This window comes from Paenibacillus sp. 2TAB23, assembly GCF_052115165.1.
Taxonomy (GTDB): Bacteria; Bacillota; Bacilli; order Paenibacillales; family Paenibacillaceae; genus Pristimantibacillus.
Genome location: NZ_JBFRGD010000006.1, coordinates 173,014 through 230,684 on the forward strand (window position 1 = coordinate 173,014; position 57,671 = coordinate 230,684).

A 57,671-nucleotide genomic window follows, 5' to 3' on the forward strand; every position below is an offset into this window, starting at 1 on the left:
ATCGGCTGTCCGTCGCTAATCTTAATATTGTGAGGGCCATCATGCCCAACGAGTACAATATCGTCGACGAAGTCACAAGGATGCAGCTCTGCAAATGAGCCCCCAGCATCCAAGCGATCCATAATTAACATGGCTGCGCATGTCTTCAAATCGGCTTCTCCGGCAAGCGGAACGCCTTTGCCTGTGAGCAGCGAGTTGCCGAGCACCATATTCGAGCCGATCCGTTCATATTCATTATTGTCGAGACCCCGATAATAATAGGCAAGTCCTGTTAACCCATATTCTACGATCAGCTTATCCAGTCCAACCGCAACTTTAGCTGACCAATCGAGATCCTCTTGCTTGATCGGCCTAGTCACCGGATCGATAAAGGGATCTGATATTTTGAAAATGCTTTTAATTTCATCCAATTTATCAGCCGTTTCCTTAGCCGTAACACCATTGACTAGCTTGGCTAAATCACACATTTCGAGCATTTGCACATGCGCACCGAAGGAAGCCGTAAAAGCTGTCGGATCGGAGTTCATATCATACATACCCTCGTAGGTATGCCCCAGATAGCCGATTTTGGCATATTTGAATGCTTTTCGCGCATTAGCGACTTGGCACCAGTCTTTTAATTCCTTCTTCGCACGTTCATCATCATAGAGCGTGCCTACAATCATCCCAGCCGCAGGTTTTCCTGCTCGAACGAGTACACCGCCTATTTCGGGAAGGGAACAAATATTATCGTTAACTAACTGCATATAGGTCGTCGTGTTGCGATAGTCCAGACGCTTTCTTGGCTGCAACGCAACAAGCACCGTTGGAACAGACAAGTTCAGGATCGGGGTAGCCGCCGTCGATGATGTCACATATGTGCTCAAGAAACAGAATAGGAAATCAATGTCTTGATTTTTCAAATAAGACGATGCAGCGAAAGACTTATCTACGCCATCCACGAAGCCCCCCGACACCACTTCGACGTCTTGCCCCCGAAGCATTTCCTCAAATTCACGGCCATAGCCCTCAAGCTCCTCCTTTAATCCCGGGAATTGTGCCCAATACGGCTCATGGCCCACTGTGATCACACCGACACGCGCTCTTGCTTTTTGAAATAAATGACTCATTCCCCTTCATCTCCCTTATCTTGTTTTCTTCTTAAATTTTTTTACAGATTCAACGAGCTGTCCTATTTCACTATTCCGATTAATGCCAAATGAAAATTCGTCCCTGTGCAATCCGCTCTATTGCCGTGGACGACCTCCAGTTCAACATGATGCTGCCCATCCTCCAGCTCATTCGCGATCCAATAGATTTGGAACCAGCCTCCATCTGCGCACCAACTAGGCCGTTCACGACTTGATGTGATCGCAGGACCTCCGTCCAGCCTGTAGATGAATTCCGCTGACTTCTTGCCAAAGTCGAAGGCTAACGCAAGCCCCCTCCCTGTAAACGAAAAGGATAGCTTCGCACCGACCGCAGAAGTGCTCAGCATGTGATCAACCCAAGGCAAGTGAGCCCTAGCGCGTCTAGTTATCCATGGTCCTACCAACTGAACCTCATCGAATGAGAGCGTATCCACTTGCCCCCAATGATTAACATTAAGCGGCGTTGCGAGCGGTTTAGGGATAACGCCACTCCGCGTATCGAGCTCCGTTAGCAATTCTTTTTCCAAATAGGAAATCACACACTGTCCATAGCTCAGACTGCCTCGATGCTTAGGATGCAGCCCGTCTGGCAGCCACTCGTCCCAAGTCATTCGGCCCAGCTTCACTTCCTGAAAGGCATACTGTCCAGCCCAAACCGAGCTGATGCCGTAATGTTCCGCTAATTGTTCGAATTCAGCGATACTGGCAGGAATCTTCCCCTGAGACATGTCCTCGTACATTTTCTGACAGTAGGTGTATACCAATACGAGCTCACATCGTCCGTCTGCCAGCAGCTTGCGGATTAATCCCTCTCTCGCTCTCATCCGGTGTTCAGAAGGTGTCATGTAGTCATTGACGGCAAATTCAATAAAAATCAGATCGCATTGATGGTTGATCAAGTCCCGCTCAGCACGGAAAACAGCCAAATCGCTGCCTGTCGCACCTATCGCAGCATTCTCCACTTTGATGCGTGCATGAGGAAACGATTCTGCAAACCAACGTGCAACTGGCTCCGGCCAATTCGGCATCAAGCTGCCGTCTTCCGTAATAGATCCACCAACGAAACCCAATGTTAATTGTCCCGTTTGCAGCTTACTTTTAACTTGCGCTAAACGTCCTCGAAACTGAATGGTCTCCATTTTGTATTCATCTCCACGTGTATTTCGAGTATGGCAAGCCCTCTGGGCAGCAGCCAAATCGTTAGTTTAAACGTAGCTAACACACGATAGATTGTATACTGTAAAATACGTCGAAACCTCTAAAAATCGTAGCGGAGCGATTGTGTAGAACCCATTGTAATCGTGATGGTATTTGCCCAGAATCTATATGATTTATGTTCGTTACTATGAGATTCGCAAATCATATTTACTTTTACTTTTATATAAGCTATTCTCACTTCTACAAGGCATGGGAGGAGCAAGATCATTCATGAAACTGAGTACCTTATTCGCATCCAAAAGCTTTCTTTTCAAAATCGTCTTGTGGATCAGCGCATCCGTTCTTTGCATCGTTGGCATTCTGTCTGTCATCATTTATTTGAATGCGCAAAACTTAATGATCAAGAAGGAATCGGATAATAGTAAAAAAATACTGCTTCAGGTCAAATACAACACAAACATCATGAATGAAACGATGAGCCGGCTCACGCAGTCCCTCTATATAAATAACGATATTACTTCCATCATGTACTCGGAGCAGGAGAACATCGTTGACGTGATCACACGCCTGAACAATGTCGTTAACTCGCTAACGTCCTCTTATCCCTACATACACTCCATCAGTGTGTATAATCGCAACCTTGACCAATTTTACAATGCAGGCTCTCCCATTTTCTTCAATGATCCACAATTGTTAGCGTTATACAATTCCGATCAAGTGCTGCCGAAATTAAAACCTATCTTTCGCGATATCCAAAAAGTAGTCAATGAATCGAACCGAAGTGAACGTGTTCTTTCCTATTTTATGTATGAAACTGCAATGAACAGCGAAAAACCAGACGGTGCCGTCGTTATCAATGTCAAACCGGAATGGCTGCTCGGCAACATTAAGCAAATCAATATGGTTGATCAGCAGCAAGGAAATATATATCTCCTGGATCAGCAGGGTGAGTATATCGATGTGGATGAAAATAAAGAAAATACAGCTAAATTACAGTGGCTGAAGGACGAGGTTTTACATCATACCAAAAAAGCAGCTTCATCCTCAGAAGCTGAAAGCTCGTTTAAAAGCAAGTACATGGACACGCAGTATTTAATAACCTACCTTTATCTCGATAGTATTAACATGACGTTATTGAAGATTCAACCGACCTTGGAAGTGTATGGTTATATTCAAGGCTTTAAGACGAGCATTATCTTTATCACACTCATTTTCCTTGTGATGGCGATTGTCGTTTCCGTCAGTATTTCCCGCAAAATCTATAGTCCTATTGGAAATTTAGTGCAGACCATTTCATCTGGACGCCTCCATAAATTCGAACAAAGAGGAAAAGGCGACGAAATATCCTATTTGGATGATGTATATAAGCAATCCATGGAAAAATTAAAGCTTTATGACAAACAAATTTACCAATACGGAGATGTGATGAAGCACTATTGGTTAAACCGCATACTGACAGAAAATCTAAAATTGGAAACCGCCGAGTTGGAAAGCATCTTTCTTGAAATGAAGATAAGCTTACCCTTAGATCAGTCCTATGCGGTTTTATTGCTCAAAATAGACAATTATAAAGATTTCCAAAGAAGCTTCTCTTCCAAAGATAGGGAAACGATTCGTTACGCCATGATTAACGTCTCATCGGAATGGATTTCAAGAGACTATATCAATGAAGGCCTTGATTTAAAGGATGATCACGTTGTACTCATTCTTAGTATTCCTAAAGGGCATGAGCACTTTGAAACCCATGTGACAGCACTCATTCAAGAAGCACAGCAATTTGTTCACCAGTTTTATAAAATTACGTTTACGGCGTCTATCAGTTCGATATCGAACTCGATTGACTCCTTACATACCCTCTATAATAAAGCACTTGATCAAACCGTATACCGCTTTATCTACGGCCATCATTCTATCCTCGATACCGAAAGATTGCTCCTTAATGAAAACAATCCTAAAACAGGATATGCCAAAAATCTTGAGGCTCAATTACAGGAAGCTCTTCGTAAACGCAACTTAGATGACATTGAGGTCGCTATGAGACGGCTGTTCGACGATATTAGCCAGCTCAACTATTATAATGCGCTTGCTTCAACTTTCCGGCTATTGGAAACGACAAAGAAGACGTTAGAAGCCAGCTCAGATGCGGCAACGCCCTCTCTTCTTATTGATCTATCCAGCTTTTCACTTCAGCTTATGGAGAAAGAGACATTAAACAATATTTACGAAGCAATCTTTGGCGCGATTAAAGAATCCTTGTACACGAAGACAGAAGGGACAACAAATAAAGTCAATCATTACGTTGTAGAAACGGTAGCTGAGTATATAGCGACAAATTTCCAAGATCCGTCTCTCTGTTTAGCATCCATTGCATCTATTATGAAAATATCCCAGAGACGTCTAGCAAATCTCTTTAAAGAAGCCATGCATGTATCCATTGCAGATTATATAAATGAAACCAGGCTGGCCAAAGCAGCAGAATACTTATCCGAAAATGAAAATAGCGTACGTGAAATCGTAGAAAAAGTAGGCGTCCTCAACGAAACCTATTTCTTCAGCTTATTTAAAAAGCATTTTGGCATAACCCCTAAAGAATATGCATTAAAAAACAATGTCAAACACTTAAAAATCCCAAAAAACGAATGAAATTCCTAGTTATTTAACTATGAATGCTAAAAGCCTATAACATACGAAGGAGACCTGTCGATGAAATACAAGATAAACCAAACGGAATCTGCCAAGAGCTTAGTTGAAACCCTTTCATTCCGGCAATTATTGAACCAAGTATGCTGCCCAACCTATGGTATGGTCGGCAAGGAGCGGCAAGAAGACTTCGGAGCGATGTTCTTTCATCCAATGGAGAGGACAGAATTGCAGCACATTATCAGCCGTTTTGAACACTTTTGCAGCATCCCTCCTTTTATTGTGAGCGATCTCGAATGCGGTCCCGGCAATATGATACTAGGCGCGACGAAGTTTCCTTATATGATGGGGCTCAGCCAGTCCAATTCGGCAGATCTTGCTTATGAGGTCGGCACAAGTACGGCGATAGAGGCTGGAGAGCTTGGCTACAACTGGACATTCTCGCCTGTAGCAGACTTAGCTGTTGATCCTGACAGTCCAGTTGTTAGTATACGAAGCGCAGGTAAAAATCCCGAGCAAGCGATAAAGATAGCCGGGTCTTATATGACTGGACTGCAGGACCACGGCATGATGGCTACGATTAAGCACTTCCCCGGTGACGGCTATTCCTCCTGGGATCAGCATCTGACGACACCAGTCATTCCACTGGATGCCGATACGTGGAGAAACGGGCCAGGACGCGTTTTCCAAGCCCTGATTGATCAGGGTGCAATGACGATAATGCCAGGACATATAGCATTCCCCGCCTTTGACGATCCGGATGAGCGCGGACTGTATCCACCTGCGACCGTATCGAAAAAGCTGCTCATTGATTTGCTAAGAAATGAGATGGGCTTTGAGGGGCTGATCGTGTCGGACGCGATTGAGATGGGCGGGGTTGTCGGCTTCATGAACTACTATGATGCTTGTGCGGCGGCACTTACCAATGGCTGCGACATGCTGCTGTTTCCAAGAATGGATGAGCGATTCTACATCGAAATGGAGAATCGCTTCCAGAGCGGCAGCTTGTCTCTTGAGACACTCCGAGACCGGGCTTGCCGAATTGTGTCGCTCAAAGAGCAATTTGGCCTTTTCCAAAACGCGCAATCTACTCCGGGAAAGCAATCACCAGATAAAGCGGCTCACGCGGCATTAGCAGAAGAGGTCATGAAACAAAGTATTACGCTCGTTAGAGATCGTGCAGGTTTGATCCCCTATCCTCTACTACCGGAGACAAAAGTATTACATGCTGTCATTATGAACAATCATGAGCGTTATGGGGAGCTATTTGAAAAGATGAAACGGGAGATTGGCCGCTATTCCCATTCGGTGGATCAATGGATCGACCCGGGTCCCGACGCCTTGTTTAAAGCCGTTGCCGACAAAACGTATGATGTCATCATTTGCTCCATCGGCAGCCGCCTTAGCTACGGGTTGAATGTCGTTCGGCTGCATGACGAAGTCGCAAGAAACATGATGGGCGGCTGGACAAAGTTCGATACACCGATTATCTTTGTTTCCCACTTCCACTCTTTCGTTCATAAGGAATACGAGGCTTCGATCGACACAATCGTGAACACGTATGGAGATATCGATAGTACCGCCAAACACCTTCTGCAAGCGATTACAGGTGAAATGCCAATCAATCGAAAGCTGGTTGCCCACGATTAATACTAATTAAAGGCCGAACATGTTAACAGTTCAACCTGTTAGCTGTTCGGCCTTTTTCTTTATCCATTATGGAGTCCAATCAAATACGACGGAGAATACGTCATTGGGATGTAACCGCAATTGTTCGTATGCTGATGCCGCTTCTGTATAAGGGACCACTTGATCGATATAAAGCCGGGGATCAATCACTTTTCTGCGAATGGCCTCAACGGCATTCAACCGATCCTCGTTCCCCCGGTCTCCAGGCATGAGGAGGAGAACGCCTTCCGAGTTCAAATCAGCCCTTGGATCAAGGCTCAGCTTCTCGATGTAAGTGCCTTGATAGACAATGCGCGGCCAATGATCGACAATACCTGAAATCGGGTTCACATAATACGTTTTCGGATCCCGAAACACATTTGGCGTTTTACGAATCAGCTTGTGGGCAAGCGTTACGCCCTGCGCGGAACCTGAAGCTTCAATAACAAGGTTTGCACCGCCGTCACAATAAGCAAGTATACGCTCCAAAGCATCTGGGTCGGAGGCCTGAACACAAGCGTGAACACCATAACGCAAGGAACGCTTTAGTCTTGACTCCGATAAATCAACAGCTATCACCCGGCATCCATGACTGACTAGAAGACCCGCGGAGAACGCTCCAATTACCCCCTGCCCGATGACCACCGCGCATTCATCACGCTGTGGCTGCGCTGCCATAACGCCTCGCAAGCTGATAGCCGCCACTTGACTAACGACATAGTCTAAGGGATCAGACCCTTGTGGCAGCAAAATAGGCTTATCATCTACACCAACCAGATGCATGCTAGCCTGCCCTCCCCACCACGAATAAATGTCCTTCGGACCCGTTTGCGGGTTGTAGCTCAGAAGGTCGCCGACACGATAACCCTTTACATTCACGCCTATTTCGACGACCTCTCCGACAGCCGCATACCCAGGAATTAATGGAAATTTGTCAGAAGCGCCGTAATGACCGCCGAGGACCCGTGTTTCCGTTCCACTTGAAACAAATGTATAGTATGTTTTTACAAGCATTTGATTAGCATTCATCTCGGGTAATGTATATGTACCGAAGCCCACCTTGTTCGCACTTTCAAATACGATTGCATGAATAGTCGTCATATCAACTTTCCTCCTTATAGTAAACAGCAATGTGTCAATGAAATGGATTTAGGAATTAAACGAAACGAAGATCCGTAGACCTTCGTTTCGCCGTTCTATACAAGGCTACATTTCAAATAAGACCGTTGGATTTGTTGTAATCGCTGCTACGATTTCTTTGTGAATGCCTCCATAGGTCATGCCAAATGTATACGTACCCGGCAGCAATTCCTTGCTGGTCTCGCCGCCCATTGTAATTCCTACCGTCTTCCAGCTTCCCGCATAGTAGCTCGCGCTGCCGCCGTCCAATAGATTGCCAAGGCTATCTTTCAACTGTACCTTGACCTTAACCGTCTGGAAGGCAACCACGGGGTCATTGCCTACATGCTGTACTTGCTCCTTATACGTCCCTTCATAGACCATAGCAAAGGTATAGGAACCAGGCAGCAGCTCTTTGCTAACTTCACCGCCAGTCGTACTGCCCATCGTCCGCCAGCTTCCTGCATAGTAGCTTGCACTTCCGCTGTCTATCAGATTGCCTTGACTATCCTTCAGCTGTGCCTTGACCTTAACTGTCTGAAAGGCAACCACAGGGTCAATGCCTACATGCTGTACTTGCTCCTTATACGTCCCTTCATAGGTCATGCCAAAGGTATAGGAGCCAGGCAGCAGCTCTTTGGTGACTTCACCGCCAGCTGTACTGCCCATCGACCGCCAGCTTCCTGCGTAGTAGCTCACACCTCCGCTGTCCATCAGATTGCCTTGGCTATCCTTCAGCTGAGCCTTAACTTTGACCGTCTGAAAGGCAACCGTGCCTTTCGTTCCTGTATGCTGTACCTGCTCCTTATACGTTCCTTCATAGGTCATGCTAAACGTATAGCTATTGGCAGGAAGGCTCTTGCTTACTTTGCCATCGGTGCCCGTCACACCAAAATCCTTCCATCCCCCATCATAGTATTTCACTATGCCCCCGCTAAGCGGATTGCCATTGCTGTCTAGAAGCTGAACCCTTACGGCTGACGCAGCCAATGTAAAAGCAAGCTGCCTAGAAGGCTCAACGTTCCCCGATCGATCCGTTGCTCTATAGCTAAGCTGGACCGGACCTTGCTGATCAAACGTAACGGTTGACGTGTACAGCTGCCAAGTTGCTCCATGATCCAGACTGTACTCCGTCTTCGTTACACCAGACAGACTGTCCGTGCTTGCCAGTGTGACGGTGACCGGATTCACATACGTACCGTTAGGTCCATCCGGCTCAGCAGGCGATAACGACGCTGTTGTGACTGGAGCCAACGTATCCTTAATGACCGGCCGAACTTCAACGTCGTCCAGATAATAGGTATCTAATCCTGAGGGTAAATCGGTAAACAGATACAAAGCCATATTCGTAACATTGCCTGCCTCAGGAAGCGTATATAGACCTTCTATATGCGTCCAAGACGAGGAGCTTAACGGCCCGCTTGTGAAAATAATTCTTTGCTTCGTTACACCATCCAGCTTGTAAGTCAAGCCTAAGCGCAGTACCACACCATCTGTGGACTCAGGCGCCAATTTGACCCATGCAGAATAGTAGTATTCTTCTCCTTTCTGAATATTAGCGGGAAAGTTGATGCTGCCAAAAGCATTTGTCTTGGTTATCTTTAACGACTGGCTTCCCCCATGGGCCTCAAGATCACTTAGCGTCCTTACAATTTCCCAACCCGTATAAAGCGGTGTTGTCCCCTCCATGCCTGAATCGTTAATCAAGTTGCTGCCAACTAATGGAGCAAGCACCGTAACGACAGCCGTAGCCGATTTTCCACCCTTTGCAGCCGTAACTGTAATTGTCGCTGTACCTGCACTGTAGGCATGGACTGTCCCCGTCGCATCAACCGATGCCACATGAGGATGATCGGAGCTCCAAGTTACTGCTTTGCTGGCATCTGCCGGCAGTACCGTCACGGCAAGCGCCTCTGACTGACCTAAGGTCAGGCTTAGTGAGGTTTTGTTCAGGCTTACCCCAGTAACTTCAATCCAGCTCGTGTTTCCTTTGAAATACGCCCAATCCGTCAGTACACCTGTTAGCAGCGCAGGTTTATTCGCATTCCCAAGCAAGCTGCCAGACTGAGCTCCAATCGAGATTTTGGTTCCCACACCGACGCTTCCGGAAAATCCATAGAGCTGGTCCTTTCTCATAATGCCTTCCGTCAATACTCTTCCGGACTGCCCTGGCGCAATAGGCTCTAGTGCAATGCCTATGAAGCTCTCAGCAGAATCAGCTGGTGTCATTAAGCGCAAGGTCATATGATCGGCGTCAAAAGAAACAGCAGCAAATCTAGGAATGCCAACCAGTGTTTGATTCAGCAGCGTCATTTGTTTATCCGTCACCTGCGGATAGTACTCGTTTGCCGTTACGTTGTATTCTGCCGCATAGCCTGAAGTGCCCAATGCACTATTGATGACATTGATGATATACGCATTGGTTTTTTCCGTATAATTTTCATTAAATAAGATCGTTTTGGTCATGCCATTCTCAAAGATTACCTGCAACGTTTTTGGATCAGCTGTAAGATCCCCGAGCCTTCTTCCAAGCGTATTATCCACTTGGATATTGGAACTGATGCCCACTTTAATACCCGAGATATCCCAATAGCCGTATAAATAACCCTTCAGGCCTCCACCTCCATCACGGGTGACATAAGTGCCCAAAATATCCTCCACTGCATCCCCGCTAACCTTTACATTGGAGCTGCTGCCCGTGGAGCTGCTGAACAGCGCCAGCGCTCTTCCTCTGTGACCGTCTGCATAACCAATCGGTGTACTGTTGTTAAAAGTAACCTTATATTCCGCGTGGTTGGCATACTGGTTCTCAGGCTTCTGTGAAATCCACGGAGAATCATTCTGTAACATGTACGTTCCCACAAATTCACTGTTATTGAAGATGACTTCATCCTGAGTTCCGCTTCCTAGGGACTGAATCGTGATGGGAATGGACGTCACCGTTGAAGCTATTTTGCTATTATTGATGACATTGATCTGTGGCTTCGTAAAATCCTCTCGATTGTGCACGTACCAGCCTGTAGCCTTGGAAACAAAGGTGCTGTCATAGAAAATTTCGGATACACCGCTTCCTGAACCATAACCCCATGCATGGGAGCCGTTACCGCTAATCCCTCCCCACACCTGAGCTGGATCATGATCCGCGTCAGGCGTAACCCCAGGATTCGCAGCGACCCAATTTTTCCGGTAGTCAACCGCTTCTAGATTCCCATAATGCTCAACATGGACATTCCGCACGATGTGGACAGCATCTTTATTTTTGCCGCTCTCCTCGCTGTGAAGCGGATATCTCATGTTTTTAGCCGTGATCGTCAGGTTCTCTAGATTGGCCGTGCCTTGCAGCCACAAGGTCGATTGTTCAGTGATCTCGCTATTTGTAGCTGATGCGCTGTTCTCTCCCTTTAACCAAACCAGATCACGGTCTGTGCCCCGGAGTGTTATATAGGGCTTTACCACCCAATTCTTTTCGGTATACACGCCTGGATAAATCAGAATCACATACTGCTTCTCCGAGCTGCTATCCATAATGCTCTCGTTCGCCAGCTTCGGCGAGAGAAAGTCTCCTGTTCCATCGGGCTTTACCGTTAGCGTTACCGTTTCGTTTGTTCGTTCGATGACAGTTACCGTACTGATAGCGGTTTTACCGCTATCAACGCTTATTGCCGTAATTTGAGCGACTCCCAAGCTTCGCGCATACACGTTTCCATATGCATCTACAGCAGCCACTTCGGGATGATCGGATTGCCAGACTACCGCTTTATTAAACGCATCGACTGGCTGGATGACAGGAAGCAACGTTTCCGATTTGCCTTCCATAATCGACACGGAGCTCTTGTTCAGGCTCATATCCGTCACATACACCCATGCAGGCGATTCTTTATAAGTAACTGGCCTAACTTCTACATCATCCAAATAGTACACATCATTCTCAGCTGGCGCGTCCGTAAATAGATACATCCTGACATTCGTGACGTTTCCAGTTTCATTGATGGTATAGGTGCCGTTAACCTGTTTCCATTCCGTACTGCTCAGCTCTGGGCTCGAATAAGGACAGAGCTGCTTGGACACGCCATCTAAGCTATAGGCTAGACACAATCTGATTATTTTCCCAGGATTCGGATTGGATTGCAGCCTCACCCATGCGGAATACTCATATGCCTTCCCTTTCTCGACACTCACTGGAAACTGAACGCTTCCGTGTTGGTTTGTCTTCGTGACTTGCAAAGAGTGGTCTCCGCTATGATGCTGCTCCGCGCTCCGCTCTCTTATCGTCTCCCATCCGATTGGAATAACGTTCGCTTCCATACTTGGATTTGAAACTAGGTTATTTCCCTGTACAGCTACTTTTGCAGCTGTATCCAGCGTAATCGCATCAATAGCAAAGCCGCCTTGTGCATTCGTTGGAATCACTTTGATTTGTGTGATCGTTCCGCTCCAGGCCGAATGACTACTAGGGTCCCATACATACTCCCTGAAGCTCGGATCATTAGGCAGCACATATGTCGTCAGCTTATTTAGCAGATTCCATTCCGTGGAAGCGGACGTCTTGAAATACACGCTCGCTTCATTGCCGCTAGTGTCATTCCTAAGCTTTATTTTGACCCTCTTAATTGCGGACGCAGGAAAGCCGATGTTATCTGGCGAGATCAGCTCAGGCTCACTGCCCGTTGAGGTTGCTTGATAAATTCCGCCTGTAGCCATGCCTCCCGCCACTTGATTGTTGGTCGTCCAGCCCTCCAGATTGTTAAACTCCCAAACCTTTGATGCAGTATACAAATCAATCTTCTCACCGACAGGGTCCCAATTCACAACATATCCGAACGCTTGGTTGAAGAAAGTGGCTGGAATCATAAGCTCACCAGAAGGCTGCAATACAGGAGCACGCTCCAGCACGATACTTTGGTTATCTTTATAGGCTGTCTGTTCACCAACCTTAAGTCTATAGATGTGATCGTCTTTCACGCCAATTAAGGTTTGTGTCGATTGCTCCCATTCCGTACTGGCACCGATTAGCTTCAGCATTTCCCCTGCTGGAACCATGACCGTTTGATTAGCCAGAACCGGCTCCTCATAGAAATTGGCTTTCATACCGTCAACACTCACATGAATGCCTGTATCAGGCGAGGACACAACCCCAATCGAATCCATGCTAAATTCTCCAGGAACATTCATAGGATCAAACCGAATCTGCCGAATAGCCCCCTCCCATTTGGCATTTTTCCACATATCCACCACATAATCGGTATAGCCCGTTTCGTTCTGTTCTACGAAAAAACGAACGGATTTGCGTTCATCAAAGTTTCCATCCTCATTGGTAATAAAGAACACCTGAGCGGAGGAGTTTTTATTGCTCTTCATTCTTATTTTCAGATAAGGATGATCAGAGGCTTGAATATTCAAGTGGTCCGCTGACTTAATGCCAGGATCAATATCATTCGCTGTCCCTGAGTAGGCACCTTCGTTAACCTCATCAATGATAATCTGCTTCTCCACACTCCAGCCTTCCATATCGCCATCCGTGTCGAATCCCCAGAATAATCCGTACTCGTCCGTAATGGCTGGCGGAGTTGGCGTCTTTAATGTCAATACTCTGTCTCGCGGATGCAAGCTGTTTATCCTGTCCTTCTGAGCTTGCGTTGGCTGTACATCCGTATGCGCTGTGCCACTTGTGAACACGTTCCTGATGGCATCTAGATAGCCAAAGCCCGCTAAGCCCGCAGGCATAATGAAATGTCCCTCACCAAACTCGTTCCAATTATCAAGCATGACCATTTTCTTGCCTAAGCTGCCCGCTGGCATCGATGGCTGTAAGGTATCCTTTGTCCACTGTGCAACACCTTGGAACTCCGAAGGGGTCGCGTAATAGCCTTCTTGGCCTCCCCATGCCAAATCGTCTCTTCCCATACTGATCATCGGGAGCGCATCAATAATGCCTGTATCGCGCTGGGCAGTCATATACGATTTCTGAACCTCCGCATGCCCGCCCATGCTATCCCAGGAATACGCATAGACTGCATCGAATCCTGCCTGCTTTCTATCGCTCATGGATGTGGGGTCCGACGCTGAACTGGTGATCAACAGTATAATATCATCAAACCCTAATGCTTTAACGGCGTTTCTTAAGTAGTCCATCTCAGCTTTGACGCCTTCCAAGGTGCCTCCGAAATCCCGTTTGAGAGCGTTAAGACTATAAATAGATAAGACTGGTTTATTATCAATCACCATATAACGCGGGTCCTTGAAATAATACTCAATCCAGTATGATACGATGTTCGAACGGAAGTCTTCGCTATCCTTCGCTCTTGAAGCAGCATTTTCCCACATAATAGCGAACTTCGATTGGTTGCTATATTTGGCGTTGAAAAACCCATCATGAAGCGAGTTATGCAAATAAGGCTCTTTAATCGGAACGCCGTCCCCGAAAGTTGGTCTAAACCAGCATGAGACTTGGTAATCAATACCGTGCTCAACCATCCATTTGATCTCCCAATCTGCTGTCTCGGGATTACCCTCGTCATAGTAGCCCAAGTATGGTTCCCGCTCCGAGTAAGGCGTAATCGTATCCCATCCAAGATGATTTCCTTCCCTCCAGATCGGACAGCCTTGAATACCAACGGCCTGATCAGATGAGATTACAGGGTTTGGAGCAGGCACATAATCGACAGGAAGCGGCAAATCTTCGTATAAGAGAATATCATCCAGCCACATCACACCTTGTGCTGCTGCAGCTGCCTTAAATGCGATGCCGTCCAAACTTTCCGAACTGGCTGCCAGTGGCACTCCTTGCGCTTGCTGTTTCCCATTTACGTAAATATCAGCGGTGGCATCATCCAAATTCAGTTTCACCTTTACGGCATACCAAAGATTAGCCATATAGTCATAGAAGGGTACGGGCTGGCCTACATCATTTATGTAGGAGAGCTTGCCGCTTTCGGTTACTAGCTTCATAACGGTCGTGCTGCCACTTACAACCTCTGCAGAATATCCATCCTGCTTCTGAGGAATTAATAGCTTGTATTCGAAGACCGTATTCGCCGATGTAGGAGGCACGCTTTTCTTAATACTCATCTCCCCAGTCGCTCCAGCCGCATTCAGCTTTAGACTATATACATCTGGACGCACGGTGCTTTTCATTTCCTCTACCGCTGCAGTTCCTCCAGCAGTAACCGTCTGCCAGTCTTCTGGCAGGAAGCCTGGCATTAGGGAAATGAATCTTTCATTAACCGCATACCCCTTGTAAATTTTAACAGGAGCGATGAACATATCGCCTTTCGATGACGCGCCCGTTTGGATCAGCACATGATCGAGACTGGTTACCGCAAACTTGAAGCTTGCACTCTCGGCTTTATGAACACCGTTAATGTATACATCCACTGTATTTGTATCGATATTCGCAATGACCTTCACACCATACTCCGTACCTGCTGAGTAGGATTGTAAAGTCTGTATACCCCCGTTAGAGGTTTCTAGACTAAGCTCTCCACCACGTGTCACAATACTGACAGCCTCTGTATCATTACTGCTTAGCTGCCATTTGACGCCATCCATAATCGAAGACAGCTTGAATCGATATTCCATCGTGACAGCGCCTTCATTTTGCTCGAGGAATTCTCTACGAATAGATACAGGCAACGTAGCATTCGTATCACTCATTTTGAACCAATTCAGATAAGAAGAAGAGAGACTTCCCCCCGCTTTGCGGACATCCCAACCGGAAGGCAAGACATCCATCGTATTGTTATGGGTGAAAGAAAAACTCTCGTCCACCAGATAACTGCTCTGTATCGGCACATCCTGCGCTTTCGCGATAGTCGATTGTACAAAATAAAAAAGAAGCACTAGCATACAGGCAAAAATGATCTCCCCAACGGCCCATTTCCTCTTGATCATAAATGATCACGCTCCTACTAGATTTTTATTGCATCCATTCGGCAAAACGCAAACCCAAGCTCCCCCCTTTCACTTGCTTTACATAAAAATTGGAACCGAGTTACGAGTAGCCCGGTTCCAAGTTTTTATTACTGGTTTTGTGCTTTCCAAGCTTCAAGCTGCTTTTCTGCTTCGGCTTTAATTTTCTCCAAGCCAGCTTCATTCAAACGCTGCTTCATTTCTCCCAAAAACTTATCATAATCTGGCATCGAGCCTGTGATTAGAATAGGAAGCATTTCCGCATATACTGCATTTACTTGAACCGTTTCCGATTTGACAGCTTCCCCATTGAAAAGAAATCCGAGGATTGACGATGTTTTTGCTTCATTATTATTTTTTTGCATGAGCTCAAGAGATGCCTTGGAGTTCCAGCTGGAATCCCACTGATCCCAGAGAGGCCCGAGCCAGTTATGCCAAATCGCCCAGGTTTGTTCCGCTCCACTCTTCGCATCTATGGAGATGTCATCCGTTCCGGCACCTGATTTAACGGTATAGTTCTTTCCTTCTAGCCCGAAAGCAAGCGTGTTGGAAAGCTCTTTATCTTTCCAGACCAGATTGAGCAGCTCCATCGCTTTTTCTGGATTTTTTGACGTCTTGCTGATGGCCGTTGCAGCTCCCACCATATTACTTGTTGATATGATCGGATAATAGACAAGCGATTCCACAGTCGGGAAACCAAACAGTGCAGTCGATTTTGAACCATCCTCCGAATAACCGCCTGAATCACGCATGATCGCGTATTTCCCGGATTTAGCTTCAGCCGTGAAGTCCGTTTTAACTCCGGCATCCTTGGCTACATAGCCTTTCTTATAATAGTCATGCATAGTCCGATAATTGTTGACGTATTGGGGAATATCGATTTCAAATACGAGCTTGTTTGCTAGTTCGTCATACCGAATCCCTTTGCTTACAATGGTATGGTCAGCAATAAAGTCTCCCGCCGCCGAAACGGTTTTTGTGACAAGCAATGGCGTTATTGTAGGCTCATTCTTCTTAATCGTTTCTAAATACGGCTCAAGATCCTGCAAATTTTTAATTTGCTTATAATCCACATTGTACTTCTCTACCAAATCTTTTTTGAATACAATGCCTTGCGGCGTGGTAAAAGGTGACTGCGATGGGACCGCCATAATCTTGCCATTATACGTGACTGCTTTCCAAGCACGCTCATCCACTTTAGCGAGGATATCCTGTCCATATTGCTTCAAAAGATCATCCAACGGCAGGAATGCACCTTTCTGCACATTCGCATCGATCGGATTCGTCCAGTTTGCAGTAAATACAAGATCGTATTCTTCGCCTGAGGCAGACATCAATTTCATTTTGTCTTCCCAGCTTGCTGCATCAATAAAGGTAAAGTTCAGATTTGCGTTTACGGCATTATTAATCGTTTTATTCGCTTCCGCTTCAATCGCTTCTTGATCCTTCATCGTATCGATCGGTTTGCGCATATACCAACTAATATTTACTAGCTCTTTCGGTGCTTCGGCTGTTTCAGTCGTCTTCGGTTCTGCAGTAGCCGCATTCGTGGCATTGGGCGCTTCATTGTTACCCGAGCTGCACCCGCTAAGAACCACTGTGCCGACCATCCCCATCATAATCATGCCGCTTACCATTTTCTTTGTCTTTTTATTTCCCATACTCACATACATGCCTCCCTTAAAATATGATGTTTTTTATATATAACAGACACATGAGGAAGATCCATGCGGCTGGAAAACCCTTCTTTCACTAGCCTTTTACAGATCCGACCGTCAGGCCTTGCACGAAATAACGCTGGAAGAAAGGAAATATGACCAGCATCGGTCCTGCGGCAAGAATACACATCGCCATCCGCGCACTTAAACTTGGCACTTGCTGTCCTGGCTTAACCAGACCGTATTGCAGCGCCTCCGCACTATTCAAGAACTCCATGTTGCGCAGCACTCGAATGAGTAAATATTGCAGCTTCATCTTATCCTCGTGATCAATGTACAACAGAGTCAGCCACCAGTCGTTCCAATACTGCAAAACCAGAAATAAGCCGAGTGTCGCCAATGCTGGTTTGCTAAGGGGAAGCACAATGCGTGTGAAAATGGTAAACTCGGTTGCTCCGTCTATTTTGGCTGATTCAAATAGAGCGTCCGGCAGCGTTTGCAAGAAGCCCCTCATTAACAACACATGCCAGCCTGTTATAAGGAAAGGGAGAATAAGGGCCAAGAGGTTATTTTTCAAATCAAGCCAGCTGACCATCAAAATATAGGAAGGAACCAGACCGCCTTGAAACAGCATCGTAAAGAATACAAAAAATGAAAGCTGCTTGCGATAGGCGTAATCTTTCCTTGATATGGTGAAAGCGAAGCTTGTTGTAATCCACAGCCCTGCCACAGTCCCAACCAGCGTTGTGAATATCGTCACCACATACGCATTGAGCAAGACACCAGGATTATGGAGAATAACGCGATATGCCGTCAAATCGAACTGCTTCGGCAGAATCGAATACCCTGACAAGAGGATATCCGTTTCATTCTGGAATGAGGTCCCTATAATGACTAGAAAGGGATACAAGCAAGCGATACATACAACGATAAAAATACTATGAATAATCCATGTACTTAGCCTAATTGTTGAACGGGTGTTAGATACACGCGGTGTCATCATGAGACATTCTCCTTAAAATAATGAATTTTCACGATTGATTTTTCTCACGATATAATTCGTCAATATGACCAAGGCGAAACCGACCGTAGATTGGAAGAAGCCAGCTGCTCCAGCCATGCCAATATCGCCCATATCGACTAGCGATCGATAAACAAAGGTGTCGATGACATCCGTCGTTGCATACAGGGAAGATGAATTCAGGGTTACGTTATAAAATAAACCGAAATCGCTATAGAAAATTTTACCGATCTGTAGAATAACCATCATAATAATAATCGGTTTTATGATCGGAATCGAGATGGATATCGCCTGCCGCAGCTTGCCTGCCCCGTCTATTCTGGCCGCTTCATAATACTCCGAATCCACGCCCATCAGTGCCGCATAATAGATGACCGCACCGTATCCAAGTCCTTTCCATACCGCGCCAACAATAAGAATAACTGGCCAATATTCCGGCTCGTTATACCACATAACTGGCCCTATTCCAAAGAACTCCAATCCCTTATTCAGAACGCCATATTCCATATCGAGGAGTGCTCGGAAGGCAAACCCTGCTACTACCCATGAGATGAAATAAGGAATGAACAACACGGTCTGGTAGACCTTCACAAATCGTTTACTAATCTCCCGAAGCATCAGCGCAAATGTGACTGAAATCATCGTGCCTAACGTAATGAACGTCAGGTTATAGAGGAGTGTGTTTCTCAGCACGCGTTGTATGACATCGCCCTTAAATAGAAACTGAAAATTGTCAAAGCCTACCCACGGGCTATTCCAAATCCCAAGATCATATTTGTAATCTTTGAAGGGAAGCAATAACCCGTAAAGTGGCACATAGTCAAAAATAAACAAAAGCGCAATACCCGGAAAAGCTAATAAGGTTAAACTGAAATTCTTTTTAAATGTTCTCATGTACCTGCCCCTTCTTGTTGGAGTGACTGTGATGATAACGTTTGCCGTTCGTGATAACCTTACTGTAGATAATCAAGACCTGAATGTATATTACGAAAATTGTATTTAACTTGGAAAAATGACTTTCTTGCCGCGGAATGCGCTGCGATTCATGCCATTTTATTCGATAATTGCTCGATCGCTGGGCTATCTGGGTGTATAGAAGACAAAAAGAGTTCAAACGGCTGCTGTGCAGTCATTTGAACTCTTTAGAAATGCATGGCCTCACGAATCCATTCATGAGTCAAAAACGTTTATAAAAGCTATTTCATAAACAAGGCACTAAATATAACGACATCCTGCAAGAAATGAATCGTCAGCGCCCAGAAAAATCCTTTCGTCTCCAACATTGATTTGGCCAAAAACCATCCGATAAAAGCAGCCATCAATACACCCAATATCCCGCCTGGATTACCAAAGTAATGAACGACGCCAAAGACCAGCGCTGCTAATCCTTGCGCTACATACGGGGAGTATCTATATTTGCTAACAATGGCAACAAACGAAAACCGAAAGATGATTTCTTCTGAAAAAGCATTCATAAGTGCAAAAACAAGGATGAGTATACCCCCAGGATATAGATCTAGGCTCACGCTTCCCCCATGAACCACTTGGAAGTAGATGACGACAGCCGTTACCAACGTAATGACGACCGCAAAGTTTAAGCCTAAGTTTTTCCACGTCTCCGTTGCTTTGGGCTTAACGCCAATCCACGGTTCAGGCCGAATTATCCCATCTCGCCTTTTAAGGTTTAAATACGCAAGTCCATCTTTACCTGTCATCCCATATACGATGCCAATCACGATAACAGCCAATAACAATACCGTGATTTGATAACTAATCTCTAGATTGTATATTTCGCTGTCCAATACCTTTAATGCGAGGGGCGGACTGCTCCTAATCCATAGCAGGAGTGGGGCACAAGCAATCACCACGACCGTGATCAACAGGATCGGAACCATCCTGAATCGTTTTTTAATCATTCTCATGCCCCCTGTTTAGATGGTTTAACGATTCCAACGCATGTTGACACCATTCGCTGGTCATTCGCAGATATCGCTCACCGTAGTCGAGTGTCAACAACCAGAGCTGCACCTGTTTGCTTTCCCCGCTAGGAACACTCGCTTTAATTCCAGCAAGCATTTCTGTTAATCTCTCACTCGCTTCTAATTCTTCCTCGAGAAAAGTGACTAATTGAGGGATATGACGTTCCTCTGAGACAAAGAGCTTCATAAGCAATTCATTCCTCATCACAGATTCCTCAGGCGGCAGGGCTAACCAGGAATCAAGTTGGTCACATCCCTGTTGCGTAACGCCATAGACAATTTTACGTCTCCCTGTCTCTGCTTCTTCCACAACCGACACAGAGCCCTCTAGCTCCAGCTGTTTGATGCTCTTATGAATATGTCCATAGGATTCGTTCCAGAAAAGGCCGATGCTTTCCTTCGAGAACTTAACAAGCTCATAGGCGCTCATAGGCTTAATGCGAAGTAAGCCGAGAATGGCAAAATGGGTGGTGTTGATTCTTTTCATACGTCCTCCTCATACTCAATATATCTTTGAGATATATACAATTAGCATAATACTCCATAAGACTAAAAATTACAATCCATTTGATGAAAATTAAATCCAGACCGTTTTTGAGCTGCCTTCACGAAAAAAAGAGGCTGGGCATGCCTGACCGAACGGCTAACAAGCGGCAGCCGTCAACCGAAATAAAGTCCTACTCCCTTGGTACAATATTTTTCTCACGAATACTATTAGGTAGAAAATGATAAAAAATTTTGGGTAAAGGTAGGTAATCAACTGAAAAACATACAAAAAACTCCGCACACTACTGGACGGAGTTTTAAGTCTACTTATTTTATTATCTATTCACTACAATACTCTACGCGCACTGACGTAATGACTTGACCACCAGCCTGAGCTTAAGCTGTTAATGGAAATCCCATCGACAGACGGCGTATTATGAATAAACTTCCCATCACCCATATAAATTCCAACATGATTAATAGCGCGGTTATTGCTGCCAACGGTATCAAAAAAGACCAGATCGCCTTTGCGAAGATTGCTCTTGCTTACAGCAGACCCTTGATTTTTCTGAACTTTCGTCCCCCATTTTAAATCTACCCCAACCTTGTTGAAGATGAATTGTGTAAAGGACGAGCAGTCAAAAATAAGGCGGCTTGGATTTCTCGCACCAAAGACGTAGCTAACACGGCCTTTGTAGCTTTGGGCTAAACTGATGACCTTATCGGCCTTCGAGACCGAAGCCGTTTGACTACTGCCGCTGCCGCTTTTATAAGTCGTATATTTCGAATTAGCCGATATGTACCCGGTTTTCTTATCTTTAGTGCTTACCTTCAACCAATAGCTGTTGACCTTGGAGATTACGTTAATACTCTCGCCTTTGGAGATCATACGAATCTTCTTTCCGCTGGTGCTCGGTTTGGATCTAAAATATACCCCGAACTCGACTTTAGTTTCATAGGTCACAGCTGCTTCAACTTTAGAGGTAAATGGTGCCGGTGCTATCCCTAAAGCACTAAACCCGATTATCGCACTCATCCCTACTATAACAAACTTCTTTTTCAGTACTTCTAGCTGCATTTATTTGTTGCCTCCCATTCGTTTGGTTAGTAACAAATATAGCAGGAATTAAGTTACCTAAATAATTCCTATGAGAACAAAAACCTAGCATTAATAGGATCATGAACCTTTTTATTAATAAATAATGAGAGTTGCTTAATCTTTACAATCCATAAACAGCATTATCATCCGATCTTACCTGCAACTGTTTAGTTACGATATGATATGTATCGATTTTCCATCCATATCACATTAAAAAGATGTAAAATACCGCTGCGAGTACGAAACGATAAATAGCAAACCATTCCAGCTTAAGTCGCTTAATTAAATTCAAAAAAGTAACGACGGCAATCATGGCCACAATAAATGCCGTAATAAACCCGACTAAAAACAGCATCAAATTGCTCGACGTCAATAACTCGCGGTTGTCATACATGTCCAGCATCGTTGCACCGAGCATGACCGGAACTGATATCATAAACGTGAAATCCGCAGCGGCTCTTTGGCTTGTTCCGAGCAGCATTCCACCCGCTATCGTCGATCCCGACCTTGAAAAACCCGGCCATAGTGCGAGGCATTGAAACAATCCGATTCCAAACGCCTGTTTGTAGGTAATGTCGTCCGTATGCTCGGTGGTCACCTTCCGATTTGACCGTGCGCCAATAATCAAGAGAATTCCTCCCAGAATCAAGCCAATTAATACAGGTGCCGGCCCGAACAGTTCTTGTTTAATGACATCCTTGAAAATAAGGTAAACGATAAGCGCAGGAACCATGGCGATTATCAAATGAATGGCGTTTAATTTCCTCGCTGCGGAAAAGTTGAAAGCCAGCAGCCCTTTTAACATATCCAAGTACCTTTTCCAATAAAGCACGAAAACCGCCAACACAGCACCGAGTTGAATGACAATCTTGAACGTGGTAGCTGCATCTCCTTCGAAACCCAGTAAATGACCTGCCAAAATCAAATGCCCTGTAGAAGATACGGGCAAAAACTCGGTCAACCCTTCAATAATACCTAATATAATCGCGCTAATGATATCATTCATTAATGGATGTCCGCCATTCTAAAGTAGAGAAGTGCTGCGATGAAACAACCAATTGATGGCAAAGCGATCGAAATATATGAGAATATAGCGGGATACTCTGGCAGGAGCATTCCATTCACAATATCGAATGCCGCTGTCCACGGAATCAATCCTTTGTACTCGGAGTTCCCACCCATAACATTGATCAAAGTAATCACTATGGTCAAAATAATCGCTGGCACATAATTTTTCAACAGGAGTGTAATTAAAATAACAGGCGTGGAAAGAACAAACAGAAACGAGCCGGCAACGATGAATTGCATGAATGACTGCAGAAGCAAGGACAACGTCAAGCCATCAAACTGTCCGAGCATGCCCAGCAGCAGTGTCAATCCCCAAGCCTCCATCGTAAGCGCAATGATCCACACAAATAAAAGCAGCATCTTGCTGACAAGTATGCCAGTGCGGGAAACCGGGATAGTAAGCAAATTTTTCAACGTATCCTCCGCGTATTCCCGACTAAAAAGATACGCTGTCGCCACACCGTAGAGTGGAACGCCTATCAGTAACGTCGTATATAAGTTGGTGTCAAAGAATAATTCAGCAAACAAAATCTGCTCTGTCGGCTCATTGCTATGAACATGGATATAAGTCGAAACTACGACCAGAAACGGAGCAACCAAGGCACCGATAAACGTTAATAAAAACATTTTAGAGCGTTTAAGCTTCAATATCTCTGTGTAGACCAGATCAACCAATGCTTCCGCCTCCTACGAGCTGAGTAAAATAATCTTCTAATTTGTCCTCACTGACAGCAATCTTTGAAACTTCGATGTCATGCTGAACAAATACTTTATTGATTTGACCCTGCTCACCAAAATGCGAATAAATACGGATTTGCCCTTGCTCACGAATTTCATAATCAATGATGTTAAAATGATTCTCAAGGATCATGGCGGCTTTATTTTCGCTTGACACTTGAAACTCCACATGTTTACGATTAATTTGGCGAAGCTTGTCAAATGCGATTTCCTCCAGCAATTTACCTTTATGAATAATGCCAACACGATCCGCAAGCTGCTCGATTTCGGATAAAATATGGCTCGATAAAAGAATGGTGATTCCGCGTTCCTCTGCTAATAATTTAATCAGCTTGCGTATCTCCTTGATCCCGATTGGATCAAGCCCGTTGGTAGGCTCGTCCAGTATAAGTAGCTCTGGATAGTGAAGAAGCGCTCTCGCAATGCCAAGTCGCTGCTTCATCCCGACTGAATATTTTGCTACGACCTTCTTTGTTTCATCCTGCAATCCAACCATCTCTAGCGTTTCCGCAACCGCATTTCGTTTGTGAAGCCCCATTATTTTGGCGTTAATAGACAAATTCTCCGCAGCAGTCAGATTTTCGTAAAAGCCCGGTACCTCAACAATCGACCCGATTCTGTGCAAAATATCTTTTTGACGGTGAGCCAGATTTTCACCGAATATATCGATTTGGCCATCAGTAGGTTTGATCAGCCCCATCAGCATGCGAATGGTCGTTGTTTTGCCGGCGCCGTTCCGTCCTAAAAAACCGTATATTTCGCCCTGATTGACTGTCATGCTTACACTGTCGACCACCAATGACTTACCGTAAGCCTTTGTCAGGTTTGTGGTTCTAATAATAACGCTAATCGTGAATCACCTCTTCTCGTGTGTCTCTCATTATTATAGACAGACGATTTTAACAGCTTCTTATCTATTTTTTAATCGTTTCTTAATTTTCAAGCCGTCTCTCGGCAAAAATACGCCGAAAGACGTTTTCTCCCACGGCTTACTTTGGACAACAATCCGTCCGCCTTCTCTTTCCGTTAGCGACCTAGCTATCGCTAGCCCGAGACCGCTTCCACCGCTTACCGAGCTTCTCGCCTTGTCACTTCTGTAGCTTCTTTCAAATATATGCGCAAGCTCCTCTTCCGGTATCCCCGGCCCCCGATCCCATATGAGCAATTTGTACTCATCGTCCAACTCTAGTAAATCTACACCCAGCACTTTCCCATCTTTCCCGTACTGTACAGCATTTTTTACAATATTTCCGATCGTTCTCATCAATCCCATTCGGTCTGCCTGCACGGAGTATTTGACATCCGAAATCTGCGTTTCTAAGGCGATTCCATTCTTTTTCAGCTCCGGTAGAAACTCAATCAACAGTTCTCTGGTCAGCTCGGCCAAATCGATAGTTTCCTCTTTGCGAGGTATCTCATCGGCATCGAGCTTGGCCATGATAAAAATCTCATCAATCATTTCCTTGAGCGCGGAAGCTTTTATCGACAGAATCGCGATATACTCCTGTTTCTCTTGTTCAGAAGCGGCAATGCCGTCCTTCAATGCGTCCACATAGCCAATAATGGAGGTGAGAGGCGTTCGAATATCGTGTGAAATGCTGGACAACAGACTTACTCTCGTCGACTGCGATTTGACTGATTCGATTTTAACTTGTTCCAGCTGATCGATGATTTCATTGATTGAAAAAACAACCTCATTCCAAATCGCATCTTCTTTTGCAAATAATCGGGTCTTGAAGTTACCGTCAACCGCTCGTTTTAAATCCGCGGACATATGCACCAATTTCATGCGGAAACGCAGCACCATGGCCAAAATAATGCCCACAACTACAAAAAATACACCGAATAAAATCCACTGTGTAACAACTGATCCGTTGCGATTCGTAACCGTGATAGCAATCCCAACGATGATGATCAATTGAACCGCAAGAAGCACGATGAGCTTATTAAGATACATCTTTTTCACCCGTAAATTTGTAACCGATCCCCCAGACCGTCTGAATGAGCCTAGGGTTGGAAGGGTCCTTTTCTATTTTCTTGCGCAGTTTTCGGATATGCACCATTACCGTGTTGTCGTCTTCTATGTAGTTGCTATCCCATACATGACGAAACAGCTGGGTCTTGGTAAAAACCTGTCCGGGATTAGTAGCGAAGAACTTAAGAAGCTCAAATTCCTTAGCCGTAAGGGATACCTCGTTTCCGCTGACATTAACTGTATATTGACGGAGATCGATAGAGAAACCTTTGTACGTGATTTTTGTATTACCCTGGACAGCCCGTTCGCTCCCTAAGATCAGATATCGCCTCATAAGCGACTTTACTCTGGCGACAACCTCGTTAATACTGAACGGCTTCGTTATATAGTCGTCAGCGCCAATACTTAAACCCAAAATTTTCTCCACTTCATGATCCCTGGCCGTGAGCATCAATATAGGAACATTAGATTTGTTCCGCAATCTTCTGCATACTTCGATCCCATCCACCTGTGGCATCATAATATCCAATATAACAAGGTTGTATTTGTTAGCGTCAAACAAGCGCAGGGCATGCTCTCCATCTTCCGCAACATCTGCTTGATAAAGCTCTCGTTCCAAATATTTCTTCAACAAATCCCTTATTTCCTTGTCATCGTCGGCAATCAGTATCCGAACAGCGTCCATGGCTTCACCTTCTTTTTTAATATGTCTATTATTCATTTTTATTGCCATATCTAACCATAGTTCAATAGAGTTGTTTCTGTCCATAGTGCTATGTTCGGAGTCAGCATGGAACGCTTTCGCCGTTTCATATTCATAATAACCGTTTGGTTGGTTGGAAACCCGGAGTTTAAAGCCATGCATGCGTACAATAATACGTTCCCGTTCGCCTTTTTTCCATCTTACTCGATGCTGGTCTATTTGCAGCAAGGCGTCTGAAATCCCCCCTTCCGTCACTGACTGCAGGTTTGAGCATAACACTAGCGTCACGGTCAATCCCTCAACCACTTCCGGTCCTCTCTTGTAAAATTTAAAAGGCAGCCATTCCATCATAGATGGAATGGCTGCCTTGCAGCATAAGTGCAATAACCCTATTTTGAAATGCGATCATTATTTACTTTCAAGATTCGAAGATAACCGGCGGGGCTCCGCTCTTCATTCGCACCATGAAGTAAGTTGGACCAAGCGGAGAAGTCTGAACATATCCGCCGGTAATCGTGCAGGCTCCTGCCCAATCAGGCAGCTTGACGATCGTATCGGTATCCCTATCGGCTGTCAGCACCGCTTTGAACGAGCCCGTTTCTCGATTCCAGTCAAGTGCTACCTTGCCCGTATGGAACCTCCAATCGGCTAGTTTCCCACGCTTCCAACGTCCCGGCAGCGCCGGCAGCAACTTTATAAGCTCGGCCGATACTTGAAGCAGCTGTTCCTGAACGGCGTTTACCCATCCCATATTGGCGTCCAATTGCACCGGAGCCGTAGGCATTTGCATCGAGACGCCCATCCCCCGCCAGTCATTATGGAGCGTGAATAGATTGGGCATCAAACTCGATCTCGCGAGCATATCCAAACACTCCAAGGAGCTGTCTCCATCGCCCAGCCGCGCATAAATAGCCGCCATATGGGCCAGCGACCAGCCGCTTTGGGCTCCGATTTCACGGCGCTGCACCGCCGTTTCGAACGCTCCGAACAAGTTCGGATCACTCTCTTTTGTTACTTCCTGCCCTGGGAATACCGGGTACAGATGCGAGAGATGACGGTGTGCGTAGCGATCCTCGAAAGCTGGATGAATCCACTCGCTGACCGCGCCGTCCTTATTCAGCCGGTACGCCGGCAACCGCGTCAGCATTCGGCTCCATTCCTTCTCGGCTTCCGGACTGCCGCCCGCCTTCCGGTTCGCTTCTATTACATGCTGCAGAAGCTCCTTCAATATGGCAACATCCATCGTCGCGTTGATCGCCGTAGGCATGGGATGTGCCAGCGGTTTGCCGTCTGACGGCATGAAATTGAGCGGAGTATTCTCGGGGGACACGGAGGGATACATTTTGTAAAAACCATCCTCGCCAATAACTAGGAAGTCCTCGTAAAACCTCAGTGCCTCGAGCATGAAAGGCAGCGCCATCTCCCGCAGAAATTGAATATTTCCCGTGAAACGAAAATGTTCATAATAGTGGCGGGCCAGCCAGCCGGCCGCACCGATCCAGTTCAGGATGACTGGCACAATCTGATTAGGAACACCGATCCCCGTCGTAGTGCCTGCCGGGATATAGATGCCGCTGCAGCCGTACAGCTTGCTCGCATTTTCACGAAAATCATCCATCAATCCCTCATAGTAACGGAATAAGGAAGGGACCAGTTCGCTCAGACCTCCAACATGCGCATGCCAGTACATCATCTGAATGTTCTCGTTCGCCATGTTGTGGCTCCATACCAACCTATAATCTCCTCCCCACAGGCCGTACAGCCCGAAGGGCTCCGCTTCTTCCGCAGCTGCAGTTCCACTCAAAAACAAATAACGGCCATATGCCCACATCTTGCGTACAAGCGCGGGCGGCGCCTCCCCCTCATACGCATCCAGCAGCAGTCGCTCATTGGAACGCATATCATCATCCGCATCCTCCAATTCGAGCGAGGCTGAGCGGTACAAAGGCCGGTGCAGAACGAGATGGCGCTCCAGCATGATTTCATAAGAGGTATCAACAGCAAGCCCGGCCAATTCCTTCTTCAGACGCTCCCAGTCCTTGGCCCGCTCGCCTAGGACGAACAGCTTCACAAGCACGAGCAACCGTCTCGCTCCCTCGAACCGGATCACGTCTCCCTCCGCATCCATGCATCCGCCATCCTGAATGACATGCATGACCRCGCCATAATCCGTTCCATCGTCATTCGTTCCAGCGAACCAGGCATATGCGCCGGCAGCGCAGGTTTCAATCGACTGCTCAAGCTCCTTGAATTCAGGCGTATCCGCCCAGCGGTCGCTCGGGTGAAGAACAAGGCCAAGCTCACCCGATACAAGGGCATTCCCGTACCCTCCGAGCTCATAAACAACCGTATCGTCAGCACGCGACACGAACAGCCTTCGACAGTACTCACTTGATCCGTCCGTCCAGCCTACCGATACTTCTCCGCTGTCCATCGCAAGCGTTCGGTTGTACCCGCGAAAGGCACTGCCGCACGGCATGACAAGCCGGATCGCAGCAAGCGGAAATCTGGAAGCTAGCTTTGTCCCGTACCCGCTCTCCTTTAAAGCATTCGCGAGCTGCCAGCTAGCCTCGGCATAACGCTCTTCATCCATCAGCCTGCGGGTTTGAACCAGCGTACCGCTTACATCCGGCAGCTCGTCCTTGCTCCCCCAATGCCATAGGCGCGCATGATTAAGCAGCACCGTTTCCTCCTGGACGCCTCCGAATACGGATGCGCCGATTACGCCATTTCCAGAGGGAAGCGCTTCGCGCCACATGTTCCGCCACCAAGATGCGGGATAATTCATCAAAAGCTTATCGGCGCTTCGGTTGTCTTTTGGCTCCCGCATCCCTATCCTTCCTCCTTCGATTGATCAACGTCTAAGTCTCGTTAAATCACTTCAGAATCCGCTTGCTCCCGAAGCCGCTCTATCTCCACGCTCGCAAGCAGCAGCGGAGCAACACCCATAAGCACATCGCTGACGACCTTCTCGCTCATATAATAGGCATAGGAGCCGTCGCGGTATTTGCGCCCGCCCAAGCCGGCTCCGTTGCAAATATGATGAAGATGAACCCCTTGCTCATCCTCGGTTACGAAGCGGTCAAGAATGCCTTCATATGCGCGCTCCACTGCCTGCCTGTCAATCTCCGCCAAATAGCCGAGTCGAATCCCCTTGACGAGCGCATAAGTCAGCATGCATGAGCCCGACGACTCCAAATAGTTTCCTTGGCGTCCGTTGGAGTCCATGAGCTGATACCATACGCCGCTCTCTTGATCCTGTACCCGCAGCACCGCATTTGCCATCCGCTCGAAAATCCCCATCAGCTGGCCCCGTTTCGGATGATGGACGGGAAAATGCTCAAGCGAGTCTACGAGAGCCATGGCGTACCAGCCCATCGCCCGGCCCCACACATGCCGCGAGCGGCCCGTGCTGCCATCGCACCATTGCTGCTCCCTGCTCTCATCCCAAGCATGATGCAGCAATCCCGTTTGAGGATCACGCGTTCGCCGTTCGATCAGCAGCAGTTGATGCGCCGCTTCGTCAAACCAACCGCTCTCGCCAAAAGTCCTGGCAAACTCGGCCATGAAAGGCGAAGACATGTACAGGCCATCCAGCCACATTTGGAAGGGATATATTTTCTTATGCCAATAGCCTCCTTCATCCGTACGGGGCTGGCCGATCAATTGGGTGATTAGAAGCCGAGCCGCATGCTCGTACTTGGATTCGCCAGTCTCTCTCCATAATTTCAGCAGGTTTTTTCCTTTGTTAATATGGTCCAGATTGTATTCCTCCAGCGCGTAGCCGCGAATGGAACCGTCCTCTTGGATGAAGACGTCCATATGCCGCTTTACCGTCGCTTGATATTCGGTTTCAGCCGTCCAATCTCCGAGCCGCCCTATCGCCGTTAGTGCCATACCGGACACATAACCCCATTTATTAGCAATATTCGGGTGATAGCCATCCTTGCTTTGGGACAGGATCGTTCTGGCGACCTTAACGGATATGCGTTCTGCGCTAAGGATTTCAGTTGCAGCGTTCATCAAGCTTCTCCTCCTTCGTTTACGTTGCCATTAGCGGCAAAGAAGTAAAATCTTCTGGAATCTCGACTAGATATAAATTGCCATAGCCATTCTTATCGCTTGTGAACAGCAGTTTCTTTCCGTTCGCGTTAAAGCGCGGGTGGGCATGCACCTTCTGCGAATGAAAACTGCAGCGCAGCTCGCATAGGATGCGAGGGCCTTCATACGAGCCTTCGATCTTGCGCCATAGGCTCAGCGTCTTGACCGCTCCTTTGCCATCCACGATCGCCTGCCCCAATCCGTCCGCGTATCCGTGCCAAGTATCGAAGCCGAACTCCGTCTCTTCCATACCCGTATTGTCATAACGAATGCTGCCGAAAAAGTTGGTGCCGTTCGCACGGAAGCCGTGATAGCCGACCGTCACGCCGTCGGGGTAGAAAAATTCATGCCCGACCTTCTCGCCGCCCTCCAGACGCTCCCTGATTTTCCAAGCTTGGCCGGTGCGCAGGTCCAGCCCCCAAATCCGATGGTCAACCAGATGCCATGGTCCTTCGTGACAGAAGGTCATAAGCCATGGCTCTTTTGGAGATGTATTAATATGGGTAATGAACCGGTTTGCTTCATATACCTTCTCTCCGCCCCCAGCCTGAGCATCAACCCGTATGATCATGCTGTGGGGCGCGGCCTCCATCAGCTCCCGATGGCCGACATAGCCGTTGCCTAGATCAAGCCGAATACGATGCGACAGATCCTCTTGCACGCAGGTCATAACGAATCGACCGTCGGCTGTCGCATTTGCATTGCCAAGGAGGTAGCCCTCCGGCGCTTCGTAGATCAGCTTCTCTTCAAGCGATATTAGATCCAGACGAATAAGGCACCGGCCAAGCTTGACAAACGCCGCGCTTCCATCTGGCAATAGACAGGCATCCAATTGATCAACATTATTGTAATCCGTCAGCTGGGTAATCAATCCGCTCTTCACATGCAGGCTGTACAGGTTCGTGCTATTGCCCCTATCCGAGATCATCAGCAGCCGCTCTTCCCCGTCGTACCAACCGTTTTCTGTAAAATATAAATGATGGCTGTGTGCCTTATAATTGGTTAATTGCGTCACTTCAAGGCCTGTTAGCCGATCGGTCTCCGTCTTCCGTTCCGAGGGCCAAACTGTTCCTTTTGCAGACATGCTCTCGCCTCCTGAATATGAAATCCTTAGAAACCTCTACAGCCAGGGCTTCAGCCCTTCCCATTTCACCGACCAGCTTCCGTCCTGCGGGAAGCCCGGATTATCGACAGCCATGTCCCCCTTTGCTTCTCCGCCATCGCTTTCCATCCAGCCGGAAGCCATCATGGCAACGGCAGCCAGCAGACCGCCATTGCCAGGCAGATAAGCGGACAAGCCAGGGCGCTGATAATTATGTCCATTAGTTAAATACGTATTTTTGGAAGCATCCAGCAATAGGAAATCCACGGCGAGATCTGGTTCTCCAAGTCTCGCTGCCGTCATGGCGCACATCGGGAAATCCCAGCCCCATGCCGATTCCCAGATCCAAACTTCCTTCACCTTCAGCAACGTATCCCGCATGACCTTGCGGTCGATCAGCGTACCTGGCAAAATGCCAAGTGCCCCCAGCATGGACGGATGGTCGCGATTTTTCGTCAGAAATGTTTCCGGGCACAGCTCATGGGCAAGATATACGCCCTCCGCCTGCGGAGGCTCAGCTAACGAACCGGCAACCTTTGCCCATAGCGGGTTGGCGGGCTGCTGCATGCGTTCCGCCCAGCGCATCGCAATTTCCAAACCATACTTCCAGTATTCCAGCTCATAGGGCGGGTTTTTGCTGCCCTCCATAGGATGGCATTCCTGCGCCGGAATAAGAGGAGGTCCCAGATCATAAACACGCTTTTCTTCATTCCAGTGGGCGAAGGATACCATGAAATCAGCAGATTCGAACACGATGCTGCGGAACCGCTCCAGCGTAGCGCTCGACGGATCAGCCTGATAACACAGCTCGGCGAGCGTCATCGGATGCGGCTGCTGCCAAATTAGACCGTTTGCAACCGGCGATGGGCAGGGCTTGCCGTCGAAGCCTACCATCTTGGGCCAACGCGCCCCCTCATAGCCTTGAGACTGCGCCAATTCACGCGCCACAGGCAGGATTCGCGCATACCAATCCATGCTGTTAAGCAAATAATTTTCTCTGCCCCACAATGGAAAATGAGCCGCATGCCACCAATGCATCTCCAGATGAGATTTGCCGAACCAGCTGTTGTACATCAGTCCGGTCTCTTGCGGCGGCAGCGATCCGCCGCTATGCAGCGCAAGCAAGAATTGGGACAATACGACACGTCTCTCCAGCTCATAAGCTCTTGGATCAGCGCTTCCCGAGAAGTCGATCGCCGCGCCGCTCATCCAGAACGACTCCCAGTGACGCTCGCTCGCGGCCTTAATATCCTCGACTTCTGCTGTCTGCGCCGACTCCTGCCCGAAGCCGATCGAGAATTCCAGTGATTCGCCTATCGCGTCCGGCAGCAGCGTGAACTCGTGCGCACCGGTTCGCTCAAGGCTCCCGGCGCTCCAAGACCAGCTGACCTTATAAGAATCCTCATCCATGCTTCTCACAATACTAGCCCCGTTAATGCCTGACTCACTCAGTTCCGACTGATGCCTGCCGTCATTGCCGAGATCCGGGAATACGGCCTTGGACCATGTTGCAGAGGTCATATCAGGTGCAGGAAAACGGATGAACACCTGCAGCCTTCCCTGCTTAATCAGCGGCGAAATGACCCTTACACCAATGGCGTCAATCGCCGGATGGCAAGCCGTCATGACATGAACCGGTTCTCCACGCACAGCGAATTCGCTTGTCAATATACCTGACCATAGATTCATTTTTTGGCTAATATTCGTAATATCCTCCGCTTGCGCTTCTTCACCCGATTCGTTTAAGAATCGAAACGAAATACGCCCAAGCTGAAGGCGATGAGGGTTTTGGCGAAGCCAGTTATAAGCCTCAGCCTTATCCCCCGGCTTCATGGCATATCCAACCGGCCTGCCGTACGTATCATAGGTCTGGTACGCGGCATCATGCTCGGTGTACAGTTCAGGTCCCCCTGAATAATGCCATCCCCAATTGGACTGCGTGCCGAGCGGCACTTCATATTGCTTCGGAAAAGACTGCAGGCCTGTAATATCGGCGCTGAACGCAAACTCTCCATTGCCTACGGAAAACGGGGACACGGGGTCCCATTTATTCAACTCCGGTTGATGTCGTTCCACAATCTGTCGTCTGTCCATTGGCTCCTCCTATTTATTAGAACCCAGGGGCCGCCAAACCTCTACTTATTCGAACGGAAAATCCATCCGGGTTCTCATCATATCCCGGTACTTGCCCGGGGTAATATCTTTGAATTTACGGAAACTGCGAATAAAGCTATTCTCATGCTGGTAGCCGACCATCAGCGCGATATCCGAGATGCGGTCATCTGTCTTCAGCAGCAGCTCACTCGCTCGTTCGATACGAAGCCGGGTCAAATAGTTATAGATCGTCTCGCCCGTTTCTTGTTTGAACAGCTGGCTGGCTAGACTGCTGCTAATGCCAACCGCGTCAGATATTTCCGGTATGCCAATCGGCTCATTAAGATGCTGCTTCAAGTAGTCAATCATCCGCTGGCACATGATGAAATCCTTGCTCTCGGTCAATCGGCGGAAACGCTGCGCCAGCATCATTACCCGGCTCTCCAGCTCGCCTTTGATAGCATCCAGATGAAGCGTGTCGAAGCGTACATAAGATTGACCTACAGAGCCGTCTGCGGCTGGGCGGATCTGCTCGATTCGCTCGATAGCCGACTGCAGGAATGATACGGCCGCGGAAGGATACCCATATTGGCTGCGGATATGATCGATCATTCGTCCGACTGCTTCGAGGGATCCTGGCTCATTGCCCATTTCTATAGCGCCAATCAATTCATCCAACATGCTTTCATGCTGCAGCGGTTCATTCACTTCATGCCCGGATACCTCTTGGAAGGTGATCACTTGTCCATAGCCTTGGTATAACCGGTATGTAAGCGCATTCTCCGCTTCCAGCATGACTTGCTTCAGTTTGGCAATATCCGTCTGCGCGTTGCCAATTCCCGCCGATATGCTGAACTTCAATAAACGCGATACAACCTCCAGCGATTCCGCGAGTTTATTCTCGCATCGCAGCCCTTCTACACGCGGCTGCAGCAGAATGGCTGTCTTATCCGTTCCGAAATCAGCGCATACAATTCGCCATTGCGGCTCGAACAGCTCAGCCACAATATTGGCCAAAGCGAACTTCAACAGCGAATGATCGCCGCCGGTGAATGTCCTCGACCATTCTTCGTATTGGTCGATTGATAGAATAGCCACCGTAACCGGCGCTGCCGTCCATTCTCCGAAATAACGGCTCCATTTCTCTTCAATATCCCGCTTTCCGATAAGATTGCCGGAATAAATATCAGTAAGCAGCTTCGATGAGGCCTCGGACATCGACTCTCGGACGAGCTGTGACAGATGCGCATGGTTGGTGAGCAGTTCCCCGGCAAGCTTCTCCAGATCGATACCTTCCGGACCGTTTGTTTTGCGGTCAAACCTGCTAAACAACTGCTTCAGCCGGCGCACCGGACGGAAAGCCGCCGCATTAATATAAAAAATCGTTGCTCCGCCAAGCCCGAGCGCCGCAATAGAAACCAGCAGAACCACCTTTGCCACCCGTTTGGACTTGGCCAGCAGGCTGTCCTGCTCTACAATGGACACATACCGCCATCCTGTCACGGGCGATTCGAGCTGATTAATAAGCAATTGGCGATTCTGGATCATAATGTCCCCGCCCTCGTCCTCTCTGAGCGCCTCAATCGCGCGGCTTACCGAGTCTTGATTGAAGTCGTAGTTCGAAACGGAGTAAAGCAGTTCGTCTTGCTCGTCGATAATATAGCGCATTCGGTTCAAATTGCTCATGATAGGCGGATTCAGCTTAGCGAATAATTCCTCGTTTTTAAGATTGACGGCGACAATTCCTTTAAACTCCCCTTGGATCATGATCTTACGGAACAGCGTAATGCTCGAGCCCTTGGCTCCGGCCCCTTCAGGCACCATTCGCTTCTTGATGAGCGTCGTCCTCTCTCCGAATTCAGAGGCTACGCTGGTCCAGCCGGAATCGTCGAACGTCAGCTTATTGGAGCTGAACCCTTGCGGGATTGCCAAGAAGCTCTCCTTCGTAAGATCGTAAACATAAATACTTTTGATATACTTGGAATTGCTGATTAATGTGGATAGAAATTGGTATGCCTCCGTAATATTCGTGTAGGAGCCCTGTACTATGCTAGTCAAAAACTTGTAGACATTATCGCTCAAGGCGACTTGAATCGCGACCTTGTCGCTCTCGCTGACCAACTCGTCGATTACGTTCATATCGAGCTTCAGCATCTGACGCTGCAATTCGCTGAGCTCTTCCTGCATCACCGACTTCGACGTATTGTACGAGGTCAGGCTTACAGCCAGAATAATGAGAAAGACAGAAACGGTTAAAATCAGCACGAGTCTAACTTGGGTATGTGCCAGATTGTATTTCAACCATTTCTTGATAGACTGTGTCACGATAAATCCCACCTTATGCCGAGGATCATTCCATTATAACGTGAACCTGCCCTCGCAACATACTCAGCCTGATCTACTTGCTCACACTCCGAAACCGCTCAAGCCTTCTCTATCAACCATTCTTTCATTTGCTGCGTTTCGATGCCGGCAAGCAGCACGATGCCGATGCCGTGCGTATCGTTCAAATTCCAGCCTAAATCATGCTTATAGTAAGCATGGGAGTTTGACCAGCTCGATCCCTTGCAAACCCCGTATAGATTTCCTCGTTTGTCGACAGCCCGCTCGCATAATCCCTGCCAGCCAGCCAAGACCGTCCGAATGTACGGCCCCGGATCCTCAAGCCAGCCATGGCGGACGCCAAGCGCAAATCCGTATATGAACATTGAGGTGCACGAGGACTCCTCATATGACTCCGAATCGACCAATACTTGATGCCACAGGCCGTGCTTGCCCTGCAGCCTGCGATACCCTTCCGCCAGCTCCCTATAGAAAGCAAGTACGGAAGAATAGCTCGCATGCGTATTCGGCATTGCTTCGAGCAATACGGCCAACGAGAAAAACACCCAGCCATTGCCCCTCCCCCAGGCCGTCCGGGAAGGCTTGCCGCTCCTAACATCGTACACATGGGACATGATCTGCTGCTCAGCCATATACAGATACTTCTTATAAAGCAGCAGCTGCATGGCGGCTTCGTCGATGTAGCTTGAATCGCCGGTAAGCTCGGAATACCTGCACAGGAACGGAACGCTCATATACATATCATCGCACCACATCGTATTATGCATGCTTGGCGAGACGCCGACCTTGCGGTAGAGAGCCCCGTCCTCCATACGATCCTGTACGTTCATAATGTAATGGGCAATATCATCGGCCACCGCGCGCGATCCTTTAATCGGACGGAGCCGTTCAGCCATAATGGCCAGTGCTCCGAAGGACCCGCAATCATCAAGGCTATCGATATGCGACAGCTGATTATTCAATCCTGCTGCTCCGAACCGCTCGCGGTCCCAAAGGGAGTAGGCATAAGTCGCTGTCGCAAATTCAACATGGCCAACGACGTAATTAGCGAGCTCTTCGCGCTGTAGAAGCCGGCTCGTACCCAGCAGTCCGGACAATGTGACGCCAAGCGGATAATTCCACCGGCCGTACAGCTCATTTTCGAGAAATGGTCGCACATGCGCTCCAGGCTGATCCGTCATCCAAAAGACGTTCACGTGCCGGTCCGCCGCCGCCTTGTCGAGCGCCAGATAATCAGTCGGATCGATATTCGCTTCCGCAGAAAGCGGACCTAACTGCAGCCACTTCCCGTCATAGCCATGTATGCGTCGCCCGATTACGAATTCGACCTCAAGATTCGCAAGGTCGCTAAGCTGAAAGCCCCAGCCTTGCCCATCGCAATAACATTGAGCGATCAAGTCACCTCTCCCCGGGTCTGCGTCCAGCTCGAAGGAGAAGTCTCCCGGCTGCTGAACCGCGAGCAGCTCCTTCCCCTGCCATATGAACCGTAAAGGACCGAAGGCCGTTCCAGCGATCGTTACCCGGTGTTTCGAAGCGGTACGGTTGGCAAGCGTCGTCCATGCATAAGCGGAATAGCCCGATTGCATCCCATATAGAAGATCCAGATGCCCTTTTCCTTCTTCTATTGCAGGCAGCCATTTCACTCCGGTGACAGCCTCCGCCTGATTCGTATCTGGGATGCGATTTAGCGGCTGGGCGAGCGGCGCCGTATAGATCCAGCCTTCCTCCCCGTCCCGCTCAACCGATGGAGCCAGAAAGTGGTACGGTTTATTTTTACGGCTGCCTGTTCCGAAGGCTGCTCCGCCGTTCCCTTCCCGGCCCTTTCCCAGCTCTAATACAAAATGATTCCATCCCCGCAGCAGATTTATTTTCAGCTTTATCGGCAGCGCAGCTGTGCCGGATTCCTCTTCCTCCGTTGACGATCCGAAGCGCTGATCCCCGTTATGGTACAGCTTTACTTGCCCGAAGCAGCGAAGATGGAAGATAAACTCATGCGGCTGGTCGATCCAAAGCTTTGCCCATGCGTAAACGCGCTGACCGACTTCCATATCCTTAAACATACTTCTCAGCGGAAATTCATATAAATGATCCGCTCCCTTGCGAATAGCGCTGGTCCTCGTCACCCGGTACACAGGTTCATGCGGCGGATTGTCGCCAACATACCGCTGCGCGATGACCTTAAGCACATGCGGTATGCTGCTGCCCTCCGTCTGCGAGGCAATGCTTTCCATCGGATCGAAATACCGGCTTAGATTTGCTGTCATTACGCTCTGCCTCCCTGGCCGCTCAGGCTCTCTTGACCTTGTCGCGATTCGCTGCCAGATATATCGGTACCGCTGCCCAGAACCTCCTCAATCGTGACCGGACGATGTTCCTTCACCGAACGCCATACCGCTTCGCCCGTCGCAACCGAATAAGCGCCATCCACGGCGCCCGACAAAATTCGGAACGGCCGTCTGCGGTCCTCACCCATAAACAAGTCTTCAAGCAGCAGAGGATCGCCTCCGCCATGCCCGCCTTCCCGATGCACGACATGTATCGTTTCCTTCGAGCCAAACAATGGAAAGTAGTCGATCGTTTGTACTGGCGTAGGGAAAGGGGTTCTGCCCGGCATATGATATTCCACCGTCTCGATTCTTCCTTTCGTCCCGTTAATAGCGAGTCGATAGCCTTCATACGGCAGCGAAAAGTTGACGGAATAACTGAGCAGTGCGCCGCCGCTGTATTTCACGGTCGCAGTATACGTATCCTCAATTTCAATTTCCGAATCGAAAATACAGCGATCCGGACGATAATCCGAATAGGGAAACGCCGAGGTCTTCCCCGCTTCGAGAGAGCCAAGATGATCATCCGGTACGTTCAGATTCCGGCTGCGGGCATTCCACCGCGAATAATACGAGCAATCCTCGGTATACGCGCAGGTACTGCAGAAGCGTCCGTCTTCCTTCTTCGGATTCGCCTCTGCCTCAGCGCCATAATAGTTCAATGCGCCAAAGGCGAACACCTCAACCGGCCTCTGATCAATCCACCAGTTAACCAGATCAAAATGATGCGTGCACTTGTGCACGGACAAGCCGCCTGACAGCTCGCGGTCCCGGTTCCACCTTTTGAAGTAACTAGAGCCATGATACGTATCCAAATACCAGTTCAAGTCAATCGACGTTATTCTGCCGAGCTTCCCTTCCTGCACAATCTCCTTGATCTTCGTATGAATCGGAGCATAGCGGTAATTGAATGTCACAATAACAGAGCCTTTGCTCGCCTTCTCTGCTTCGGTAACGCACCTGCTATCCGCTCCCGTCGTCACCATCGGTTTCTCCGTAATGGCATCCAGATCGCGTTCAAGCGCGGCAATCAAGTACTGTGCATGCGTGTCGTCGCGGCCCGCGACGATGATCACATCCGGCTTCGTCTCATCAACCATTCGATCGAACTCGCTCTCGCCATAGGTCCTTATATCGGCATGCTCCGGGTATCTCGAGCGGTACAGCTCAAAGCGCATCGGATCGCGGTCGAGCAGGCCAACAAGCTCACAGCTTCCAGCGAAAGTGGTCAGGATAGGCTTGGCGAACATGCCCAGCGCACGTCCGCTCACTCCGCAAATGGCGTATCGTTTTCTCATCTGAACCCATCCTTTCTTGCATTTACGCGATCATGAAGGCTGCCTCAGGGTGCCTATTTCTTCACTTTGGCATACCATTCTTGGACGCGCTTGGTAACGGCTTCTCCTCCAGCTTTATTCCAACGGTCAACGAACTCGTCAAATTTCTCCAGCGGCCATTCGCCAATGACGATTTTCGTCAGATACTCTTGGAAAAGCTTATGTGATTGAATGTCCGGGAAACCTTCGTACACCGTATTCGGCAATCCATCGCCAGCGATGCGGCGTGCGTCGGCACTGCTGACAACAAAAACATCCTGAACCATCTTCTGCATGTCTTCCGGAATCGTCTCCTCAATCCGTACGTCCATATCTTCTTTCGTCGTCAGATTGCGCATGCCAAGCGCGATCGGACGGCTGTCCTCTGGCGGAAGCACGACCTTCTTGCCGTTTACGACTTCATGCTGCTGCCCCTCGATACCAAAACGAATAAATTCGTCATTGCTTTGATCGTAGAAGAAATCGAGCAGCTTAAGCGAATATTCCGCTTTATCCTTTGCGACAGTCGGGATCATCCATTCCGGTTCTCCCATGCTCTTCTGTGTAACGAATCCTTCAAAGCCTTCTGCCTTCGGCATCGGCATGCCGACGACATAAGCATCAGGCGCTCCTTTGAGCATCGCCGTATAGCGGTCCCGGAGGTTCGCCGGTAGGTGATACCAGCTGCCGACCAAATTGTTGTTGATTTTGGCCTGCCAGACATCGCCTTTGTTCAGGAACGTCTCGTTATCGAGCAGCTTTTCTTCGTAAAGCTCACGAATATAAGTAATAGCGGCCTTCATATTTTTCGTAACGCCTGCGTATTGAATCTCTCCTTCATAGATATCCCATTCCGGTACGCCTTCCCACATCGCGACGCCATACATGCCGAACAGATGGTCCATCCACTTGCCAAACTCACGTCCCGAGGTAGGCAGCTCATCCGCTTTGCCATTCCCATTCGGATCCTTGTCCCGGAATGCCCGCAGCACCTCTTTATACGCCTCTGTTGTTTTCGGAACAGACAGTCCCACCTTGTCCAGCCAGTCTTGACGGATCATCGGCGCGCGCTCGGGTACGAGGAACACCTTAGGCACATAGTAAATATGGCCGTCCGGGGAAGCAGATCTTACGATATCCCACGCTTCTTCGGGAATGTTCTTCCATACATTAGGCGCGTACTTCGGCAGCAATTCATCGAGCGCCAAAGCGCCGCCCTGCTTGATTAACGTCTGCTCGATGCCCCCAATCGGGCGGAGAATGTCCGGCAAATCATCCGAGGCAATCATCAGGTTCAGAAATTCCGTCGGCTCCGAGCCGGGTGCCGTCGTCACCAGTTCGTATACGACACCTGTTTTCTCCTCCACATATTTCACATGCTCATTATCTTTGCCTGGAATGGTTCCTACGCCCATATGGCTTTTGAATACTTTTACCGTAACGGATTCGTTCTTGTCTGTGCCATCGGCCGTAGCCGCAGGCTTCTCACCGTTGTTAGAGCAGCCGCTAAGGATCGAAACGACCAGCAGCGATGCCAATGCGGATATTCTGGCCGATTTTCCGAATACAGGTTTCATCATGTGTTCAGTCCCCCTTAATTGTATAAAAGCTATATATCAAGCCAGCGATTCGGCTTCATACCTCTTGTTCTCCCGCCATAAGACCAGCTACTCCTTCAAGGAGCCCAGCATGGAGCCTTTGACAAAATATTTTTGCAAATAAGGATACACGAGCACAATCGGAATGGTAGCGAATAAAATGGTAGCCGCTTTCAACGTTGTCGTATTGAAATCGTAGTCACCCAAAACCAGATTGACTGCCGCCAGCTCCTCCGGCGAGGTCAAATAAGCGCGAAGCTTCGTTTGCAGCGGCCATTTCTCCGGATCGCGAATGAACAGTACCGCCCGCTGAAAGGTATTCCAATAGCCTACCGCGTAAAACAAGCTAACGGTTGCCATCACCGGCTTTGACAGCGGCAAATAAATCCGGAATAATATGCCAGCCTCGTTGCAGCCGTCGATTCGCGCAGAATCATCAAGTTCTTTCGGAATACCTGAGAAGAAGGTGCGGATAATGATCATATTGAACGTACCGATTGCCCCAGGCAAGATGAGTGACCATAAGGAGTTCATCATGCCGAGCTCGCGCACCGTAAGAAAAAACGGAATCATCGGCGCATTGAAGATCATCGTAATAATAATGCCGAGCATGATCGGCTTACGGATGAGAAATTGCTGATGCGATAACGGATAAGCCGTAAGCACCGAGAACAGCATGCTCAGAAAAGTTCCAGCCACCGTTATATATACGGTGATACCGAACGACCTCCACAGCCCCGTATTCTGCAGGATGTGCGACCAGGAGGCTGTCGTAAATTCGACGGGTAATAGGAATACCATTTTGGAATCAGCAGCCACCGGCGAGCTGAAGGATACAGCCAGCAGTTGAAGAAGCGGTAGCAGCATCGTGGCAGCTGCAGCGATTAGAAACACATAATTGAAAAACTGGAATAGTTGATCTCCTGTAGTCTTTCTCATCACCACAACCCCTGTTCTGTTTTTCGGGCCATGCGGTTAAATATCCACAATAGCATGAATCCGATGACCGACTGGAATAAGCCGATTGCTGTCGTTACGCTGTACTGCCCTTGCAGTACGCCTGCCCGGTAAACATACGTCTCGATGATATCTCCAACCGAATAAGTCATCGGCGTCAATAAATTATAAATCTGATCAAAGCCAAGTTCCAAGAAATTGCCGATATTCAATAGGAACAATACGAGTATGGTAGGAAACATGGTAGGCAGCGTAATGTGGATCGTCTGCTTCCATCGGTTTGCCCCGTCCATGACAGCCGCTTCATATAAACTCGGATTAATGCCGGCGATTGCGGCCAAGTAGATGATCGTTCCCCAGCCCACATCCTTCCAAATGCCGGATATGACGACAATGGTGCGGAAATATTGCTGCTCCTGCATGAACAGGATCGTGTCATGCCCGAACCATCCTCGCACCATATTGATGACACCCTGGCTCGACAGCAGTTCGAATACGATGCCCCCAACGACGACCCAGGATAAAAAATGCGGGAGATAGAACAAGCTTTGCATAACCCGTTTGGCCAGCATCAACCTGACTTCATTAAAGAGAAGAGCTAAGATGATCGGTGCCGGGAACCCAAACACAAGCTGATAAAAGGCGATTGTCGCCGTATTCCTTAATACTAAATAGAAGTCTTCGTACGTGAAAATAAATTTGAAGTTGGCGAAGCCGACCCATGAGCTTGACAGCATGCCTTTAAAAATCTGATAGTCTTGAAACGCGATCACGCTGCCGGCCAGCGGTAAGTATTTAAATACGAGATAATAGATGATGCCCGGCAGTATCATGACGTAGAGCATCCAATACTTTCGCATATTTACGAGATAACGATTCTCCTTCAAGTTGAATCTCCCGATTGGTATGCGAGTGGAGCCAGGCTCCAAATGATCTTGCGCATTTGCCATCGTGAACCTCCTTCACTTCTGTTAACGCCATCTTACCTGTTCAAGCGCTTGATAAACAATCGATCAATTCTCCATGGCATGCACAAATCCGCGATCTCTCCCGCTGTGGACGATTAGCGTACTCAAACCGAGATAGGTTGATGAATAAATGCAGCTGGCAAACGATTCTGATACTCTTAGCGAGACATGAAAAAACACCGCAGCAGCAAGGCTTCCGCGGATTGGTTGATGCTGTGGCGGATTGGTTTGTTGACGCACAGCGGCGTCCCCTCTCTGCTTTTCCATTCCTTTCTAATGCTTTTCACATGCCGCATACAAAAGAAAACTGCCGTTAAAACCCCGGCAGTCTTCTGGGCGGATCGTTGTTCTTTATCCCTTCTTTCCAGCTTGTTCACTGGTTATCTATATACGATGAACTACATGAGTACGCCGTTAGCGCTGCGTGACCAAAGTCATTCTTTCGATCGCGGTTGCAGCCAAATGGTTTTGATTCGTTAACTTCTTATATGGTTACCATTTAGTCTGCAAAAGCGAACCTTTCATTTCTCCAGAACAACTTTGTTCTCTCCGCCTGCGCAGCTCATTCATTCGTTCAACTTACATAATTATTTATTGTATACGCTATACAGCAGTACTGCGGCCTCCGCTCTGGTCGCATTCGCAAGAGGATGAATCTTGCTTCCGCTCCCCTTAATAAGGCCCTCTTCAACCATTATTGCGATGTCCTGTGCTGCATAGTCTGCGATATCCTCCCTGTCTGCAAAACTGTCTAGGCTGATATCCTGTTCGGCTATATGCCATTTCTTAACCATTTTCATAGCTCTTGCAGTCATAACGATCATATCCTGCCTGCTTATCGTTTCTTTCGGATGAAACAGATTTTCTCCTTCTCCTTTCGCAAGGCCCAGTGATTTTGCAATGCCTATTGCTTCATAGTAATAAGCTGATTGATTCAGATCGGCAAAATTCGAATCGGCTTTTGCCGTCAATCCAAGAGTCTTGATTAGCAATAAAGTGAAATCCGCTCTGGTAACAGCAGCAGCTGGGTTGAAGGTATTCTCTGCGATTCCGTTGATGATGCCTTTGGACGCCAAGACGTTTACCGAATCCTTTGCCCATTCATATTGTTCCAGATCCCCAAAGCTTTTAAAAACAGACACGACAGAGAATATTCCCGTTCGGGTGGTTGTAAATGTAACCCTTCCTGTTTCCTTATCATACCTTCCGCTAGGAACAGGCTTGATGTTTCCCTGCCCATCTATTAACCATACGGTAAGATGTTCCGGATCTTTCAGCTGCTCGGCTGTTGGCTTGTAAGCTGCAGAAACGAATACTGGTTTCTCTGGATCGTTAAATTCCACGATTTGGCCGTCAGCCCATACATCCAAATGGAGAGCCAGGCTATTTCCAGCTTTGTCCTTCACCTGTGCGGGAAGTGCCGCGATATCCCCATTACTTATTCGTATGCCGAATTCTTTCGCCGAAACCTTAGCGCCCGAGAGCATGCCCGCCGGTACGGCCAGCGTGCCTAATTCGGTTTTTATCACCATTCGTCTGCCTGCATCGGTAATGGTAAGAAACGCAGCCGGGAGTACCGTCTTATAAGCCTTCGCTCCTTCAATCTTAGGGATGTCGACAGTAAATGTCTGATATCCGTCTTCGTCCACTGCTGTCTGCTCAAAAGCAGCTGCAATGTCTTTCATCGCTAGCATTATCTTTGCTTCTCCCGTCTTGGGATCAAGGACCGGCTTGGAGGCACCCGTCCCAGGCTTGTCGGTGTTGTCGGTGTTATCCGGTGCTTCGGATGTTCCCAATGTCCTAACCTTCACGGTGTTGGACTTCTCTGATTCTCCGCTGGCATTTTGTGCTATGATGAAATACGTGTATTCGACACCAGGCTTTACCGTGCGGTCATAATAAGCGCCAACCTTGGCAGAACCGGGATTGTATACACTCTCGCCAACGGATTCCCTATATATGTTGTATTGCGTTGCATCGCCACTCGCTGCCCATATGAGACCGACAAATGTTTTCCCCACCAATCCAGCAGTCAGATCGGAAGAGGTTGAGGGTACAGGCACTGCAATCGTAAGAGCATCGCTTTGCATGGACTCTCCCATTTCGTTTACAGCTGATATTTTGTAGCTGTAGCCTGACTCTGTCACATAAATGCTGTCATCAACGTAGGCCGCTGACTCGGTGCTGCCTACCTTCGCATAGCCATTTTCTCCATTTCCTTTTCTGTACAAGTTATAACTTTCTGCCCCGTCTACCGGATTCCATAATATTTCAATAGAAGAGGTCGTAACTGTACCTGTTACAATGCCTGAAGGTACTTGCGGAAGCAGTACGGGCTGATTAGTCGCGGCACTAACACTGCTTGACTGGCCAGACTCGCCGCCAATGCCGATCGTCGATACCTTATAGAAATAGGCAGAAGAAGGACTCACCGTCTTATCGGTGTATTCTTCCGTTAACGAGACGCCAATCTTTTGGTAAGGGCCTTCCTGTGCCTCTGCTCTATAAATATTGTAGCTTGCGGCTTCGTCCACCGCTGTCCAGCCAAGTCCCACGCTCATGCTCTTTGCCGTTGAAACGGTTAGCCCCGCTGGCACAGGAGGTACGGGCTGCGAAGGATCAAAAGTAACCGCTTCTGCACTATCGGAGTAAGGAGATTCCCCTCCGGCATTCAAAGCTGACACTTTATATTGATAAGTAATCCCCTGAACGATGGCCGTATCCTCAAACGCCGCTGTCTTAGAACTGCCTATGGCTTTAAATCCATCGTTAATAGAAGAGGATCGATAAACGAGATARGAGACTGCGTCGCTCGCCGGTGACCAACTTAGCGATACAGCCGCACCTGAATTAGAATCTGCCGTCAACCCGGAAGGACGAACAGCAGGCGGCTCTGTTTGCGGAGCAATCGGTTTTAGAACAACGTAATAGTTGCCTTTCGAAGTGCTGCCGTTCGCCCCCATAGATACCAAAGAACCTGCTGAATAATGCTTTTTGTATAACCGGTACTGCACCGGCTGATCATCAGCAATATTCTCACCTGTATCCTCATAGGAGGATAACCATGCAGGAATCTCCGGAATCCTCGTGTCGTAAACCACATAAACATCTGCATCTGCAGCCAGATAGAAGGAAAGCAGGTCACTGCTCGTAGCGCTTCTGGATTCCATAGCGGACCGAATCCATTCCATGCCTTTCAGCGCATCCGGTATGGTTACGAGCTTATACATTTTGGTGCCGGTCGTTCGATCGCCATACTCCACGTCTCCCGGCTGAAAATGAGGTTGAACCGACCATTTAGAAGCATTTACGCTTCCGTTTTTACTATTATCATTAATGACGACATTCCTGACCCATTCACCGTCCATACTGGTCTCTGGGGTTGGAGCAGGCGTTGGTTCCGGCTCTACCGGCGGTGTGAACGGCGGACCGGACCATGCCGGCGGGGTTAAGGGATAATGGGCAGGGAAGCCGCCAGCCGCCAGCTCATTCAAATAATCCTCCAGATGCGTATAGCCATCCCCATTGCCGTCGCCGTTTCCGTCGCTCGAATCATTCGGATTCAGACCTCTTGCTTGTTCCCRGACGTCAGGCATGCCATCCCGGTCTGTATCGGCTGGTCCTGCTTCTTTTTTCAGCAGAGGATATCCGCCTACATCATTCTCATGTCCAATAATGGCACCTGTCTGGCTTCTTACTTGATCAACAATCCGCTGATCAACCGCATCTCTTGCCAGAGAGGATCCGGAGTGAGCCAAAACGTGATTGTACGCATCTTCCGGCAATTCGGTATGAACGAGAGGGTATTCAAACCGCTCTGGCACCATAATGCTAGGCCTGTCAGCCTCCATCATGCCCGCTCCCGTATCTGTTCCATCTAAAATACCGTTTTTATTGCTGTCAATACGGTTGTTTTGGAGATACAGTTTATAGTTCTCGTTTCCGCGTACTATCGCATACTCCGGATCTACAGAGTTAATCCCTGCAATAAAATAGTTGCCGACGACATTCCCGAACCCTTTGGTACCTGATTCCCCGCCAGCTACATACGGAAACTGTCCCCAGTTGTATACGACATTGTTGACAAAGTCCATCTGCCCTTTTGTTTTTGGATTTCTGTCGTTATTATGGGCATAGAGATTATGATGCATGGTAATTGTATTCATCTCAATTAATCCGCCCATGGAATGGGTAAGAAGAGCCTCCGACATCATTGACCACTGTACCGTTATATTCTTGGATCTGGGATGATCATAATCCTTGCTTTTAATGGACAAGACTTCATCGGTCGCCCAAGAAAAAGAGGAGTGGTCGATGATGACGTTTTGGCAGTCTTCAAAATACATGGCATCATCCTTGACGCTTAATTCACCCATACGAAAAGTCAAATACCTGATGATAATATCGCTGCAATCAATGAACCGAATATTGTTTGACCGAATGGTCACGCCGTCCCCCGGAGCAGTTTGGCCTGCTATGGTGATATTAGATTTATTTCTCAGAATAATCTGGGGAGTAGTAATTTCTCCCGATATATCAAATACGATCGTGCGCGGCGTGTCCCCTACTGTCGTAAGCGCATCATAGAAGGTGCCTGGACCTGTAAGCTCATAGCTTGTGACATGATAAACCTCGCCGCCGCGCCCTCCTTTGGCAGCATAACCGAAGCCTTCCGCTCCCGGAAACGCTTGAAGCACGGTAGCAGCAGCCTTTACTGTAGGATTATGCACCGGGAGTATAGATAAACAAAGAACCAAACAAAGCATTTGTGCCAGAAGCCTTTTCATCCTGCACCTCCGCTAAATTATATTTGTTCATATTAATAAGAAAAATAAAATGTAAGCGTTATCAAAAATGAGTTTTAAAGTCTATCCGTCTACGTTTAGATACCGTATCTAAGTCATCAATTCCGCCCCCTCTATTTATAGTCACGGTCATCATACTCCTAGCGTTTGAGAGCCGCAATTGCTATATTCTCCACCGAATGCACAATTCGGATATTTAACAGGATGTATAGATTTTGTTTGCTCCAGCAGCAATCGGTTGATCTGCTAACTGCCCAATATTCTTATTTCTTCATACAACTTATATATAAATCATGCAGCAATTAAAAAAGGCGGCAGCTTGGGACAGGAAAATAAGCCCCAGACTACCGCCGATTTATGGAAACATCCTTCATTTTTTCTAACAATCCCTACACCAAGCTCCAAGTTTGTTTGCTGCATCACTTTGAATCTCAGAAAGCAGGGCTCCCATGTCCTTTTCAATCTGTTCAAGCATGGTGGTAACGTTCATATTCTTTATGAAGCCGTATTAAATCTGTCTTCCATTCCACTAAAGCAGTTCGATCTCCAAAATCTTCCGCGGCTCTTTAGAGGCATAAGATTTCCGTTCATGGTAGTATCTATTATGGGGTTTCGTAGTTTTTTAAAGGCATGCCTACATATTCTCGGAAGGAGCGAATCCGCTCTGACTCGAACTCGAAAACGACCGCAAGCTCATTGCGATAAGGCCGCCCATTCAACGAACCTTCCGCGCGAAATACCACCATACCGTTGTCCTCGTTCTCAAGCACGATGAGTGGAGTCAGCTTCACCTGCAATACTGAGCGCGGTTTAAAGTGCAGCCGCATATGGTGACGACAACGTTATCCTCTCTCCTTCAGATGGTACAGAGCGGAGTAGGTGCCTGTGTTCTGCCCAGATTTCTGCTGGATAATCTTCACCTTACATTCATCAAAGTCGTACAGCCGAGGAATCCTACTTCTTCTCAGGATATTTGTCTGCTCTATCGCAGCGACAGATATGTCGGTTTTGCCATGCGCACGTTCATCAAGAATTTGAGAGCCTACATCGAGACAGCTATCAATCATGCGATGTCTTCATAGATAGAGAGGAGTCGCGATATTCAAACCATCCATATTGGCAAGGCTGGAGAAGGGGCAACCGACTAACGATCAGAAAATGACATTCAGTCTTCTCGATAAACGTGAGAATCCTATAACATCTTGTATACATAAGCAGAAGAAGCCGCTCTCCGGTAAGTTGGAGGGCAGCTTTATGAATACGATTTTATATGAACCGTTCTATGCTTCTCTTGATGTCCTGACCAAGTTCAACTTAAAACTATGCTTGAATAAGAGCCTTCACAACCATTTTCACGGCATTATTGGCCGCTTCCTCGATCGAAGAGCTATTTACAGCGACATTGATTGGCAAAAAGGCTTGGCCGATTATTTCCTGCGCAATGGCTTGGTCGTTGCCGTTCACAGTACCAACTAGTACCAAAGCAATAAGTCCCGCATTGTTTAGCAATGTGGCATAACCCGCGATTTGCCGCACAGATTCTCCTAAGCTGTTATCGATTAGCATCGTATGATAGCCTCTCGCTACCAACCGTTTCTCAATTTCCTTCGCAAGAACAGAGTTGTCCGAAGCTGAACCAGTAAGCCAAAGCGTTAATGGCTGCTGTCCTTTTTGCTGGGCACGAACATCTCTTGTGATTTCCGTATCAATCCGGTCGGCACTGTCAGAGCTTTGTAGAGCTTTGTCGATCACGCCGCAAGCGGATGTCATATTCGTTACACGATCGATGAGAATAAATCCACCGATGCTTTTATTTTTTTCAAACGCATCAAAAACAATACCATCCGATAATGAAAATTCACATTTAGCCACTTCATTCTTAACCACATGATCGGCTGTAACCGTATTGCCTGTATTAATATCGATTTTGTGATTAATTGCCGTTACAGTACCAGGAAGAACCTTTGTACCTACCTTCACCAGAACATTTTTCCCTGGCGTCAGGACAGAATCATCCATCCAAAGAATTGTGGCGCTGAAGCTGTCAGCCTCTTGAAGCTGATTGTCCTTCGTAAACACACAACCTCGTGAAACGTCGACTTCCCGATCCAATTGAATAGTGACAGGTTGTCCGGCATGTGCCGAATTTCTGTCCTGGTCTGTTACAAAGATGCGTTTCACCTTCGCCTTCTCACGGCTAGGCAGTGTTATCAGCTCATCGCCAACTGCGATGCTGCCGGCTTCAATCTGGCCTTGGAATCCGCGGAATGTGTGGTCCGGTCGGCATACCCGCTGAATGGGCATCATAAACGGCTTCACGTCGTCGTTCGCATGAACATCAACACTCTCCAAATACGGCAGCAAAGCAAGACCCTCATACCATGGCGTATTGGGCGATTTCTTTGTAATGTTATCCCCTTCTGTTGCAGAAACAGGGATCACCTGAATGCTTTCAAACCGGAATTCAGTGGTGAGACGAGAGAATTCTTCTTTGATTTCATCAAATTTCTTCGTATCAAAACCAACCAAATCCATCTTGTTTACGGCCAAGACCAGATGCTTAATCCCCATGAGGGCACAAATTCGGGTATGGCGCTTCGTTTGAGTAATAATCCCTTTGGTTGCGTCCACCAGAATAACGGCAAGATCCGCAAAAGATGCGCCTACCGCCATGTTGCGTGTATATTCTTCGTGCCCCGGCGTGTCCGCTACAATGAAGGAACGGTGATCCGTCGTAAAATACCGGAATGCCACATCAATCGTAATTCCTTGCTCACGTTCGGCGATGAGCCCGTCAAGAAGCAAGGAGTAGTCAATTTTGCCGCCGCGGCTGCCCAGCCTGCTGTCCAGCTCCAATGCTCTCTCCTGGTCGGCGAACAAAAGCTTAGCCTCATAAAGCATATGTCCAATTAGTGTGGATTTACCGTCATCCACGCTTCCACAAGTAATAAATTTAAGCAGACTCTTCATCTTAGAAATAGCCCTCCCGTTTACGTCTTTCCATGCTGCCCGCTTCTTCCTGGTCGATAACTCTTGTTGTCCGTTCGGATGATACCGCACCAAGTGTTTCTTCAATAATAGCATCCAGCGAGTTCGCATCTGACTCGGCGCCGCCAGTCAGCGGATAGCAGCCTAATGTGCGAAATCTCATCTTCAGCATTTCAATCTTCTCACCTGGCTCAAGCCTCATTCGCTCATCATCCGCCATGATAATCTGTCCATCGCGATTAACGACAGGCCTTTCTTTCGCGAAATAGAGAGGCACAATATCAATGTTCTCTCTTCGAATGTATTGCCAGATATCTTTTTCCGTCCAGTTGGAAATCGGGAATACGCGGATGCTTTCACCCTTATTAATTCTTGTGTTGAAAAGCTTCCACATTTCCGGCCGCTGATTTTTCGGATCCCAGGCATGATTTTTATTACGGAATGAGAAAATCCGCTCCTTCGCACGTGACTTTTCCTCATCACGTCTTCCACCGCCAAAAGCAGCTGTAAATCCGTACTTGTCCAAGCCTTGCTTCAGGGCTTGAGTTTTCATAATATCCGTATATGCGGAACCATGATCGAAGGGGTTGATCCCTTGCTCAATTCCTTCCTGATTGGAGTGAACAATCATCTTAATTCCGAATTCTTTCGCCTTGCGGTCGCGGAATTCAATCATTTCTTTGAACTTCCACGTTGTGTCAATATGCATGAAAGGAAACGGCGGCTTCTCCGGATAAAATGCTTTCAGCGCCAAATGCAGCATCACGGAGCTATCCTTACCGATTGAGTACAGCATCACGGGATTTTCACATTCCGCCGCTACTTCTCGAATAATATAAATGGCTTCAGCCTCGAGTTGATCTAGATGTGTCGTTTCATCTATGGAATCAAGCATCAATTTGTCCATGAAATAAGTGCCTCCCTTTAATCCTTACTAAATCTATAGACTATAGTTTATATCCTATCAGATTTTCACTTTAATGCAAAGTGGAATAAAGTTTTTTCTTTTATTTTTTGATAAACCACAATTCACCGATTAGAACGTTCCTGCGTCTGGCATGCTACGAAAAAAAGCAGCTCTCCATTTCAGAAGAACTGCTTTCCCTAGCCCTTAATACTACCCCGCTTAGATTTCGACTTGCCGCTCGGAAGCAAATTGCTGAATGCTCACCTCGCGGCGCTTGTTTTTCGCTTCAATTTCCCTCTTGAACCTTACGTAACGTAATGATTTATAATGAACTTGCGAGCAAGACGAAACGCCGGCCAAAGGCCAAAACTATCAGTAAAATAAATGATGAAATCGGAGGAGAAATGAATGAGGAAACTTGTATTGTTCATGCATGTGTCACTGGATGGGTATGCGTCGGATTCGAACGGTGGACTGGATTGGATTCCGTACAACGAGGAAATCGAGAAATACGCCAAGGAGGTCGTTGCCGAAGTCGGCTCACCCGTTTACGGACGCACGACGTATCGAATGATGGAGAGCTACTGGCCCACGGTGCTGGACAATCCGAATGCGTCGACGCACAGTATGGAGCATGCCAAATGGGTGCAGGATGTTAAGAAGATCGTCATTTCCGGCTCGATGGACAAGGCTGAATGGAACAATACGATGCTGATCAAGGACAATATCGCAGAGGAAATCAAGGCGCTCAAGGAGCAATCTGGAAAAAATCTCGTCATCTTCGGCAGCCCGGGGGCGGCGAAGACGCTGCTTGAGCTTGGCTTGATCGACGAATTCCTGCTGACGATTTGTCCGGTCGTACTGGGCGGCGGAAAATCGGTATTCGACGGCTGCGGTGAGAAAATCAAGCTCAAGCTACTGTCCAGCCGAACGTTCAAGTCGGGCATTATCGCGACCCGCTATGAGTTGGAGAAATAGCCGCGCTGTACAAGGTCCACTAATGAGTACGTTAGTTCAACAAAGCAGCGGCGGTCTAAGACTTTATTTTCTAGTTCAGGGCTGCCGCCAGTGAACATATTAGGATCAATCTAAAACTTGTTTTTCGATACCTGGACTTTTTCAAACACTGAAACCGCGTCCAATTAACGAAAAAAGCCTAATACTCTATTTTCTTTCGACGTCAGCTGCACCTTATCCACGATGTCATCAGCTTCAGTGCCGAGAATATCAATCAACGTAATCTCATTGCCTTCCTTATCCATGCCAATCGGGTCATGCAAAGAAACGTCCTTCCGCGTTTTCTTCATAGAGCACAGATACAGAAGTATTCACTCTCAATACAGCGAGCCGCGAACGTCGCGAGCTTCGTGCCTTTTACATCATAATTTACTGTGTATGATTGGGTTTTCTCCTGCAGAACTTAGTTTTGGTCGGCATAACGCCACCAGACAAGTGTACCTATAAAACCAATACAACCTGTTAAATACGGAAGCGTAAGGCTAAGCGTCTGCAAATGATTGCCCTCCCCGGAAGCACTGCTGAGGAGCGCAGGAACTGCCCATGGAATAAATTCAGCGATACCCATGCTCCCGCTGAGATTAGCAACAACCATGGTAAGCACGACAAATCCCAAGGGGGAGAGATAACCGCGCCCAACACTGGCGATCCAGGCTACCGGTATGCTTAAACAGATAACCATAAGCGCAAGCCAGACATATCCTGCAAAGCTTTGACCAATAACCGCAAGGCTCCAGCCATCCAACTGGACGAACCAGGCAGTTAACCCTCCTATAGTGAACATAATCACTGCCAGCACCGCGCACCAAACTGTGGCAACAATCAATTTAGCGGCTGCCACTCCGTAACGGGAAAGCGGAAGGGCCAGCAAATCCTTTACCGTGCGGTCGGAATATTCCCTACCAAATACCCAACTATATACAAAGCCGAATCCGATCAATCCCCCGATCGAAACAGTAGTGCCAAGGTGTGTCATAAACCCCGACAAATCCATGTCCCCCTCAAAAGCGTCCTGGGAGCCAACAAAGCCGGAAAAGGTGAGTCCTAGCATGACCGGCAGCAGTGTGCTGGCGAGCAGCGAAATCCAGAGCAGTTTAGAGCGGCGAATTTTCAGGCTTTCCGTCCATATTGCGGTTGACAGGTGGGTCATCCTTTTGTTCCTCCCTCGATTTCAATCATTCTAAGAAAATAAGCCTCCAGATCCTCTTCTTGGACGTTAAGCTGCATTGGCGGCATATGCGCAGTCACTAGCAGCTTGGCGATTCGGTCCGGATTCGCAATCGCATCATCCTCAGAGAGCAGCAGTCCGTCCTCGGACATCTTCACCAGATAGCCCTCCTGAGTCAGCTTTACCCGGGCTGCTTCGGGATTTCGGGTCTGTACAAGCAGACGCTTCCTTAGTAAATGCTGCAAAGCTTTAACATCCGTTTCCTGCAGCAGCTTGCCATGGTGAACAATTCCGATCCTCGTCGTCAGTCTGGCGACCTCGCCCAGAATATGGCTGGAGATAAAAATCGTCACACCGTGATTGGCGGCAAGATCGTGGAGCAACTTTCTTACCTCGACTATTCCTGCCGGGTCTAGTCCGTTGGTAGGCTCATCTAGAATCAGCACCTTCGGATTGTGCAGCAGCGCTTTAGCCAAACCCAGCCGCTGCCCGTTGCCGAGTGACAAATTTCCAGCTTTACGATTCCGGTAGGAAGTAAGCTCAAGTTTATCCATTACGGAATCGATGACTCCGCGATCAGCTATACCCCGCAAACGGCGAATGATCTCCAGATTCTCCTGAACGGTCAGCTCAGGATAGGAGTAGGGTGTTTCCACCATATAACCCACATTAGTCCACAGTTTATGACTGCCGGCATCCACGCGTTGTCCGAACAAATAGGAAGCACCCGAATCTGGCCGAATCAGACCTAGCAGCATTCGTATCGTTGTCGTTTTGCCCGCACCGTTCAGTCCCAGGAAGCCGTAGATTTCCCCTTTGTTCACATGCAGGGAGAGTCCGTCAACAGCAGCTTGATTGTTCCCATGATGCTTAGTTAGGCCTTCCGTCCGAATAATCACATTCATTATACTATCCCCTTTTTAAAACTAACTAGTTATTTATATTTAACCAAAAAGCAACCATCTTTTAAAGCAAAGACGGTTCCATAACACCATGAATGATGAATGTTGCAATTTGCTCAATCGTCTGTTCTCTCATCTGCGGCGAATCCAGCTTACCAAGCATACTTCCATACCGGGAAAACGCTTGAATAGTCGCCGTGGTCATGTTCATAAGCAGAATTGGAAACATAGCCGAATCAAAATCTTGCCGGATGATTCCATTCTTCTTAGCGGCTTCGGCCAGCTCATGTAATTGGGTAATATCATCGGGACGGTAGGTAATTTGATTCCATGTCTTCCATTCTTCCGCGGCCTCCCAGAATAAAATCTTCAGGTAGCGCGGGTGCTCCAAGAGAAACTCATACGTTTCTCGAGTAATTGTTTCCAGAAACCGCCGAAATGCCACAGGATCTTTAATAAATTCTTCGTTCTTCAGAAAATCGGTAATTGCTGCTCCTGTAGCCTGTTCACCTATTTGGTCGGCTCGTTTAACGACTTCTGTATAAAGCCCCAACTTGTCTCCGAAGTACTGGTAGATAAGACTTTTATTGTATCCCGACGCTTTCGCGATAACGTCGATTCGAGCCGCCGAATAACCAAGATTGGCAAATGCCTCCTCCGCAGCATCAAGTATAATCACTTTGGTTCGGACAGCATCGTAAGTACGTGAACTTTTCTTACTCTCTGTTGGCTCTATGATTTTCACACCCTTTTTATAACTAACTAGTTAGATTATATTGCAGTCCATAAGAAAGGTCAAGTAACAGACCATTAATTATGACGCCACACTATAAGTCTTGCATATACTTATAAATGCCAATCATTTAAAATTTCAGCTTTCTTCTATTATATTATTCTTCACATTTAAGTCTAAAACGAAAAAAGCCTGATAGATCAATGATCTTGACCATATCAGGCAACCTTTTCATTTCACTTATACATGTATTTAGTCTCATTTTATAAATCAAACACATATGATCTTGCTGTTCCTCAGACCGGAGATTTTCCGCCTACTTCCTTCAGGTTCCACCCTCACGGTGGACACCCTTGTCTTAAGCTCGTTAGTCTTCTTCTTGAATTTCACGGTAGGCGCCGGGAGTCGTGCCTGCGTACTTTTTGAACACTTTGGCAAAATAGTGCTTGGTGTCGAAGCCGACCTGCCGGCTTATGGCGCAAACGGTCAAATGAGGCTGCGTTTTCAGCAGTTTTTGCGCCTCCCGGATCCGCAGCGTATTCAAGTAATTGACAAAGGTGTCCCCCGTCTCCTTCTTGAATAGGCTGCTGATATAATTCGGATGCAGACTCATGCGTTCCGCGAGATGATCAAGGGACAAATTGTTCATGTAATTCATCTGCAAATAGGCTAGAATTCGTTCCGCGTGCCGGCTGTACTCCGAATCCGATGCGGCGGGAAGCTCCTCCTTGACTCGGCTCAGCAGGACAGCGATTTCCTTTTTGTCCAGCGGCTTAAGCAAATAATCCACAACACTCGAGCGAAGAGCCTGGCGGACATATTCGAACTCGTCATAGCCGGTCAGGATAATGAATCGATCACAGAATCCCTCGTGCCTGGCTTCGTGTATCAATTCGAAACCGTTCTTCTCCGGCATGTTGATATCGGTTATCGTCACATCGGGCATGAAGCGCTTCATCGTCTCCAATGCCTCCAGGGCATTTAAGGCTGAACAAATGTCAGAACCAATCGGCGCGACTTCTTCTACGATTTTAACTAACCCTTTCAGAATCAATGGTTCGTCGTCTACGATCAAGATCCTCAAAGTCCACCGCCGTCCTTTTCACGATGATAATGCGCATGCAGGTTCCTTTACCCGGCTCGCTAATAATCTCCAATCTGGATTCTCCCCCAAAAAAGCCCTTTACTCTTTCATTGACGTTCTTCAAACCTACGCCGACAGGCTCCTCCGATTTTCTAAGCTCATCGTGTCTGGACAGCCGTTCGCGCAGCTCGATAAGCTTCTCCGGCGGAATCCCGTTTGCGTTGTCGGAGATGTCGATGGTAACTTCTCCTTCCGTTTCCGTCGCTTGCAGCCGAATATGAACGGGGCGCAGAACGGCGGAAGCTCCATGTACAATGCTGTTTTCAATAAGAGGCTGTAAGAGGAAGCGCGGACAAGACAGCCTTGCGGCATCGAGCTCAACATTGACCTCGAAGGTCAGCCTGCTTTGAAGCCTCATCTTATGAATGTTCATGTAAAAGGATACCATCTCGATTTCCTTCGCGAGAACCGTTTCTTGCCGCGTGGACGACAGGCTGTACCGCATCAACTTCCCGAACCAGAAGGAAATATCGGCAACTTCCTTGTCGTTGTTGGCTTCGGCAACCATTCGAATCGTTTCGAGCGTGTTGTAGAGAAAATGGGGCTTAATCTGTGCTTGCAGCACCTGGTAAGCCGCTTCTTTGTTGCGAAGCTCAGCGCGGTGGACATTGTTAATGAGTTCGTCCATTCGCCTAACCATGGAGTTATAGGTGACGATTAAAAATCCGATTTCGTCCTTTCCGAGCTTGCCGCTTTGGATCGTCAGCTGCCATAAGTTATCGTCGTTTAAAGTGCGCATATGCCGGGCCAACCGGAGAATTCGCTTAGTGATCGTCGATGCCAGCAAATAATAGGCGACGGATAAGGCGATTAACAGCAGCACGATGATCGTCACCAACACGAGTTCTTTCTGC

The 57,671-nt window shown here is 47.8% G+C and carries 38 protein-coding genes and 2 pseudogenes (2 of these 40 only partly in view); 4 read left to right on the top strand and 36 right to left on the bottom strand.

Translation table 11 applies throughout. From position 1 onward, the window contains the following. Window positions 1-1,109, bottom strand: partial view of an L-arabinose isomerase family protein gene (locus tag AB4Z29_RS11590; RefSeq protein ID WP_441943209.1) — the 5' portion only. The gene continues 334 nt to the left of window position 1, outside the view; 1,109 of the gene's 1,443 nt are visible here — the first part of the coding sequence; the start codon lies at window positions 1,107-1,109; the stop codon falls past the left edge of the window. Between the two features lie 62 nt (window positions 1,110-1,171). Then, window positions 1,172-2,269, bottom strand: a complete 1,098-nt coding sequence (locus tag AB4Z29_RS11595) for a GDSL-type esterase/lipase family protein (protein WP_441943210.1) — start codon at window positions 2,267-2,269, stop codon at window positions 1,172-1,174. Window positions 2,270-2,684: 415 nt separating this feature from the next. Here AB4Z29_RS11595 and AB4Z29_RS11600 point away from each other — a divergent pair, with 415 nt between their 5' ends. Together AB4Z29_RS11600 and AB4Z29_RS11605 are read left to right on the top strand one after the other, a co-directional pair. After that, a complete protein-coding gene (locus AB4Z29_RS11600) occupies window positions 2,685-4,931 on the top strand; it encodes a helix-turn-helix domain-containing protein (RefSeq protein WP_441943211.1) in 2,247 nt (748 codons plus the stop codon). A gap of 60 nt (window positions 4,932-4,991) precedes the next feature. Next, window positions 4,992-6,578 carry a glycoside hydrolase family 3 protein gene (locus AB4Z29_RS11605; RefSeq protein ID WP_441943212.1) on the top strand — a complete coding sequence of 529 codons (1,587 nt, stop codon included), beginning with the start codon at window positions 4,992-4,994 and terminating at the stop codon, window positions 6,576-6,578. A 66-nt stretch (window positions 6,579-6,644) separates the two neighbouring features. On the opposite strand, the gene AB4Z29_RS11610 is transcribed toward AB4Z29_RS11605, so the two are convergent. From AB4Z29_RS11610 to AB4Z29_RS11735, 26 genes and pseudogenes are all read right to left on the bottom strand, one after another. Further along, the gene (locus AB4Z29_RS11610) at window positions 6,645-7,697 is read right to left on the bottom strand and encodes a zinc-binding dehydrogenase (protein ID WP_441943213.1); all 1,053 of its coding nucleotides are present in this window, start codon (window positions 7,695-7,697) and stop codon (window positions 6,645-6,647) included. A 105-nt stretch (window positions 7,698-7,802) separates the two neighbouring features. Continuing rightward, window positions 7,803-15,605 carry an Ig-like domain-containing protein gene (locus AB4Z29_RS11615; RefSeq protein WP_441943214.1) on the bottom strand — a complete coding sequence of 2,601 codons (7,803 nt, stop codon included), beginning with the start codon at window positions 15,603-15,605 and terminating at the stop codon, window positions 7,803-7,805. Between the two features lie 128 nt (window positions 15,606-15,733). Beyond that, complete coding sequence (locus AB4Z29_RS11620; RefSeq protein ID WP_441943296.1) at window positions 15,734-17,284, bottom strand: extracellular solute-binding protein; 1,551 nt, start codon at window positions 17,282-17,284, stop codon at window positions 15,734-15,736. A 91-nt stretch (window positions 17,285-17,375) separates the two neighbouring features. Continuing rightward, window positions 17,376-18,284: a carbohydrate ABC transporter permease gene (locus AB4Z29_RS11625; RefSeq protein ID WP_441943215.1), complete on the bottom strand. Its 909-nt coding sequence runs from the start codon at window positions 18,282-18,284 to the stop codon at window positions 17,376-17,378. A 12-nt stretch (window positions 18,285-18,296) separates the two neighbouring features. After that, a complete protein-coding gene (locus AB4Z29_RS11630; protein ID WP_441943216.1) occupies window positions 18,297-19,196 on the bottom strand; it encodes an ABC transporter permease in 900 nt (299 codons plus the stop codon). 302 nt (window positions 19,197-19,498) lie between these two features. Continuing rightward, the gene (locus AB4Z29_RS11635) at window positions 19,499-20,218 is read right to left on the bottom strand and encodes a CPBP family intramembrane glutamic endopeptidase (protein ID WP_441943217.1); all 720 of its coding nucleotides are present in this window, start codon (window positions 20,216-20,218) and stop codon (window positions 19,499-19,501) included. Further along, entirely contained in the window at window positions 20,211-20,768 is a 558-nt protein-coding gene (locus tag AB4Z29_RS11640) for a PadR family transcriptional regulator (RefSeq protein WP_441943218.1), read from the bottom strand. The genes AB4Z29_RS11635 and AB4Z29_RS11640 overlap by 8 nt, the downstream gene beginning before the upstream one ends. Before the next feature lie 345 nt (window positions 20,769-21,113). Continuing rightward, window positions 21,114-21,845 carry a C40 family peptidase gene (locus tag AB4Z29_RS11645; protein ID WP_441943219.1) on the bottom strand — a complete coding sequence of 244 codons (732 nt, stop codon included), beginning with the start codon at window positions 21,843-21,845 and terminating at the stop codon, window positions 21,114-21,116. Between the two features lie 226 nt (window positions 21,846-22,071). After that, window positions 22,072-22,872 (bottom strand): undecaprenyl-diphosphate phosphatase, encoded by an 801-nt coding sequence (locus tag AB4Z29_RS11650; RefSeq protein ID WP_441943220.1) that lies wholly within the window; start codon window positions 22,870-22,872, stop codon window positions 22,072-22,074. Continuing rightward, window positions 22,872-23,609, bottom strand: a complete 738-nt coding sequence (locus AB4Z29_RS11655; RefSeq protein WP_441943221.1) for an ABC transporter permease — start codon at window positions 23,607-23,609, stop codon at window positions 22,872-22,874. Before AB4Z29_RS11655 ends, AB4Z29_RS11650 begins: the two co-directional genes overlap by 1 nt. Continuing rightward, a complete protein-coding gene (locus tag AB4Z29_RS11660) occupies window positions 23,602-24,522 on the bottom strand; it encodes an ABC transporter ATP-binding protein (protein ID WP_441943297.1) in 921 nt (306 codons plus the stop codon). The genes AB4Z29_RS11655 and AB4Z29_RS11660 overlap by 8 nt, the downstream gene beginning before the upstream one ends. 60 nt (window positions 24,523-24,582) lie before the next feature. Next, the gene (locus AB4Z29_RS11665; RefSeq protein ID WP_441943222.1) at window positions 24,583-25,629 is read right to left on the bottom strand and encodes a sensor histidine kinase; all 1,047 of its coding nucleotides are present in this window, start codon (window positions 25,627-25,629) and stop codon (window positions 24,583-24,585) included. After that, on the bottom strand, window positions 25,619-26,332 hold the full coding sequence (locus AB4Z29_RS11670; protein ID WP_441943298.1) for a response regulator transcription factor: 714 nt from the start codon (window positions 26,330-26,332) through the stop codon (window positions 25,619-25,621). Before AB4Z29_RS11670 ends, AB4Z29_RS11665 begins: the two co-directional genes overlap by 11 nt. A 436-nt stretch (window positions 26,333-26,768) precedes the next feature. Then, complete coding sequence (locus AB4Z29_RS11675) at window positions 26,769-29,180, bottom strand: glycosyl hydrolase family 95 catalytic domain-containing protein (RefSeq protein WP_441943223.1); 2,412 nt, start codon at window positions 29,178-29,180, stop codon at window positions 26,769-26,771. A 41-nt stretch (window positions 29,181-29,221) separates the two neighbouring features. Continuing rightward, a complete protein-coding gene (locus AB4Z29_RS11680; RefSeq protein ID WP_441943224.1) occupies window positions 29,222-30,373 on the bottom strand; it encodes a glycoside hydrolase family 88/105 protein in 1,152 nt (383 codons plus the stop codon). Between the two features lie 19 nt (window positions 30,374-30,392). Beyond that, complete coding sequence (locus AB4Z29_RS11685) at window positions 30,393-31,535, bottom strand: oligogalacturonate lyase family protein (RefSeq protein WP_441943225.1); 1,143 nt, start codon at window positions 31,533-31,535, stop codon at window positions 30,393-30,395. A gap of 36 nt (window positions 31,536-31,571) precedes the next feature. Further along, a complete protein-coding gene (locus AB4Z29_RS11690; protein ID WP_441943226.1) occupies window positions 31,572-33,647 on the bottom strand; it encodes a glycoside hydrolase family 65 in 2,076 nt (691 codons plus the stop codon). A gap of 45 nt (window positions 33,648-33,692) precedes the next feature. Continuing rightward, the gene (locus tag AB4Z29_RS11695) at window positions 33,693-35,972 is read right to left on the bottom strand and encodes an AraC family transcriptional regulator (protein WP_441943227.1); all 2,280 of its coding nucleotides are present in this window, start codon (window positions 35,970-35,972) and stop codon (window positions 33,693-33,695) included. 98 nt (window positions 35,973-36,070) lie between these two features. Next, window positions 36,071-38,254: a glycoside hydrolase family 88/105 protein gene (locus AB4Z29_RS11700; protein ID WP_441943228.1), complete on the bottom strand. Its 2,184-nt coding sequence runs from the start codon at window positions 38,252-38,254 to the stop codon at window positions 36,071-36,073. After that, complete coding sequence (locus AB4Z29_RS11705; protein ID WP_441943229.1) at window positions 38,254-39,612, bottom strand: Gfo/Idh/MocA family protein; 1,359 nt, start codon at window positions 39,610-39,612, stop codon at window positions 38,254-38,256. Before AB4Z29_RS11705 ends, AB4Z29_RS11700 begins: the two co-directional genes overlap by 1 nt. 53 nt (window positions 39,613-39,665) lie before the next feature. Further along, complete coding sequence (locus AB4Z29_RS11710) at window positions 39,666-41,210, bottom strand: extracellular solute-binding protein (protein WP_441943230.1); 1,545 nt, start codon at window positions 41,208-41,210, stop codon at window positions 39,666-39,668. Window positions 41,211-41,297: 87 nt separating this feature from the next. Next, entirely contained in the window at window positions 41,298-42,167 is an 870-nt protein-coding gene (locus AB4Z29_RS11715; RefSeq protein ID WP_441943231.1) for a carbohydrate ABC transporter permease, read from the bottom strand. Next, the gene (locus tag AB4Z29_RS11720) at window positions 42,167-43,045 is read right to left on the bottom strand and encodes an ABC transporter permease (protein WP_441943299.1); all 879 of its coding nucleotides are present in this window, start codon (window positions 43,043-43,045) and stop codon (window positions 42,167-42,169) included. Before AB4Z29_RS11720 ends, AB4Z29_RS11715 begins: the two co-directional genes overlap by 1 nt. 153 nt (window positions 43,046-43,198) lie before the next feature. Further along, window positions 43,199-43,393, bottom strand: a complete 195-nt coding sequence (locus AB4Z29_RS11725; RefSeq protein WP_441943232.1) for a hypothetical protein — start codon at window positions 43,391-43,393, stop codon at window positions 43,199-43,201. Window positions 43,394-43,740: 347 nt separating this feature from the next. Further along, window positions 43,741-47,940: an S-layer homology domain-containing protein gene (locus AB4Z29_RS11730; RefSeq protein ID WP_441943233.1), complete on the bottom strand. Its 4,200-nt coding sequence runs from the start codon at window positions 47,938-47,940 to the stop codon at window positions 43,741-43,743. A gap of 620 nt (window positions 47,941-48,560) precedes the next feature. Further along, window positions 48,561-48,764 (bottom strand): annotated as a pseudogene (locus AB4Z29_RS11735) (nuclear transport factor 2 family protein); the annotation flags it as partial. Between the two features lie 54 nt (window positions 48,765-48,818). Here AB4Z29_RS11735 and AB4Z29_RS11740 point away from each other — a divergent pair. Continuing rightward, window positions 48,819-49,040 (top strand): LysR family transcriptional regulator substrate-binding protein, encoded by a 222-nt coding sequence (locus AB4Z29_RS11740; RefSeq protein ID WP_441943300.1) that lies wholly within the window; start codon window positions 48,819-48,821, stop codon window positions 49,038-49,040. Window positions 49,041-49,278: 238 nt separating this feature from the next. Here AB4Z29_RS11740 and AB4Z29_RS11745 read toward each other — a convergent pair whose 3' ends face one another. Together AB4Z29_RS11745 and cysD are read right to left on the bottom strand one after the other, a co-directional pair. Next, window positions 49,279-50,928 carry a GTP-binding protein gene (locus tag AB4Z29_RS11745; protein WP_441943234.1) on the bottom strand — a complete coding sequence of 550 codons (1,650 nt, stop codon included), beginning with the start codon at window positions 50,926-50,928 and terminating at the stop codon, window positions 49,279-49,281. A 1-nt stretch (window position 50,929) separates the two neighbouring features. Beyond that, a complete protein-coding gene (gene cysD / locus AB4Z29_RS11750; RefSeq protein WP_441943235.1) occupies window positions 50,930-51,853 on the bottom strand; it encodes a sulfate adenylyltransferase subunit CysD in 924 nt (307 codons plus the stop codon). A gap of 408 nt (window positions 51,854-52,261) precedes the next feature. Between cysD and AB4Z29_RS11755 the strand changes: the two genes are divergently transcribed. Further along, entirely contained in the window at window positions 52,262-52,831 is a 570-nt protein-coding gene (locus tag AB4Z29_RS11755) for a dihydrofolate reductase family protein (protein WP_441943236.1), read from the top strand. A 182-nt stretch (window positions 52,832-53,013) separates the two neighbouring features. Here AB4Z29_RS11755 and AB4Z29_RS11760 read toward each other — a convergent pair. From AB4Z29_RS11760 to AB4Z29_RS11785, 6 genes and pseudogenes are all read right to left on the bottom strand, one after another. Next, window positions 53,014-53,228 (bottom strand): annotated as a pseudogene (locus tag AB4Z29_RS11760) (RNA polymerase subunit sigma-70); the annotation flags it as partial. Between the two features lie 45 nt (window positions 53,229-53,273). Beyond that, window positions 53,274-54,020, bottom strand: coding sequence for an ABC transporter permease (locus tag AB4Z29_RS11765; RefSeq protein ID WP_441943237.1), 747 nt, complete (start codon window positions 54,018-54,020; stop codon window positions 53,274-53,276). Next, on the bottom strand, window positions 54,017-54,943 hold the full coding sequence (locus tag AB4Z29_RS11770; protein WP_441943238.1) for an ABC transporter ATP-binding protein: 927 nt from the start codon (window positions 54,941-54,943) through the stop codon (window positions 54,017-54,019). Before AB4Z29_RS11770 ends, AB4Z29_RS11765 begins: the two co-directional genes overlap by 4 nt. A 61-nt stretch (window positions 54,944-55,004) precedes the next feature. Continuing rightward, window positions 55,005-55,685, bottom strand: a complete 681-nt coding sequence (locus tag AB4Z29_RS11775; protein WP_441943239.1) for a TetR/AcrR family transcriptional regulator — start codon at window positions 55,683-55,685, stop codon at window positions 55,005-55,007. Between the two features lie 355 nt (window positions 55,686-56,040). Then, the gene (locus tag AB4Z29_RS11780) at window positions 56,041-56,757 is read right to left on the bottom strand and encodes a response regulator transcription factor (protein WP_441943240.1); all 717 of its coding nucleotides are present in this window, start codon (window positions 56,755-56,757) and stop codon (window positions 56,041-56,043) included. After that, window positions 56,705-57,671 carry the 3' portion of a sensor histidine kinase gene (locus AB4Z29_RS11785; RefSeq protein ID WP_441943301.1) on the bottom strand. 806 nt of this gene lie beyond the right edge of the window, so only the last 967 of its 1,773 coding nucleotides appear in the window; its start codon lies beyond the right edge, outside the window; its stop codon occupies window positions 56,705-56,707. The genes AB4Z29_RS11780 and AB4Z29_RS11785 overlap by 53 nt, the downstream gene beginning before the upstream one ends.

Coding starts and splice junctions, on each gene's coding strand:
- AB4Z29_RS11595 (WP_441943210.1), bottom strand. CDS start 2,269: ATGGAGACCATTCAGTTTCGAGGACGTTTAGCGCAAGTTAAAAGTAAG.
- AB4Z29_RS11600 (WP_441943211.1), top strand. CDS start 2,685: ATGATCAAGAAGGAATCGGATAATAGTAAAAAAATACTGCTTCAGGTC.
- AB4Z29_RS11605 (WP_441943212.1), top strand. CDS start 4,992: ATGAAATACAAGATAAACCAAACGGAATCTGCCAAGAGCTTAGTTGAA.
- AB4Z29_RS11610 (WP_441943213.1), bottom strand. CDS start 7,697: ATGACGACTATTCATGCAATCGTATTTGAAAGTGCGAACAAGGTGGGC.
- AB4Z29_RS11615 (WP_441943214.1), bottom strand. CDS start 15,605: ATGATCAAGAGGAAATGGGCCGTTGGGGAGATCATTTTTGCCTGTATG.
- AB4Z29_RS11620 (WP_441943296.1), bottom strand. CDS start 17,284: ATGGGAAATAAAAAGACAAAGAAAATGGTAAGCGGCATGATTATGATG.
- AB4Z29_RS11625 (WP_441943215.1), bottom strand. CDS start 18,284: ATGATGACACCGCGTGTATCTAACACCCGTTCAACAATTAGGCTAAGT.
- AB4Z29_RS11630 (WP_441943216.1), bottom strand. CDS start 19,196: ATGAGAACATTTAAAAAGAATTTCAGTTTAACCTTATTAGCTTTTCCG.
- AB4Z29_RS11635 (WP_441943217.1), bottom strand. CDS start 20,218: ATGATTAAAAAACGATTCAGGATGGTTCCGATCCTGTTGATCACGGTC.
- AB4Z29_RS11640 (WP_441943218.1), bottom strand. CDS start 20,768: ATGAAAAGAATCAACACCACCCATTTTGCCATTCTCGGCTTACTTCGC.
- AB4Z29_RS11645 (WP_441943219.1), bottom strand. CDS start 21,845: ATGCAGCTAGAAGTACTGAAAAAGAAGTTTGTTATAGTAGGGATGAGT.
- AB4Z29_RS11650 (WP_441943220.1), bottom strand. CDS start 22,872: ATGAATGATATCATTAGCGCGATTATATTAGGTATTATTGAAGGGTTG.
- AB4Z29_RS11665 (WP_441943222.1), bottom strand. CDS start 25,629: ATGTATCTTAATAAGCTCATCGTGCTTCTTGCGGTTCAATTGATCATC.
- AB4Z29_RS11670 (WP_441943298.1), bottom strand. CDS start 26,332: ATGGACGCTGTTCGGATACTGATTGCCGACGATGACAAGGAAATAAGG.
- AB4Z29_RS11680 (WP_441943224.1), bottom strand. CDS start 30,373: ATGAACGCTGCAACTGAAATCCTTAGCGCAGAACGCATATCCGTTAAG.
- AB4Z29_RS11685 (WP_441943225.1), bottom strand. CDS start 31,535: ATGTCTGCAAAAGGAACAGTTTGGCCCTCGGAACGGAAGACGGAGACC.
- AB4Z29_RS11690 (WP_441943226.1), bottom strand. CDS start 33,647: ATGGACAGACGACAGATTGTGGAACGACATCAACCGGAGTTGAATAAA.
- AB4Z29_RS11700 (WP_441943228.1), bottom strand. CDS start 38,254: ATGACAGCAAATCTAAGCCGGTATTTCGATCCGATGGAAAGCATTGCC.
- AB4Z29_RS11705 (WP_441943229.1), bottom strand. CDS start 39,612: ATGAGAAAACGATACGCCATTTGCGGAGTGAGCGGACGTGCGCTGGGC.
- AB4Z29_RS11710 (WP_441943230.1), bottom strand. CDS start 41,210: ATGATGAAACCTGTATTCGGAAAATCGGCCAGAATATCCGCATTGGCA.
- AB4Z29_RS11715 (WP_441943231.1), bottom strand. CDS start 42,167: ATGAGAAAGACTACAGGAGATCAACTATTCCAGTTTTTCAATTATGTG.
- AB4Z29_RS11720 (WP_441943299.1), bottom strand. CDS start 43,045: ATGCGAAAGTATTGGATGCTCTACGTCATGATACTGCCGGGCATCATC.
- AB4Z29_RS11740 (WP_441943300.1), top strand. CDS start 48,819: ATGGTACAGAGCGGAGTAGGTGCCTGTGTTCTGCCCAGATTTCTGCTG.
- AB4Z29_RS11745 (WP_441943234.1), bottom strand. CDS start 50,928: ATGAAGAGTCTGCTTAAATTTATTACTTGTGGAAGCGTGGATGACGGT.
- cysD (WP_441943235.1), bottom strand. CDS start 51,853: ATGGACAAATTGATGCTTGATTCCATAGATGAAACGACACATCTAGAT.
- AB4Z29_RS11755 (WP_441943236.1), top strand. CDS start 52,262: ATGAGGAAACTTGTATTGTTCATGCATGTGTCACTGGATGGGTATGCG.
- AB4Z29_RS11765 (WP_441943237.1), bottom strand. CDS start 54,020: ATGACCCACCTGTCAACCGCAATATGGACGGAAAGCCTGAAAATTCGC.
- AB4Z29_RS11770 (WP_441943238.1), bottom strand. CDS start 54,943: ATGAATGTGATTATTCGGACGGAAGGCCTAACTAAGCATCATGGGAAC.